51 protein-coding genes and 1 tRNA gene (1 of these 52 cut by a window edge) are annotated in these 56,743 nt (G+C 67.9%); 22 read left to right on the top strand and 30 right to left on the bottom strand.

The genetic code is table 11. The annotated features are described in order from the left end of the window. On the top strand, positions 1-35 hold the final stretch of the coding sequence (locus tag QM841_RS07635; RefSeq protein ID WP_283331493.1) for an ABC-F family ATP-binding cassette domain-containing protein. It extends 1,750 nt beyond the left edge of the window; the window shows 35 of its 1,785 coding nt (coding positions 1,751-1,785); its start codon lies off the left edge, out of view; the stop codon is at positions 33-35. A 13-nt stretch (positions 36-48) separates the two neighbouring features. On the opposite strand, the gene QM841_RS07630 is transcribed toward QM841_RS07635, so the two are convergent. Further along, entirely contained in the window at positions 49-1,545 is a 1,497-nt protein-coding gene (locus tag QM841_RS07630; protein WP_283331492.1) for an acetyl-CoA acetyltransferase, read from the bottom strand. Between the two features lie 374 nt (positions 1,546-1,919). On the opposite strand from QM841_RS07630, the gene QM841_RS07625 reads away from it, so the two are divergent. From QM841_RS07625 to QM841_RS07615, 3 genes are read left to right on the top strand one after another with little or no spacing between them, the layout of a single operon-like run. After that, a complete protein-coding gene (locus QM841_RS07625; RefSeq protein ID WP_009478940.1) occupies positions 1,920-2,396 on the top strand; it encodes a nuclear transport factor 2 family protein in 477 nt (158 codons plus the stop codon). Between the two features lie 46 nt (positions 2,397-2,442). Further along, on the top strand, positions 2,443-2,856 hold the full coding sequence (locus QM841_RS07620; RefSeq protein WP_164059195.1) for a VOC family protein: 414 nt from the start codon (positions 2,443-2,445) through the stop codon (positions 2,854-2,856). Positions 2,857-2,884: 28 nt separating this feature from the next. Continuing rightward, the gene (locus QM841_RS07615) at positions 2,885-3,562 is read left to right on the top strand and encodes a pyridoxine/pyridoxamine 5'-phosphate oxidase (RefSeq protein ID WP_105413298.1); all 678 of its coding nucleotides are present in this window, start codon (positions 2,885-2,887) and stop codon (positions 3,560-3,562) included. Between the two features lie 19 nt (positions 3,563-3,581). Here the strand turns inward: QM841_RS07615 and QM841_RS07610 are convergent, their stop codons facing one another. The 7 genes from QM841_RS07610 to QM841_RS07580 all read right to left on the bottom strand — a co-directional run bounded on the left by QM841_RS07610 (position 3,582) and on the right by QM841_RS07580 (position 10,813). Beyond that, positions 3,582-4,094, bottom strand: coding sequence for a metal-sensitive transcriptional regulator (locus QM841_RS07610; RefSeq protein WP_283331491.1), 513 nt, complete (start codon positions 4,092-4,094; stop codon positions 3,582-3,584). Between the two features lie 110 nt (positions 4,095-4,204). After that, entirely contained in the window at positions 4,205-5,002 is a 798-nt protein-coding gene (locus QM841_RS07605; RefSeq protein ID WP_164059190.1) for an IclR family transcriptional regulator, read from the bottom strand. A gap of 72 nt (positions 5,003-5,074) precedes the next feature. Next, a complete protein-coding gene (locus tag QM841_RS07600) occupies positions 5,075-6,235 on the bottom strand; it encodes an enolase C-terminal domain-like protein (RefSeq protein WP_283331490.1) in 1,161 nt (386 codons plus the stop codon). A 27-nt stretch (positions 6,236-6,262) separates the two neighbouring features. After that, positions 6,263-7,585 (bottom strand): ABC transporter substrate-binding protein, encoded by a 1,323-nt coding sequence (locus QM841_RS07595; RefSeq protein WP_241961812.1) that lies wholly within the window; start codon positions 7,583-7,585, stop codon positions 6,263-6,265. Between the two features lie 26 nt (positions 7,586-7,611). Further along, positions 7,612-8,493 (bottom strand): carbohydrate ABC transporter permease, encoded by an 882-nt coding sequence (locus tag QM841_RS07590; protein ID WP_283331489.1) that lies wholly within the window; start codon positions 8,491-8,493, stop codon positions 7,612-7,614. Positions 8,494-8,498: 5 nt separating this feature from the next. Continuing rightward, a complete protein-coding gene (locus tag QM841_RS07585) occupies positions 8,499-9,458 on the bottom strand; it encodes a carbohydrate ABC transporter permease (protein ID WP_105413292.1) in 960 nt (319 codons plus the stop codon). Positions 9,459-9,727: 269 nt separating this feature from the next. Then, entirely contained in the window at positions 9,728-10,813 is a 1,086-nt protein-coding gene (locus tag QM841_RS07580; protein WP_283331488.1) for a hypothetical protein, read from the bottom strand. Positions 10,814-10,869: 56 nt separating this feature from the next. Here QM841_RS07580 and QM841_RS07575 point away from each other — a divergent pair, with 56 nt between their 5' ends. Next, the gene (locus QM841_RS07575) at positions 10,870-12,051 is read left to right on the top strand and encodes a hypothetical protein (protein WP_283331487.1); all 1,182 of its coding nucleotides are present in this window, start codon (positions 10,870-10,872) and stop codon (positions 12,049-12,051) included. 46 nt (positions 12,052-12,097) lie between these two features. Here QM841_RS07575 and QM841_RS07570 read toward each other — a convergent pair whose 3' ends face one another. Beyond that, positions 12,098-12,922 carry an NAD-dependent epimerase/dehydratase family protein gene (locus QM841_RS07570; protein WP_283331486.1) on the bottom strand — a complete coding sequence of 275 codons (825 nt, stop codon included), beginning with the start codon at positions 12,920-12,922 and terminating at the stop codon, positions 12,098-12,100. A 172-nt stretch (positions 12,923-13,094) separates the two neighbouring features. Between QM841_RS07570 and QM841_RS07565 the strand changes: the two genes are divergently transcribed. Then, positions 13,095-14,174, top strand: coding sequence for an ABC transporter ATP-binding protein (locus QM841_RS07565; RefSeq protein ID WP_283331485.1), 1,080 nt, complete (start codon positions 13,095-13,097; stop codon positions 14,172-14,174). A gap of 52 nt (positions 14,175-14,226) precedes the next feature. Further along, positions 14,227-15,132, top strand: a complete 906-nt coding sequence (locus QM841_RS07560; protein WP_283331484.1) for a 5-dehydro-4-deoxyglucarate dehydratase — start codon at positions 14,227-14,229, stop codon at positions 15,130-15,132. A 76-nt stretch (positions 15,133-15,208) separates the two neighbouring features. Here the strand turns inward: QM841_RS07560 and QM841_RS07555 are convergent, their stop codons facing one another. Then, complete coding sequence (locus tag QM841_RS07555; RefSeq protein ID WP_283331483.1) at positions 15,209-16,942, bottom strand: peptide chain release factor 3; 1,734 nt, start codon at positions 16,940-16,942, stop codon at positions 15,209-15,211. A gap of 212 nt (positions 16,943-17,154) precedes the next feature. On the opposite strand from QM841_RS07555, the gene QM841_RS07550 reads away from it, so the two are divergent. Continuing rightward, positions 17,155-18,786 (top strand): fatty acyl-AMP ligase, encoded by a 1,632-nt coding sequence (locus QM841_RS07550; RefSeq protein ID WP_283331482.1) that lies wholly within the window; start codon positions 17,155-17,157, stop codon positions 18,784-18,786. 65 nt (positions 18,787-18,851) lie between these two features. On the opposite strand, the gene pth is transcribed toward QM841_RS07550, so the two are convergent. Then, positions 18,852-19,424 carry an aminoacyl-tRNA hydrolase gene (gene pth, locus QM841_RS07545; RefSeq protein WP_005238771.1) on the bottom strand — a complete coding sequence of 191 codons (573 nt, stop codon included), beginning with the start codon at positions 19,422-19,424 and terminating at the stop codon, positions 18,852-18,854. Positions 19,425-19,532: 108 nt separating this feature from the next. Then, positions 19,533-20,159 (bottom strand): 50S ribosomal protein L25/general stress protein Ctc, encoded by a 627-nt coding sequence (locus QM841_RS07540; RefSeq protein WP_105413284.1) that lies wholly within the window; start codon positions 20,157-20,159, stop codon positions 19,533-19,535. Between the two features lie 333 nt (positions 20,160-20,492). Here QM841_RS07540 and QM841_RS07535 point away from each other — a divergent pair, with 333 nt between their 5' ends. Then, positions 20,493-22,280, top strand: coding sequence for a flavin-containing monooxygenase (locus QM841_RS07535; protein ID WP_283331481.1), 1,788 nt, complete (start codon positions 20,493-20,495; stop codon positions 22,278-22,280). Continuing rightward, the gene (locus QM841_RS07530; RefSeq protein WP_283331480.1) at positions 22,277-23,527 is read left to right on the top strand and encodes a GAF domain-containing protein; all 1,251 of its coding nucleotides are present in this window, start codon (positions 22,277-22,279) and stop codon (positions 23,525-23,527) included. Before QM841_RS07535 ends, QM841_RS07530 begins: the two co-directional genes overlap by 4 nt. A gap of 6 nt (positions 23,528-23,533) precedes the next feature. On the opposite strand, the gene QM841_RS07525 is transcribed toward QM841_RS07530, so the two are convergent. Together QM841_RS07525 and QM841_RS07520 are read right to left on the bottom strand one after the other, a co-directional pair. Beyond that, positions 23,534-25,006 carry an FAD-dependent oxidoreductase gene (locus tag QM841_RS07525; protein WP_283331479.1) on the bottom strand — a complete coding sequence of 491 codons (1,473 nt, stop codon included), beginning with the start codon at positions 25,004-25,006 and terminating at the stop codon, positions 23,534-23,536. Positions 25,007-25,305: 299 nt separating this feature from the next. Beyond that, complete coding sequence (locus QM841_RS07520) at positions 25,306-26,481, bottom strand: aminotransferase class V-fold PLP-dependent enzyme (protein WP_283331478.1); 1,176 nt, start codon at positions 26,479-26,481, stop codon at positions 25,306-25,308. 145 nt (positions 26,482-26,626) lie between these two features. On the opposite strand from QM841_RS07520, the gene egtA reads away from it, so the two are divergent. From egtA to QM841_RS07495, 5 genes are all read left to right on the top strand, one after another. Continuing rightward, on the top strand, positions 26,627-27,841 hold the full coding sequence (gene egtA, locus QM841_RS07515; RefSeq protein WP_283331477.1) for an ergothioneine biosynthesis glutamate--cysteine ligase EgtA: 1,215 nt from the start codon (positions 26,627-26,629) through the stop codon (positions 27,839-27,841). Beyond that, a complete protein-coding gene (gene egtB, locus QM841_RS07510) occupies positions 27,841-29,145 on the top strand; it encodes an ergothioneine biosynthesis protein EgtB (RefSeq protein WP_283331476.1) in 1,305 nt (434 codons plus the stop codon). Before egtA ends, egtB begins: the two co-directional genes overlap by 1 nt. Before the next feature lies 1 nt (position 29,146). After that, complete coding sequence (gene egtC, locus QM841_RS07505; RefSeq protein ID WP_283331475.1) at positions 29,147-29,893, top strand: ergothioneine biosynthesis protein EgtC; 747 nt, start codon at positions 29,147-29,149, stop codon at positions 29,891-29,893. Next, complete coding sequence (egtD, locus tag QM841_RS07500) at positions 29,890-30,864, top strand: L-histidine N(alpha)-methyltransferase (RefSeq protein ID WP_280781403.1); 975 nt, start codon at positions 29,890-29,892, stop codon at positions 30,862-30,864. Before egtC ends, egtD begins: the two co-directional genes overlap by 4 nt. A 73-nt stretch (positions 30,865-30,937) precedes the next feature. Then, positions 30,938-32,131 (top strand): PQQ-dependent sugar dehydrogenase, encoded by a 1,194-nt coding sequence (locus QM841_RS07495; protein WP_283331474.1) that lies wholly within the window; start codon positions 30,938-30,940, stop codon positions 32,129-32,131. 10 nt (positions 32,132-32,141) lie between these two features. Here the strand turns inward: QM841_RS07495 and QM841_RS07490 are convergent, their stop codons facing one another. After that, the gene (locus tag QM841_RS07490) at positions 32,142-33,017 is read right to left on the bottom strand and encodes a cyclase family protein (protein ID WP_283331473.1); all 876 of its coding nucleotides are present in this window, start codon (positions 33,015-33,017) and stop codon (positions 32,142-32,144) included. A gap of 144 nt (positions 33,018-33,161) precedes the next feature. Between QM841_RS07490 and QM841_RS07485 the strand changes: the two genes are divergently transcribed. Continuing rightward, positions 33,162-33,644: a hypothetical protein gene (locus QM841_RS07485; RefSeq protein ID WP_283331472.1), complete on the top strand. Its 483-nt coding sequence runs from the start codon at positions 33,162-33,164 to the stop codon at positions 33,642-33,644. 85 nt (positions 33,645-33,729) lie between these two features. Here the strand turns inward: QM841_RS07485 and QM841_RS07480 are convergent, their stop codons facing one another. Next, positions 33,730-35,130 (bottom strand): flavin monoamine oxidase family protein, encoded by a 1,401-nt coding sequence (locus QM841_RS07480; protein ID WP_349307393.1) that lies wholly within the window; start codon positions 35,128-35,130, stop codon positions 33,730-33,732. A 129-nt stretch (positions 35,131-35,259) separates the two neighbouring features. Between QM841_RS07480 and QM841_RS07475 the strand changes: the two genes are divergently transcribed. From QM841_RS07475 to QM841_RS07465, 3 genes are read left to right on the top strand one after another with little or no spacing between them, the layout of a single operon-like run. Next, complete coding sequence (locus QM841_RS07475) at positions 35,260-35,421, top strand: hypothetical protein (protein ID WP_283331470.1); 162 nt, start codon at positions 35,260-35,262, stop codon at positions 35,419-35,421. After that, positions 35,421-36,914, top strand: a complete 1,494-nt coding sequence (locus QM841_RS07470; RefSeq protein WP_283331601.1) for a cytosine permease — start codon at positions 35,421-35,423, stop codon at positions 36,912-36,914. The genes QM841_RS07475 and QM841_RS07470 overlap by 1 nt, the downstream gene beginning before the upstream one ends. Positions 36,915-36,919: 5 nt before the next feature. After that, positions 36,920-38,884, top strand: a complete 1,965-nt coding sequence (locus QM841_RS07465) for an oxidoreductase (RefSeq protein ID WP_283331469.1) — start codon at positions 36,920-36,922, stop codon at positions 38,882-38,884. Positions 38,885-38,887: 3 nt separating this feature from the next. On the opposite strand, the gene QM841_RS07460 is transcribed toward QM841_RS07465, so the two are convergent. The 6 genes from QM841_RS07460 to QM841_RS07435 form a co-directional block, all read right to left on the bottom strand. After that, positions 38,888-39,523: a TetR/AcrR family transcriptional regulator gene (locus QM841_RS07460; protein ID WP_105413268.1), complete on the bottom strand. Its 636-nt coding sequence runs from the start codon at positions 39,521-39,523 to the stop codon at positions 38,888-38,890. A gap of 77 nt (positions 39,524-39,600) precedes the next feature. Continuing rightward, positions 39,601-41,202, bottom strand: coding sequence for a thiamine pyrophosphate-binding protein (locus tag QM841_RS07455; RefSeq protein WP_283331468.1), 1,602 nt, complete (start codon positions 41,200-41,202; stop codon positions 39,601-39,603). Between the two features lie 102 nt (positions 41,203-41,304). Then, complete coding sequence (locus QM841_RS07450) at positions 41,305-42,465, bottom strand: acyl-CoA dehydrogenase family protein (protein ID WP_283331467.1); 1,161 nt, start codon at positions 42,463-42,465, stop codon at positions 41,305-41,307. An 86-nt stretch (positions 42,466-42,551) separates the two neighbouring features. Then, entirely contained in the window at positions 42,552-43,985 is a 1,434-nt protein-coding gene (locus QM841_RS07445) for an aldehyde dehydrogenase family protein (RefSeq protein WP_283331466.1), read from the bottom strand. Beyond that, on the bottom strand, positions 43,982-44,812 hold the full coding sequence (locus tag QM841_RS07440; protein ID WP_283331465.1) for an SDR family oxidoreductase: 831 nt from the start codon (positions 44,810-44,812) through the stop codon (positions 43,982-43,984). Before QM841_RS07440 ends, QM841_RS07445 begins: the two co-directional genes overlap by 4 nt. 35 nt (positions 44,813-44,847) lie before the next feature. Further along, positions 44,848-46,911, bottom strand: a complete 2,064-nt coding sequence (locus QM841_RS07435; RefSeq protein ID WP_283331464.1) for an acetate--CoA ligase family protein — start codon at positions 46,909-46,911, stop codon at positions 44,848-44,850. Between the two features lie 241 nt (positions 46,912-47,152). Here QM841_RS07435 and QM841_RS07430 point away from each other — a divergent pair, with 241 nt between their 5' ends. Beyond that, positions 47,153-48,643, top strand: a complete 1,491-nt coding sequence (locus QM841_RS07430) for an APC family permease (RefSeq protein WP_283331463.1) — start codon at positions 47,153-47,155, stop codon at positions 48,641-48,643. An 89-nt stretch (positions 48,644-48,732) separates the two neighbouring features. On the opposite strand, the gene QM841_RS07425 is transcribed toward QM841_RS07430, so the two are convergent. The 8 genes from QM841_RS07425 to QM841_RS07390 all read right to left on the bottom strand — a co-directional run bounded on the left by QM841_RS07425 (position 48,733) and on the right by QM841_RS07390 (position 55,172). Continuing rightward, complete coding sequence (locus tag QM841_RS07425; RefSeq protein WP_283331462.1) at positions 48,733-49,311, bottom strand: TetR/AcrR family transcriptional regulator; 579 nt, start codon at positions 49,309-49,311, stop codon at positions 48,733-48,735. After that, positions 49,308-50,528: a cytochrome P450 gene (locus tag QM841_RS07420; protein WP_280781417.1), complete on the bottom strand. Its 1,221-nt coding sequence runs from the start codon at positions 50,526-50,528 to the stop codon at positions 49,308-49,310. The genes QM841_RS07425 and QM841_RS07420 overlap by 4 nt, the downstream gene beginning before the upstream one ends. Positions 50,529-50,582: 54 nt before the next feature. Beyond that, positions 50,583-50,969, bottom strand: coding sequence for a hypothetical protein (locus tag QM841_RS07415; protein WP_105413260.1), 387 nt, complete (start codon positions 50,967-50,969; stop codon positions 50,583-50,585). 43 nt (positions 50,970-51,012) lie between these two features. Then, a complete protein-coding gene (locus QM841_RS07410) occupies positions 51,013-51,576 on the bottom strand; it encodes a hypothetical protein (protein WP_283331461.1) in 564 nt (187 codons plus the stop codon). A 264-nt stretch (positions 51,577-51,840) separates the two neighbouring features. Continuing rightward, positions 51,841-52,476, bottom strand: coding sequence for a DUF2461 domain-containing protein (locus QM841_RS07405; RefSeq protein WP_105413259.1), 636 nt, complete (start codon positions 52,474-52,476; stop codon positions 51,841-51,843). A gap of 70 nt (positions 52,477-52,546) precedes the next feature. Further along, on the bottom strand, positions 52,547-53,527 hold the full coding sequence (locus tag QM841_RS07400; protein WP_005255561.1) for a ribose-phosphate diphosphokinase: 981 nt from the start codon (positions 53,525-53,527) through the stop codon (positions 52,547-52,549). Beyond that, complete coding sequence (gene glmU / locus QM841_RS07395; protein WP_283331460.1) at positions 53,524-55,026, bottom strand: bifunctional UDP-N-acetylglucosamine diphosphorylase/glucosamine-1-phosphate N-acetyltransferase GlmU; 1,503 nt, start codon at positions 55,024-55,026, stop codon at positions 53,524-53,526. Before glmU ends, QM841_RS07400 begins: the two co-directional genes overlap by 4 nt. 75 nt (positions 55,027-55,101) lie before the next feature. After that, positions 55,102-55,172 (bottom strand) — tRNA-Gln (locus QM841_RS07390). A gap of 238 nt (positions 55,173-55,410) precedes the next feature. On the opposite strand from QM841_RS07390, the gene QM841_RS07385 reads away from it, so the two are divergent. Next, complete coding sequence (locus QM841_RS07385) at positions 55,411-56,025, top strand: TetR/AcrR family transcriptional regulator (protein WP_206031502.1); 615 nt, start codon at positions 55,411-55,413, stop codon at positions 56,023-56,025. A 114-nt stretch (positions 56,026-56,139) separates the two neighbouring features. Next, the coding region (locus QM841_RS07380) for a ScbR family autoregulator-binding transcription factor (RefSeq protein WP_283331459.1) at positions 56,140-56,743 on the top strand (604 nt) is incomplete at its 3' end.

Here is a 56,743-nt window from a genome sequence, read left to right as displayed (position 1 = left end):
AACAGTGGATGGAGCTGGCCGCCGAGCTGGATTAGTGTCCCCGGCCCGTCAGAACCGCACCGACAGGATGCCGTCGCGGTCCGTGACGTGAACGGTCCGCCCGATCACCGACCCCGCCGGGGTCTGTGCGAACGCGGACAATGCGAGCGCCTCCTCGGAGCCGGTATGTCCGGCCAGGCGCCGGCCGTCGGGGGTGTGCGCAACGACGAAGCCGGTCGCGGGGGCGCCGTCCCGCCCGTACTCCACGGTGGATGTGACGATGTCGGCTCGTCCTTCATAGCTGGTGACGAGTTCCGGCGCCTCCGCCGCGAGTTGCACCGGCGCCGGATCGCCGACGTATCCACCCGGGTGCGGGGCGCCCGCCAGCAACACCACGTGCTGGTACGTCAGATAGCCGCCGTTGCCGTGGACCAGGGCCGGTCCCGCGCCTTCCCTCAGTCGGCGGGTGACCTCGGCGATCGAGTGCAGCGTGTAACTGTTGAGGGGACCGCCGAAGAAGGAGTGGCCGCCCGTCACGCTCGGCACGATGCTTTCGGGCAGGCCGAGCGTGCGGGTGAGTAGCTTCGGCACCACCGGGAAGCAGCTGTACGCGTCGACGATGTCGAGTGCCGAGGCGTCGATCGAGGCCCGCGACAGTGCCCGGTGAACTGCATCCGTCATGGCCGTGGACGTGCCGAAACCGTTGCGGCTCAGGACGTCCACGGGATCGGTGGCTCCCGCGCCGCCCCACAGGAACACCGTGCGGTCCTCCGGAACGCCGTGTTCGCGCGCAACGGCGAGGGAGCACACCAGCGTCGCGGCGGCCTGATCGACGAACGGCATGGCGTTGAGCATCAACGGGTACGGCTCGCACACCATCCGGTTGCCCGGACCCACCGTGGCGATCTCCTCCGCGGAATACACCTCGGACGTCCACGACGCGGGGTTCTTCGCCGCCAGTTCGGAGAACGCCGAATACATCCGGGCCGACTCGGCCAGCGACTGATCGGGTCCGACACCCGACTCGTGCGCCACCCGGTTCTCGAACAACGGGTACACCCGGGTCGGAACGATCAGGCCGGCACGCTGCATCGCGGGGCTCCCGAGATCCGCCGGGTCGAAGGCGGGGGGACCGCCCGGCGCCGACGCCCAGCCCAGTGCCGCGGGATCGGTGCCCGACTTCCGGAGCGCCGTCATGGTCGCCTGCGCCTCACCGCCGACGAGGAGCGCTGCCGACGACCGGCCCGCGGCGATGTCGGCGCCGATGCGGTCGAGGAGCGCTGCGGGCCAGTGGCCGCCGATCGGGGACGTGCTCGACCGTCGTGACGGCAGATTCAACCGGGCGGCCAGCAGTCCGGGGAGATCGTCGTACGACCAGCTGACGGTCTTCACCGCATGGATTGCGTCGATCCGGGAGCCGAGGGTCGCGGAGCCGCTGTCGGCGAGAGCAGCACGCGCGGCGTCGGTGATCAGGTCGAGCGGTTCACGCGGGGCCGCCGGATCGCCTGCACGGCCGGAGCGGATGTCGCCGACTCCGACGATCACCGGTATGCGGGTCGGATCCATGGATTCCCCTCTCGTGTGACCACGTCAGCGTCACGATAGCGCCGGACGAGATACCTGTGGATTCGGGGTCACAGCAATCCCGACCGGTTATGTGTAGCAACGGAATTAGAATGCTGATGCTCGAGGATGTGAAACCCTCGGGCCCGCGGGGGCCGGCGGGCTCGGGCGCTCGCCAGGTGAGGGTAGCCTAAGGTAGTGTGGATGGCGTGCGGGTGCCCAGGCCATGCAGTCATTTCGTAACCTTTTCGTGTCCCGGATCACGGCCTGAATATGCATGATCTGGGCAAAACGGGGGAAACCAAGGCGAACCTGCAGATAATCCGACTAATCTGCAGTCCAGGGCTTGCATGTTCGCTGCACAGGAGGCGGGGGTCATGGATCTCGAAGCAATCAAACAGATCGAGCAGCTCAAGCACCGTTATTCACGTGCTCTCGATACGAAGTCGTGGGTGGAGTTCGCCGACACGATGGTCCCGGACGTCACGGCGACGTACAGCGAATACCTCACGTTCGATTCCCGTGACTCATTCGTGTCCTTCCTCGAGAACACTCTCGGGACCCACGTCATCACCGAGCATCAGTGCGGCCAGCCCGAGATCACCGTCACCGGTGACACCGCGGTAGGGGTGTGGTTTCTCGCGGACACCACGCTGATTCCCGAGGACGGCATGCTGCTGCGCGGGTCTGCCTATTATCACGATCGTTATCTTCGGTGCCCCGACGGAAACTGGCGGATCACGCACACCGGCTACGAACGCACCTGGGAATCGGTTGCGGCGCTCTCCGATTTCCCGAGTTTCCGGCTCACGTCCAACAAGTGGGCGATGTTGCAACCTCCGGCGTCTGCCTGAGGGAGCACACTGGGACTCGACGCACCGCGGACACTGGGAGGTGACGATGGCTCCGGAAGTCCCCGTTCCCGGCGCGCTGCCGTATCTGACGGTGCGGCGGGGTGTCGAGGCCATCGAGTGGTATTCCAAGGTGTTCGGCGCCGAGGTGGTGGGTGAACCGATCGTCATGGAGGACGGCCGGGTCGGTCATGCGGAACTGCGGTTGCCGAGCGGCATGATCTATCTCGCCGAGGAGTTCCCAGAGATGGGTCTGACGGCGCCGGAATCGGGTTCGACGTCCGTGAGTCTGATGTTGTCCGTCGACGACCCCGATGCCGTCCTGGCGGGTGCCCGCGACGCAGGCGGCAAGGTGGAACGGTGGATCTCGGAGGGCCACGGACACCGCAACGCGACACTCATCGATCCGTTCGGTCACCGTTGGATGCTGGTGGGGCCGACGGATCCGGCCGCGTCGGCCTGAAGACCCGGGCCGCGGCTACTGTCGGCACATGCCGACCACACCCGACCGTTCGTCGTTTCCGGACACCCGCGCATGGATTCGCGCCCTGCCCGCACTCGGCGGCGAGACACCCCCGCCCGTCGACACTCTTCCGGACGCGCCGACCACGCTGTTTCTCGACTGGATCACGCAGGCCGCAGCGGCCGGTGTTCCGGAACCGCACGCGGCTGCGCTGTCGACCGTCGATGCCGACGGCAATCCGGACGCGCGTTTCCTGCTCCTCAAGGACGTCACCGAGCAGGGCTTCTGGTTCTCGGGTGACACTCGCTCGCCGAAGGGCCGTGAACTATCCGCGAATGCCATTGCAGCACTGTCGTTCTACTGGCGCGAACAGGGCCGGCAGGTGCGGGTGCGCGGTTCCGTCGTCGAAGGCGATCCGGCACTCTCCGCCCGCGACTTCCGCGAACGGTCGGTCACCGCGCGGGCCGTGGCAGCCGCCAGCCGTCAGAGCGAGGTCCTGGACGATCCCGCCGAATACGAACGCGCCGTCGCGGCGGCGGTGGCCCGCATCGAGGCCGACCCCGACTTCGTGTCGGGCACCTGGCGGGCGTGGTGCATCGTCCCCGACAGTGTCGAGTTCTGGCAGGCGGACGCCGGGCGCAGGCACGTGCGCCAGCTCTACCGCCGCGAGTCCGGCCGGTGGATCCGCGAGGTGCTGTGGCCCTGACCGCGCCCGGCGGCGGGGGTCAGCGTGCGGTCGCGGACGGCGAGCGCAGGTCGACGACGATCGACTGGCCGTTCAGCTTCGCGTGGATCTCGGGGCGCTCGAACCCGGCCGCGACGAGGTACTCGCCGAGCAGCGCCAGCAGTTCGTCGGCGTCCACCGTGGGATCGGCGGAGTGACTGCTCGCCGACGCGAGGTGCTCCTCGAGCAGTTCGGTGTGTGCAAGACGGCCCGCGACTCGCACGGCTGCCACTCCCATCGCGTTGCGTCGCATGACGGTGCGCCCACGAGATTCGAGCGACGCCGTCGTGTCGGAGGCCTCGGCCGGCTCCTCGGTGCTGTGCGAACCCGAGCTGCGCGTCGGCAGCGGGAAGGTGAACGTCTCGGCGGAGCTGGCCGTGGACTTGCCGTTGCCGCTGCCGTTGCTGCCGGTCAGCCCGCCCGTGCTCGGTTCGGCGAAGGGGGACTCCGACGCCGAACTCGTGCCGGCGGAGCCGTTGCTGCCCGATCCGTTGGTGGAAATGCCGTTCTCCATCGTGTCGCTTCCTGCTCGTGGCCAAACGGGTACCGCGCAAAGCCCGTCAGTGTGCTCGATTCGACCTGAAAGCTACCAGGAGGGTCCGGCGAGCCGCACACCTCGACGGCTCACCGAACCCCTTCGGCCCTCAATTCCCGGGCCCACGCGGACGCGTGCTTCGTGAGCACGCCGGCGATCCGCTCCAGCTCACCCGGGTACGACGCGACCTCGGCGGGCATGGACACACTGAGGGCGTCGGTGGCGGGGATTCGGTAGGGCACGACGGTCGCGATGCACACCACGCCGACCGTCCCCTGTTCCCGTTCCAGGGCCCACCCGCGGTTGCGCACCTCGCCCAGTTCGGTGACGAGATCGTCGACGTCGACGATGGTGTTCTCGGTGAATCGTTCGAGTTTCGCGGGAAGCATCTCCCGGACCTCGCTGGTGGTGAGCTCGGCGAGGAGGGCCTGCCCGAGTGCGGTGACGTGGCACGGCAGCTTGCGGCCGACGCGGTGCATGCGCCGGACCTCGACCTTCGAACCGCGGCTGGCGAGATAGATGACGCTGGCCTCGTCGCGCCGCGCGAAGTGGACGGTATGACTGACCTCCGACCGGAGCGCCTCGAGCACCGCCGCCGCCCTCGACACGACCGAATCCTTGTCGAGGTACGACGTGCCTGCGAGCAGGGCGTGGGTGCCGATGCCGTAGCGCGACCCCGACTCGTCGGCTTCGATCCACCGCAGATCCTTGAGCGTGCGCAGGAGGGCGTGCAGGCTCGAGCGCGGATACTTGCACGCTTCCTGCAACTCGCCGAGGCTCATGCGCGTCGGCGATGCGGCGAGCGTCTCGAGGATGTGGATGGTGCGCTCGGCAGATTTGACCGGCTGGGTTTCCGGCGCTGCCCCACGCATGTCTTCTGTCACCATGAAGACACTATCTCTCATTCTGAACGCGATATCACCTACTGACCCGTGTTCGGTGCCGGCGACGTGGCGCATTCAGTACTCCGCGACGAGGTTGGCCGCGATGTACTCGAGATCGATGTCCTCGCCGAGGCCCGGTCTCTGCGGCATCGCCACCATGCCGTTCTCGTCGACGGGGTCGACGATGGAATTCAGGTGCGGCGGAACCCAGTCGTAATCCACGTGCGGGTGCAGCAGACCGCGCTCGTACCACTGGACGTTGTTGCCCGCTCCGACGAGCGCGAGGTTGGGGGCGCCGTTGCCGTGGATCTCGCACTCGAGTCCGAAACCCTCGGCCATGTGCATCGTCTTCAGGGCCGGTGTGATGCCACCACCGTTCATGGCCCCGACCCGCAGGATGTCGCACGCCTCGTTCGCTATCCAGTCGGCACGAGACCGGTGCCGGCCCGGCGTGGTCTCGGGTCCGATCAGCGGGGTGTCGATCTGGTCGGCGAGCCACTTGTACGACCGCAGCGAGAACTCGTCCATCGGCTCCTCGAACCAGTCGAACTTCAGCCGGTCCAGCTCGCGACCGAGCTTCAGCGCGTCGGTGCGCGAGTACCAGTGGTACCCGTCGAGCATCAGCGAAAAGTTCTCGCCGACGGCATCACGCACGGCGGCACACGCGTCGATGTCCCGGGTCAGATTCGGGGAGCCGGGCAGCGGGGGCATCCAGGTGTGCAGCTTGATGCCCTGGTAGCCCCGCTTCTTCAGCGCGACCGCGAAGTTCGCGTAATCCTCCGGGGTGGCGAGGCCGCCTTCGACGTCGTCGCCGCACATGGTGCTCGCGTACGCCTTGATCTCGGTGCGCGCACCGCCGAGCAGCTTCCACACCGGCGTGTCGAACTTGTTGCCTGCCAGGTCCCACAATGCCTGGTCCACGTAGCTGCAGCTGTGCTCGGGAAGTTCGACAGCCCGGGTGCGCTGACGAATCGCGAACTTCTTGTCCATTGCCTCGCGTGCCAGCGGATCGGAGCCGATCAGGACCGGCCGGAAGTGCTGCTCCACCTGATCCTGCCGAAGGTAGTTCGGCTTGCCCAGAACGTAACCGCTGACGCCCTCGGAGTCGGTGATCCGCAGGAGCGCCCCCGTTGCAGGCATGGACGGGCCGGGATGGCGATGACCGTACGAGTCGACCGAGGTGCGTGCCTCGGTCTTGAAAACCTGCACGGCGACTTCTGTGATCACGCTGGACATGATGATTCGCTTCCTGTTCGAAATCTTCTACTTGCCCTGGCGGGCGATGTACTTGGCCATGGAGCGATCGAGTTTCTCGGCGAAGTCGTCGGCGAAATCCTGTGCGCTGAGCTGCCCGATGAGCACCTTCTGCCACTGGCCGAGCATCTGCACCTGAACGATCTTCCCGAAGTCGGGGAGGTAGTCCGGAGGGGTGACCAGTACGGTTTCCGGGTCGTCCAGTGCCGCGAGCGCGGCCTGCACCGACGGCATGTTCGCGAACTCGGGAGCCGAACGCGCCGTCTTGTTGACCGGGATCTGTCCGACGCGCTCGTTCCAGTACGCCTGCGATTCCTGAGAGGTCATGAACTCGACGAACTTCCAGGCCGCGGCCTGATTCTTGCTGCTCTTGAACACGGTGTACGACGGGAACGGGTCCGTCATGACGGTGCGCTTGCCGTCCTCGTTACGCGGCAGCGCCACAGCTCCGGCCTTGTCGCCGAGTGCCTTCTCGTGGTTGCTCAGCGAGCCGAGGTTGTGCTGCATCATGGCCACCGAGCCGCCGCCGAAGCTCGCGACCATCTGCGGGAAGCCGTTGTTGACGTCGGCGGTCGGGGTGTCGACGTCGTAGAGCGCTGCGAAGCGTTCGATGGCGTCGACCATCTCGGGACGGTTCAGCGTCGACTCGCCGTCTTCGAAGAAGCTCTCGACGCCGGTGCTGGCGAACATGTACTGCAGCAGCGGGTAGATCGATCCGGCGCCACCGCGGATGGTGAATCCGTAACGGCCGTCGTCCTTGTCGGTCAGAGTCTGTGCGGCCTCGTAGAATTCGTCGTACGTGTCGGGGGGTTCGATCCCGGCTTCGGCGAACCAGTCGGCGCGGTACCAGAGGGTGGCGTTGTTGCTGGTGTAGGGCAGACCGTACAGGTGCTCGCCGCCACCGGATTCACGTGCCGACTCGAGAATTCCGGCGTCGTACTCGTTGTGCTGCGGTGACGCCGCCACGAAGTCGTCGAGTGAGATGACGGCGTTCTGGGCGACGAGCGGGGCCAGGTAGGCGGTCGAGACGATCCCGAGATCGGGCGCCGAACCGCCGGCGAGCGCGGTCTGGTACTTCTGCTGGGCGCTGTCCGACGGCAGGCCCACGTATTCGATGTCGATGCCGGGGTTGGCGGCCTCGAACCGCCGGATGAGCTCCTCGTACAGCGGAGTGCGGTCCGGACCGGCGTTGTTGTCCCAGAAGGTGAGCCGCGCGTTGTTCGGGTCGCCGAGTGCCCCGTCGGGCAGGGAGGTTTCGGAACTGCAGGAGGCGAGCACGAGCGTGGCCGCCGCGCCTATCAGGGTCGACCGCAGGAGCGTTCGCCGGTTCATGTGAGTCCTCTTTTCGAAAGTCATGATCAGCCCTTGACCGCACCGGCGCTCAGGCCCTGGACGAGGTACTTCTGGATGACGGCGAAGACGGCGACGACCGGCACCGCGGCGATCAGACCGCCCGCGGCGAGAACTCCGAAGTCGACGTTGTAGGAGCCGATGGTGTAGCTGAGTCCGACCGGCAGCGTGAACTTCTCCTGGCTGCTGATGAACATCAGGCCGAACAGGAAGTTGTTCCAGCTGCCGATGAAGGCGAACGATCCGACGGCGATCAGGCCGGGCCGCAGCAGCGGCAGCATGATGATGCGGAACGCGCGCAGGCGTGAGCAGCCGTCGACCATCGCGGCCTCTTCCAGCTCCACCGGGATCTGCGCGATGAAACCCGCCATGAGCATGGCGGCCAGGGGAAGCTGGAACACGGTGTCGGCGATGATGAGGCCGGTCAGGTTGTTGACGAGGTTCATCTCGCGGAACACCTGGAACAGGGGGATGAGCAGCATGGCGCCGGGCACGAACTGGCTGCACAGCAGTGCCATCACCAGCGGGATCTTGGCGCGGAACTTGAAGCGGGCCAACGCATATCCGGTGGCCAGTGCGACGAACGTGGTCAGGACGAGAGACAACGCGGCAACGATGAGGCTGTTCTTGAAGAAGAAGCTGAAGCCGAGGGTGTTCCACACGGTGTCGAAGTGCTCGAACGTGATGGGCCAGGGGAGCATCGAATTCGATCCGGCGGGCCGGAAGGCGAACACGATCATCCAGTAGAAGGGGACGAGAGTGAACAGCAGGTACAGCGCGAGCGGCAGTCCGACGCTGAACAAGCGGGGCTTCTTCTTGTGTGCGCGCAGCTTCCCGGTGGTGTCCGGCTCGGACAGCGCAACGGCGGGACGATCGGTGGTGGTGGTCACGACGGTCAGACCTTCTCACTGTTGAACTTGCTCAGGCGCAAGTAGAGGATCGAGCAGAACAGCAGGATCACGAATGCGACCGTGGTGAGTGCCGAGCCGTATCCGAAGTCCTGGGCAGTGGTTGCGAGCTGTGAGACGTACAGCGGCAGTGTGGTGGTGACGTCGGCCGGGCCGCCCGCCGTGAGGGTGTACAGCAGATCGACGTTGTTGAACTCCCACACACCGCGCAGCAGCGTCGACAGGATGATGACGGCTTTCAGGTGCGGGAGGGTGACGAAGCGGAACCGCTGCCAGCGGTTGGCGCCGTCCACGTTGGCCGCCTCGTACAGGTCCTTGGGTGCGCTCTGCAGCTCGGCCAGGATGAGGATGGCGAAGAACGGCACACCGCGCCACAGCTCTGCGACGCCCGTCGCCCAGAACGCGGTGTCCGGATCGGCGATGGGAGCGGCAGTGCCGTCGCCGATGCCCATGTTTCCGAGAAGCTTGAAGAGGCCGGTCGACGGGTTGTAGATCAGCAGCCAGATGCCGGTGGTGAGAACGCCGGACACCGCCCAGGGGGAGAACACGAGGGCGCGTGCCAGGCCGCGGCCCCGGAACACCTCGTTGACCAGCAAGGCCAGTCCGAGTCCGAGGATCAACTGGAACACGACCTGGAATCCGACCCACTTCGCGGTGGTGACCAGGCTGGTCCAGAAGAGGGAGTCGGCGAACATCAGCCGGAAGTTGTCGAGGCCGGCGAAACCGTTGTCCCACGGCGTCGTCGGGTTGTAGTACTGCAGGCTGTAGTAGAAGACGCTGCCGACCGGGTAGAAGATGAAGACGGCCAGCAGGATGACCACCGGTGCGATCAGGATGTAGGGGGCAGAGGCTCTGCGCCAGGCCGGTCTGCGACGAGTTCGACCGGGCGAGGCCTGTGCCGCCGGCGCGGACTGCCCTCCTGGCCGGAGGGAGGTGGTGGTGACCATGGTGCACGCTCCGAAGTTCGGTGCCGGTCGCGCCGGCGGGTCAGGGGATTGTGGCTACTGCTGCTGAGGCGAGATCACGGGGGTGGCTCGTCAGCGTGGAAGGTGATGGGAACGATGCGGCCTCCGACCTGCCCGAGGTACCCGGTGTGCGTGAGGGGTTCCGTTGGCGGCGTCTGCGCTTGCTCGTTCATGTATGTGAACTCACGTCCTCTATGTGAATTGTCGAACTCACTATGACGGCAGTCACAAGGTCTGTCAAGGGTGTTCGCCTAGACATTGCGGGCGAGCCACTGGGCGGCCCCGACCTGCATTCCGGCCGAAAACCGGTGTCCGCCTGCGAACCACTGCGTAGTGAGCGCCCCGGACCCCTCGTACGCCCGCCGCAGCACGGCCTCGGAGTCGCGCATTCCCCGCCGGCCGAAATGGGAGTCATCCAGCGCGAACTGAACCAGCAGCGGCCGTGGCGCCTGGCATGCGGCGATCTCGGGCCAGTCGCACACCGCCGGCAGGCCCGGAGTGATCATCAGCCACGTCGTATCGTCTGCTCTGCCGTCCGCGACATCCGCGAAAGTGCTCATCATCGCGGTGATCACCCCCGCTCGCAGGCGTGTCGAACACGCCAGCAGATGTGCGACGCGAGCGCCGCCGCCCGAGAATCCCGCGGCGGCGACCCGGTACGGATCGACACCGTCCGTCGCGAGGAGCACGTTCAGCGCCCGAAGGTCCTCGGCGACGACAGTGCCGGCGAGCGAGGTGCCCGTCAGGGCGGCGGTTTTGGCGAGGCCGTGTTCGTGCTCGCGCGCTGCCGCGTCGTATCGGCGCCGTCGGATCTCGGGAGTGTCCGGGCTGGGCGGGAATGCGGCGTATCCCGCTGCTGTGGCTCGGTCCGGTAGTTCCGGCCAGGGCACCCGCCTGCTGCCCCAGGGGAACACGTCGTGGACGAGGACGACGAAGCCCGCGTGCACGAGTCCTGTTGCGACCGACCTGCCTTCGTACCCGCGGGTCCGGAGTTCGGGGACACCCGGTGAGGCTCCGTCGGGACCGTCGGCCACCTTTTCCTTGCCGTAGAACTTGACGCCGTCGTGTGCGTGCATCAGCAGGACTGCAGGGCGGGCCGCGATCTCGCCCCCGTGGTCGGGGCGGAGGAGCCAGCCCTCGGTGTCGGGGCCGTCGTCACCGGCCGCCCAGGTGAGTTCGCGACCGGCGACGCCGTGCCGAACCCACGACCTGCCGTACGTCACCTCGGGTGTGTCCGCCGCCGATTCGTCCGTCACGCCGAGTACTTCGCGAACGGCGTCGCGTCGCGCGCCGGCCGGGGTCGATCGTGGACAGCCGGCCGAACGATGTGTTCCCATGTGTGAACTCCGTCTTGTCTATCGAACTCTGTATTCGAACCGTTGAGGGGAACTGCATGTCCGGAAGAACTGTCGATCGCATCGTCGCGCACGCGTATCCGTGGGACGTGCTCGGTGATCCGCACTTCGTCGACCGAGCGCGCGCGCTCGGAGTCACCGAGATCTCGCTCGCCGCCAGCTATCACTCGACCCGCGCGGCAACCCCGTTGCATCCGGCCCACAAGGTGGTCGACGCGCATCACGCCGCGCTGTACCGGCCCATCCGGCCTGCCGCGTGGGACGGGCACGCGGTCACGGCCAGGGCGGCGACGTGGGGCGGATCCGAGGATGCGTTCGCCGATGCGGCTCGCATCCTGATCGATGCGGGCATCCGCGTGAACGCGTGGATCGTGCTGTCCCACAGCACCGTTCTGGGGCAGGCGCATCCCGACGTCACCGTCGTGAACTGCTTCGGCGACCGCTACCCGTACGCGCTCGCGCCAGGGCACCCGGACATCGTCCGCTACGCCCGCACCCTCGCGGCGGAGGCGGTCCGTGGTGTCGACCTGCACGGCGTGTCGATCGAAGCGTGCGGACAGCTGGGGATCGCCCACGTCGGCCCACACGAGAAGACCGATGGCGCATTTCCGGGCATCGGCGACAGTTTGATGTCGATCAGCTGCACCGAACGGGAACGCGCACTGTGGGCGGAGCGGGGCGTCGCTCCGGACAAGATGATCGCGAAGCTGCGTTCCGGCGTGGATGCGCTGTCCAGGGGAACGCTCGCTCCGGACGCCCCGATCACCGACGTCCTCGGCGAGGCGGAGGCCGACGCGGTGCTGTCCGTGCGCCACGCGGACGCCGACGCACTCCGGGGTGCGGTGCTCGGCGCCGTGCGTGCGGAGATCCCGGCGGCCCGCGTCACGCTGCACTGCCATCCGAATCCCTGGAAGACCGGGCCGTCGCCTGCGCTGACCCCGGCTGCGTCGGGAGACGTCGACGCCGTGCTCGTCTCGGCCTGGCCGGGGACGGCCGAAACCGTCGCCGTCACGAAGGACACCCGCGCGATCGTCGGAGAGGCCGTCGACGTCGGCGCCTACGTGTCGGTGCTGCCGCCGAAGAATCTCGACGACGTGAGCAGCCACGTCGCGGCCACGGTCGCGGCCGGAGCCAATGAGCTGCACCTCTATCACCTCGGGCTGGTCAACAAGGTGCAGCTCGACGCGTTGGGGCGCATCGTCCGCGAGAACGCCCTCTGACGCGTCCGGGGCGGGCACCACCGCTGGTGCCCGCCCCGGCGCGACATCAGCGCATCCGTTGTCCGAGCGGGTGGTCGCAGAACGCGCCGCCGACACGCTGGAGGATCGGGTCGTCGAACGTCCATTCGTGATCGGCCAGGAACTCGTCGGCGAACACCTCCGCGTCGTCCTGCGGCTCGTACCCGATGGCTGCGCCCTCCGCTGCGGACCACCAGCTGCGGGTGTTCCGCGAGATACCCCACACGGTGTGAAAACCCTTGGCGGAGTCGGACAGTGCGGCCTCGATCAGACGAGCGGTGTCGGCAGGCGACATCCAGGAGGCGAGCCCGCGGTAGTTGGGCGGCCGGTCGAAGCTCGAGCCGATCCGCAGGTTGACGACGTCGATGCCGAAACGATCGTGGTACAGCCGGCCGAGCGCCTCGACTGCCGCCTTGCTCCAGCCGTAGAACCCGTCCGGACGCGGCGAGACATCGCCGGGCAGCGGGTTGGAGCCGGCTTCCTCGTGCGTCCAGAAGCCGACGGCGTGGTTGCTCGACGCCGCGATCACGCGCGTCACGCCGTGGGCGACGGCGGCCTCGAACACCGCCTGGGTGCCGTCCACGTTGACGGACAGAATGTTCTCCCACGAGTCCTCGGTGCTGAGTCCGCCCAGGTGGAGCACGGCGTCGACGCCGTCGACCGCAGCGGCCACGGCCGCGCGGTCGGTGACCGAACCCTGGACGAACTCCTCGTGAGCGGGATCGATGTCGGTGATGTCGGCGATGTCGAACAGGCGCAGGGTGCGGCCGGGCTTGCGGAGCAAAGGTCGCAGCATCTTGCCCATGTTTCCTGCGGCGCCGGTGATCAGCAGACGCGAGGCGGTGTCGGTCATGTCTTCTAGTACCTCTCTGGGAGTAAGCCTTGTAATGCACATCACGGTAGTACATACTTCGAAACGAAGTCACTATCTTGACGAAGATTCACGTATGTGAACGAATCGTTCGCTTCACACTCCCACTCGGATCGTCCGGCACGTTCCTGCCGGTGAAGGGACCACCCACATCATGGCAACAGTCGCATTTCAGGGCGTCACCAAGTTGTTCCCCGGTGGCGACAAGGCCGCGGTCGATCACCTGGACCTCGACATCGAGGACGGCGAGTTCCTCGTCCTCGTCGGACCGTCCGGCTGCGGCAAGTCCACGTCCCTGCGCATGCTCGCGGGACTCGAAGACGTGGACCGGGGCACGATCGCCATCGGCGGCAACGATGTCACCGAGTTCCAGCCGAAGGACCGTGACATCGCCATGGTCTTCCAGAACTACGCTCTCTACCCGCACATGACGGTGGGCGAGAACATGGGCTTCGGCCTCCGCATCGCCGGTGAGGACAAGGCGGAGATCAAGCGTCGCGTCCAGGATGCCGCCAGGATCCTCGACCTCACCAAGTTCCTCGACCGCAAGCCCAAGGCCCTCTCGGGTGGTCAGCGGCAGCGAGTTGCCATGGGACGCGCCATCGTTCGCAAGCCGCAGGTGTTCCTGATGGACGAGCCCCTGTCCAACCTCGACGCCAAGCTGCGCGTGCAGACCCGCGCGCAGATCTCGGCGCTGCAGCGTCGTCTCGCCACCACCACCGTCTACGTGACCCACGATCAGGTCGAGGCCATGACGATGGGTGACCGCGTGGCCGTCCTGAAAGACGGAGTGCTCCAACAGTGCGACACACCGCGCCGCATGTACGAGCACCCGAACAACTTGTTCGTCGCCGGTTTCATCGGCTCGCCCGCGATGAACCTGCTCGAACTTCCCCTCGTCGACGGCGGGGTCAGCTTCGGTGGCTCCGTGGTCCCCGTCCCGCGTGGTGCGATTGCCGGCATCGGCGAAAGCTCGGTCACGCTCGGTGTGCGTCCGGAGGATCTCGTGATCACCACCGGTAGCGGACTCGACGTCACCATCGACGTCGTCGAAGAGCTCGGTGCCGACGCGTACGTCTACGGCCAGGCCGACATCCACGGGCGCAAGCAGCCCATCGTCGTTCGCGCCGACGGCCGCATCCCGCCGAAGCGCGGAGAGGTGATCACCCTGTCGTACGCGGCGGAGCGCACCCACCTGTTCTCCACCGTCACCGGTGACCGCCTCGTCGACTAGTCGAGACACAGACCTCCGACTCAAACCCGACCAATGATCCAAGGAGCCATCCATGCTTGACGGTGTTCTCTTCTTCCCTGTCACACCGTTCGACGGCAACGGCGACGTCGACCTTCCCGCACTGGCCCAGCACATCGAATCCGGTGTCGCGGCCGGACCGGGTGGAGTGTTTGCCGCGTGCGGGACCGGCGAGTTCCACGCGCTGTCCGCCGCCGAATTCCGGACCGTCGTGGAAACGGTGGTCACGGCCACGAATGGCCGTGTCCCGGTCTTCGCCGGCGCCGGCGGAGCCCTGCCCGTCGCGAAGGAATTCGTCGCCATCGCGGAGGACGCGGGAGCGGACGGCATCCTGCTCCTGCCGCCCTACCTCGTCGGCGCACCGGCCCAGGGCCTGGTGGAGTACGTGACGCAGGTGTCGGAGGCGAGCGACCTCCCGGTCATCGTGTACCACCGCGCGAACGGCCAGTTCACCGAGCAGAGTGCTCTCGCGGTCGCGCGACTGCCGAAGGTCGTCGGATTCAAGGACGGCGTCGGCGACCTCGACCTGACGTCGCGAATCGTGCGTACCCTGCGTGATTCTCTCGGCGACAAGGAATTCCAGTTCTTCAACGGCCTCCCGACCGCCGAGGTCTCGCAGCAGGCCTACCGGAGCATCGGCGTCACGCTCTATTCCTCCGCGACGTTCGCATTCGCACCCGATGTGTCTCTCGCCTACTACCGGGCGCTCGAGGAAGACGACACCGAGCTGGTCGACTCGCTGAACCGCGAGTTCTTCCATCCGCTGGTTCGGCTGCGTGACACCACCCCCGGGTACGCGGTCGCTCTGGTGAAGGCGGGCGTGACGTTCACCGGCCTCGACGCCGGCTCGGTGCGCGCGCCGCTCGTCGACGCCAGCGCCCAGCACCGGTACGAATTGGAGCAGATCGTGGCGGCGGGGCGGAAAGTGCTGGCGCAGTAGTGTCTTCGATCCATCGGCGGGGTGCGTATCCCGTCGATGGATCGAGGCTTCGAACGTACGTCAGCGCCTCGGGACGCTAGTCGGCGGCGGCCACGAGCGGCTCGAGCGTGAGGTCGGGCAGCTCCTTCTGGATGTACTGCAGGCGCCACTTGTCGCTGACCAAAGCCAGCATCACCCCGTCCGAGCGGGTGAACACCTCGACGCCGCGCTGACGGTTCAGCTCGTGGGCCGACTCGGCGTCGGTGCGCCGCGCCAACGCGTAGCCCAGGGGTTCCATTCGGGCCTCGACGTTGAACTCGGCCTTCATCCGCGCCGCGACCACCTCGAACTGCATCGGGCCGACGGCCGCCATGACCGGGGAGGCGTCGCCACGCAGGTCGTTGCGGAGGATCTGCACGACACCCTCGGAATCGAGCTGATCCACGGCCCGCCGGAACTGCTTGTACTTGCCCGCGCTCTCGGCCCGCAGGATGGAGAAGTGCTCCGGCGCGAACGACGGGATCGGCGGGAACTCCACCTTCTTCTCGAAGAACAGGGTGTGGCCGGGGGCGAGCGCGGTGGCGTTGACCAGTCCCACCACGTCGCCGGGGTACGCAGATTCCACGGTCGAACGCTCGCGACCGAACACGGTCTGCGCGTACTTCGTCGTGAACGGCTTGCCGGTCTGGGCGTGGGTGACCACCATGCCGCGCTCGAACACGCCCGACACGATGCGCATGAACGCCAGCCGGTCGCGGTGCGCGGTGTCCATGCCGGCCTGGACCTTGAAGACGACCGCGCTGAACGGGTCGGTGACCTCGCGAGGGGTGCCGGCGACGTCCTCCCGGGCGCGCGGCGGCGGCGCCAGCTCGACCAGCGTGTCGAGGATCTGGCGGACACCGAAGTTGAGCATCGCCGACGCGAAGATCACCGGCGACGTCTGGCCACCGAGGAACAGCTCCTGGTCGTGGTCCTGACCGGTGGCCGACAGCAGCTCGCTCTCCTCCGCGGCGGTCTCCCATTCGGAGCCCTCCTTCGCGAGGGCGGCGTCGGCATCCATGACCTCTTCGGGGGCGATCTTCGCGCCACCCGCGGTCCGCGTGAACCGGATGTACTCCCGCGGGGCACCGTCCTCGCCGCGCCGCAGCAGGCCCCGGAAGTCGCCGGCGATCCCGACGGGCCAGTACAGGGGAGTGGGGGTGAGACCGATGCGTTCCTGGATCTCGTCGAGAAGCTCGAGCGGCGTCTGGCCCGGCCGGTCCCACTTGTTGATGACCGTGATCACCGGGATTCCGCGGTGACGGCACACCTGGAACAGCTTCAGCGTCTGCGGTTCGAGACCCTTCGCGGCGTCGATCAGCATGACTGCGGCGTCGACCGCAGTCAGGACGCGGTACGTGTCCTCCGAGAAGTCGGAGTGGCCGGGAGTGTCCACCAGGTTGATCACGTTGTCGACGGGCTCGTCCACCGACGCCTCGGTGGAGCGGTAGTTGAACTGCAGGGCAGTGGAGCTGACCGAGATGCCGCGGGCCTTCTCCATCTCCATCCAGTCGGACACCGTCGACTTGCGGCCCGCCTTGCCGTGGACCGCGCCCGCTTCGGAGATGACCTTCGCGTGGAGCGCGAGAGCCTCCGTCAGCGTCGACTTACCGGCGTCGGGATGCGAGATCACGGCGAACGTGCGGCGACGCGACGCCTCCGCCCGGACACCCTTCTCGGATTTCCCCACCGGTGAGGCGGATGCCTCGGATTTCACTTCCGGTGAGCCGGATGTGGCGACAGGCGCCGCCTCGGCTGGAATGGTGTCGGCCGAGTCGGACGGGGTAGTCAACGAAGAACCTCTCGGGGGACGGGATGCGTGTAGGAAGGCCGTGTGGCCGCATACCAGGTTACTCGGGTGCCGAACACGAACGCGCAGCACAGTCACATCCAGGGAGGAGTAACGATCGGAGGCCGGTGAGGGATTTATATGGGTGAGTCGTCGGGGCGCTCCGGAGTTCACCGTTTCTGCGTTCGGACACCCGTATGTGCAGGAGGAAGACTGTGAGCAAGTTCACCGACGAGATGTACGCGACCGCGGCGAGCAGCACCCGTGGCCTCAACACGGGTGAGCCCGACGCGCCGTTGCGGCAGCCGTGGGGCGAGATCCACAAGGCCGCGCGCCGCATGGCGGGCGCGCTCGCCGAAGCGGGGATCGGCCACGGCGACGCCATCGGCATCCTCGCCGGTCAGCCCGTCGACATCGCGCCCTCCTGCCAGGGCACCTGGATGCGCGGGGCGTCCGTCACCATGCTGCATCAGCCGACGCCGCGCACGGACCTGGCCGTGTGGGCCAAGGACACCGAGACCGTCATCAACATGATTCAGGCGAAGGCCGTCATCCTCGGTGCGCCGTTCGACGCCGCCAAGCCGCTGCTGGAGGAGCGCGGCATCACCGTGGTCACGGTGGCCGAGCTGAACGAGGGCACGGAGATCGACCCGGTCGAGACGTTCGAGAGCGACATCGCGCTGCAGCAGCTCACGTCCGGTTCCACCGGTTCGCCCAAGGCCGTGCAGATCACGCACGAGAACTTCTACACCAACGCCTACGCCATGATCGACCGCATCAAGTTCTCCATCGAGGACGACGTGATGATCAGCTGGCTGCCCCTGTTCCACGACATGGGGATGGTCGGGTTCCTCAGCGTGCCGATGCAGGTCGGCGCGGAGGTCGTGAGCATCACCCCGATGGACTTCCTCCGCACGCCGCTGCTGTGGGCGGAGCTGATGGGCAAGTACAAGGGCACCGTGACGGCCGCCCCCAACTTCGCGTACTCGTTGCTCGCCCGCCGCCTCAAGCAGGCGGAGGACGGCGCCGTCGACCTCAGCACCGTCCGGTACATGTGGAACGGTGCCGAGCCCGTCGACCCCGAGACGATGAACAAGCTCGCCGAGGCGGGCGCCCGCTTCGGCCTGAACCCGTCGGCACTCGCCCCCGTCTACGGCATGGCCGAGACCACCCTCGCCGTCTCCATCCCGGATCCGGATCAGGGCCAGGTCCTCGACCTCGTCGACCCGGATCTCCTCGAGGCCATGCAGCGCGCCGTTCCGTCGAGCAAGCCGAACGCGCGTGGCCTCGCCACCCTCGGAAAGATGGTGCCGAACCTCGAGGGACGCGTCGTCGACAGCGAGGGTGAGCTGCTCCCGACCCGCGGTGTCGGCATCATCGAAGTCCGCGGCAAGGCGGTCACCCCCGGATACATCACGGTCGACGGCCACAAGCCCGCCCAGGACGCGGACGGCTGGCTGAACACCGGCGACGTCGGCTACTTCACCGAAGAGGGCCTCGTCGTCGTGTGCGGCCGCGTCAAGGACGTCATCATCATGGGCGGCCGCAACATCTATCCGACGGACATCGAGCGAGCTGCGGGGACCGTCGCCGGCGTGCGTCCCGGCAACGCGGTGGCCGTCCGCCTCGACGCGGGGCAGAAGCGGGAAAGTTTCGCGGTCGCGGTGGAGACCAACGACTACCAGGACCCCGAAGTGGTCAAGCGCATCGAGCACGAGGTCGTGCACGCCGTGTTCTCCGAGGTCGGAGTACGACCCCGCACCGTCGCAGTGCTCGGCCCCGGCAGCATCCCCAAGACGTCGTCGGGCAAACTCCGCCGCGCCACGTCGGCGAATCTGGTCCACTAGGCGCTCCGCGCCGTGCGCCTTTTTGGTAGCTGGGACAACCAGATTGGCGCACGGGCGCGAAGCGCCTAATGCAGGCGGTTCTGCGCTGCCTCGAGCCCGACGCGCAGGACCAGTTCGACGGCGTCGGCCGACTCTTCGCAGACCAGGTCGAGCTCCTTGCGTTCCACCGACGAGAACGGCTTCAGCACGTACGACGCCGGATCCATCCGTCCGGGGGGACGGCCGATCCCGACACGGGTGCGCAGGTAGTCCTTGGTGCCGAGTGCGCTCGAGATGGACCGCAGTCCGTTGTGCCCGCCCTCGCCGCCGCCCTGCTTGAGGCGAATGGTCCCGAAGTCGAGGTCGAGTTCGTCGTGGATGACCACGATGTTGCCCGGATCGACGGAGAAGAACCGGGCCAGGCCGGCAACGGCGGAACCGGACAGGTTCATGAACGACCGCGGCTTGGCGAGGATCGTCGGACGGCCCTCGAGTCGGCCCTGGACGATCTCGGCGCCGCTCTTCTTGTGCGCGCTGAACTTGCCACCCATGCGAGCGGACAGCACGCCGGCCACCATGAAGCCGACGTTGTGCCGGGTCTTCTCGTACTGCGGTCCCGGGTTGCCCAGGCCCACCACCAGAGCGGTGTCTTCACTCACCGACAGGGTCCTTCCATGCGTGAGGGGGTCGTGTCAGACGACAGCGGCGCGTCACCCCGGGACAATCCGGGACGACGCGCCGCCGACATCAGTGCGGTTGCGAGAGGATCAGCTCTCGGCGCCCTCTTCGGCCGGAGCCTCGGCGGTCTCGGCGGCGGCTTCGCCGGTCTCCTCTTCGAGGTCGGCAGCGGTCGGGGCTGCGACGACGTTGACGATGAGCAGTTCCTCGTCGGCCTGCAGGGTGGAACCCTTGGGCAGCTCGAGCTGGTTGGCCAGGATCTGGGTGCCGACCTCGAGGCCCTCGACCGAGACCTCGATCTGCTCGGGGATGTGCAGCGCGTCCGCTTCGAGGGAGATGGTGGCGGCGTCCTGCGCGACCAGGGTGCCGGCAGCGGCCTCACCGGTGACGACGACGGGAACGTCGACGGTGACCTTCTCGCCCTTCTTGATGACGAGGAGGTCGGCGTGCTCGATGTAGTTGCGGATCGGGTGAACCACGACCGACTTGGTGAGCGCGACCTGCTCCTTGCCCTCGATGTCGAGGGTCAGGATGGCGTTGGTGCCGTGCGCGCGCAGGATGGCGGCGAAGTCGCGGGACGGGACGTTCAGGTGGCGGGGGTCCTCACCGTGGCCGTACAGGACTGCGGGGACCTGGCCGTCGCGGCGCGCGCGGCGGGCGGCGCCCTTACCGAACTCGGTGCGCACGGCGGCTACGAGGCGATTTTCGTCAGACATGGTGAAACGGCTCCTACAACTCACGGTGGTAACTGGCGGGCGGTTCGAGTCGACGAGGGACGAACACGCGACGGCCAGGAGCGAAACGCTCGAGCAGAGCCGTCGCCGCGTCGATCACGGTGAGCCAGTCAATGGGAACTTCTGGTTCACCCTCGCCGAGACAACTTATGGAACTCTACCGGATGGCCCGCTGACCTGCTAATCGGGTGTCCTCGGGAGGCTGCGCGGCGCCGAGGTGGGGACAGTGCAATCCGATGCAACGCTGCCGCTCGGTCCTTGTGATCCGTATCACAGAGGTATCGAACTTCTCGATTCCCGACGACGGAGGACATCATGACCGCCACACTCGACTCACCCGTCGACACCGCCATTCCGCAGCCGGGTGACATCGCCCGGCGCTGGCTGGCCGGATTCGGTGCCGCCCTCGAACGAGGCGACGTGCGCGGGGCCGCCCAGCACTTCCTGGTCGACGGTTGGTGGCGCGACCTGCTGTCGTTCACCTGGGATCTGCACACCACGCACGGTCGCGCGGACATCGAGTCGCGCCTCGCGGATTCGGTTCCGGTGCACGAGCCGCGCCACCTCGTCCTGTCACCCGCGCACCCCGCCGAGGCGGTGGCCGATCCCGAGGGTGACTGGATACAGGCCTTCTTCACATTCGAGACGACCCTGGCCCGCAGCCGCGGTTTCGTTCGGCTGAGGCGCGACGACGACGGCGAGTGGCGTGCCTGGACGTTGATCAGCGCGATGGAGGAGATCAAGGGTCACGAGGAGAAGAAGGGGCATCGGCGGGTTCAGGGCACGAATCACGGCGCCCACCGCGGCAAGATCAACTGGCTCGACCGGCGAACCGCCAAGGGCGAGTTCGAGACCGAGCAGCCGGCGGTCGTGATCGTCGGCGCCGGCCAGGGTGGTCTCGCCCTCGCGGCCCGTCTGGGGCAGCTCGGAGTCGACACCCTGCTGGTGGAGCGAAACGACCGGATCGGTGACAGCTGGCGCAAGCGCTACCACTCGCTGGTCCTGCACGACCCGGTCTGGTACGACCACCTGCCGTACTTGAACTTCCCCGACCACTGGCCGGTGTTCACGCCCAAGGACAAGCTCGCGAACTGGTTCGAGTTCTACGCCGAAGCAATGGAACTCAACGTGTGGACGGGAACCGAGTTCACCGGCGGCAGCTATGACGACGCCACCGGCGAATGGACCGTGACCGTCGCCCGCGACGACGGCTCCACCCGCACGCTGCACCCCCGGCACGTCGTCCTCGCCACGGGAATGAGTGGGGTGCCGAACATTCCGCGGATCGCTGGCGCCGACACGTTCGAGGGAACCATCGAGCATTCGAGCTGGTTCGTTGGCGGCCGGGAGATGCAGGGCGAGAAGGCCCTCGTCGTCGGCTGCTGCAACTCGGGCCACGACATCGCCCAGGAACTCAACGAGCAGGGTGCGGATGTGACCATCCTGCAGCGCTCGTCCACGTATGTGATGAGCAGCAAGCACGGTATCCCCGGACTGTTCGGCGGCGTGTACGAGGAGGGCGGGCCCGCGGTGCAGGATGCCGACCTGATCTTCGCGTCGCTGCCGTACCCGTTGCTCGCGGGAATTCACGCGGGGGCGACGGAGGCCATCGCCGAGAAGGACGCGGAGATGCTCGACGGTCTGCGGAAGGCCGGATTCAAGGTCGATTTCGGCGAGGACGGCAGCGGCCTGTTCATGAAGTACCTGCGACGCGGCGGCGGCTACTACATCGACGTCGGCGCATCCGAGCTGATCGCGAGCGGCGAGGTGACGGTGAAGCAGGGAACCGAGATCGATCACTTCACCCCGGACGGGGTGGTGTTCGCCGACGGCACCGAGATGCCGGTGGACGTGGTGGTTCTCGCGACGGGATACAAGAACATGCGTGAGAGCGCCCGCAAGTTCCTCGGCGACGCGGTCGCGGACCGCTGCCAGGACGTGTGGGGCCTCGACGACGAGGGCGAGCTGCGCACGGTGTGGCGCCGGTCCGGTCATCCGGGTTTCTGGTTCATGGCCGGCAACCTGCATCAGTCCCGGCACTACTCGAAGTATCTGGCCTTCCAGATCAAGGCCCAGGAGGAAGGGTTGCAGCCGATCCGATGACGGACAGTGGTGTGGCTCACAGCGCCGGGGGTAGCCTCGGCCTTGTGAGCGCTGAACGTCCGACCGCAGACCGGCTGACCGCAGTGGCAAGCGGTGTGGATCTGCCGCGACATGCGCGGCTGCTCAGCCGGGTGCACGACGCCGTGCTGTCCGGGCAGCAGCCGCCCGCCCTTCCACGGGGCGTGGTGGCGCGGTCGTGGTCCCGTCTGCAGGCCGGCGGTGTGAGCCCGGACCTCTGCGCGGACGTGGAGCCCGCCGACTTCTCCGAGATCGAGGCGCGGCGCACCCGGACGGCGCTGCGAACCGTGCTCCCGGAACTGCGCAGCACGTTGACGCAGGTCGCGGACGATGCGAACTTCATCGTGGTCATCGCCGACGCCGACGGTGTCCTGTTGTGGCGGGAAGGTTCCCGCGGGGTCCGGAAAGCGGCTGATGCCCTGGGATTCACGGAGGGTGCGCGCTGGGCGGAGCAGGCGGTCGGGACCAACGCGATCGGCACGGCGCTGATCGAAGATGCTGCGGTGCAACTGTTTTCGGCCGAGCACTATGCCCCCTCGCATCACGGCTGGTCGTGCACCGGGTCGCCGGTTCACGATCCGCGCACCGGTGAGATTCTCGGCGTGGTCGACATCAGTGGGTCGGCGATGTCCATTCACCCGACCACGGTCGCGCTCGTCCGCACCGCGGTGCGTCTGGCCGAGGCGACGCTGTGGCGTGAGCACACGGCGCAACTGGACAAGCTGCGCGGCCGGGCGGCACCGTTGCTGGCGTCGGCGGGCGGTCCGGCGCTGGTCGTCGACAAGCAAGGGTGGGTCGCGGAGGCGAGTGGCATCGCGGCCCCGGAGCGGGTCGCGCCGCCGAGCCTGGACCGGCCACTGCTCGTCCCGGGGCTCGGGCTGTGCGTGCCCGAACCGCTCGGCGACGGCTGGCTGGTGCGCAGGCGCGTCGACGGGGCGGCCATCGAACTGGAACTCGACCTCGGTGACGCGCCGCACGTGACGGTCCGGGGCGACGTCAACTGGACGCGGGCGCTCTCGCCCCGGCACGCCCAGATCCTGCGGGTGCTGTCGGTCGCGGGACCGGCGGGTGTCGACGCCGCCTCGCTCAGCGAATCGTTGTTCGGCGACCGCGACCACGTGGTGGCGGTCCGCGCCGAGGTTTCGCGTCTGCGCAAGAGTCTCGGCGCGGTCCTGAGCACCCAGCCCTACCGGTTCGCGGCCGGCGTGACGGTCCGGCTCGTCGGGTAGGCCCGGTCATGCCTCCTTCGCGGCACTGATGCCGGCGCGGCGGCCGTAGAAGCTGCCGTCGCCGAGGGAGGTGCCGCTGGCGTAGCCGCCCGCGCACACGCCGGACGTGCACCGTCCCGCCGCGAAGAGGCCGGGGATCGGTTCGCCGGAGACGTGCAGTACCTCGGAGTTCACGGTCGTCCGCAGACCGCCGAGCGTGAAGCCGAGGGTGAACCCGCGCAGGTCGAGTGCCGCGACGGGGGTGCCGATCGGCTTCACCCACTCGGACTTCTTGTGCAGCAGCGGGTCCGATCCTTCCGCGGCGTGCGTGTTGTACACCTCGACGGTCGACTGCAGAGCGCCGGCGGGCAGGCCCATGTCCGATTCGAGTTCCTCGACGGTCTCCGCCGCCCACTTCGGTTGCACGCGCAGGAACGGCGTGGCCGTGGTGGCGGCCGCGCCCTCCTCGTACGACGCCTCGTCGATGATGAGGAACGCCTGGTTGTCCTGGTGGAACAGGGTCATCTGGCCGATCCGCCCGGAGTACGTGTCCTCCGGAACGTAGCGCTGCCCCCGGCCGTTGACCAGGATGCCGCGGACGATCAACTGGGGGTCGCAGACGAACGCGACCTCGGTGGCGTCCATGTGGGCGAGATCGGCGCCGAGGGCCTGCGCCATGAGGATCGACCGTCCGTCGTGCTCCTCGATGGCGGCGCCGGGGCGGCCGATCAGCCGCGGCGCGTGGGCCTCGATCATCTTGTCGTTGTAGGCGAAGCTGCCGGTGGCGAGGACGACGCCGCGGCGCGCCCGCACGGCCACCTCCTTGCCGTACTGCTTGGCGACGATCCCGACGACGCGACCGGTGTCGTCCGTGACGAGCGTCTGGACGCGCATGTCGTATTCGGCTCGGACCCCGAGCTTTTCGGCGGTCTCGACGAGCGGCTTCATCAGCATGTAGCCGCCACCCTTCTCGCCGGTCCTCTTGCCGTCCATCTGCGGAACGTGGCCGCGCGGTGCGGGAGTCGCGATCTCGTTGAAAGGCGCCGCGTTCTCGCCGCCCGAGTACATGAGTCCGTCGTCGAACGGCGGTTCCCAGCCGGGTTCGCCCCAGAAGCTCTCCTTGAACGGGACACCGCAGTCGACGAGCCAGTTGTAGTGCTCGACGCTGCCCTCGCAGTAGTCGGTGATCTTCTCCTCGTCGGTACCCGGGCCGAGCGCCGCCATCATGAACGTCTTCATGTTCTCGGGGGAGTCGTCGAACCCGCACGCCTTCTGCAGCGGCGTCCCTCCGCCGAGGTAGATGAAGCCGCCGGCGAGAGCGGCGGCACCGCCCCAGCCGCTGGTGCGTTCGAGGACCAGGACGTCGGCGCCGGCGCGCGCCGCCTCGATGGAGGCGGACACACCGGCGATGCCGTAACCCGCGACCACGACGTCGGCCTCGTAGTCCCACTCGGCGACCGTTGCTGCGGACCGGGGGCGGATCGGTGTGGCGTCGACCATGGGTGGAAGTCCTCTCGGGCGGTCACAGGTGTGGTGTGACGTGGGTTACCCTCAAACTGTAACCTGTTACAAAACCCGAATCGGTGGATCTCCCGGTCAGTGGGACGTCCCGTCCGGAGGTCGGCGAGGGCCCGGCTGTCCGGGCATGTCCGTCACGCCGGACAGCTCGTAGTGCAGCGTCGACGTGCGTGCCAGACGGTGCGCGAGATGCACGCCCGGGGTGCGGAAGTACGCCCGATCGCCCTCCCTGGTCCGTCATCGCGAAGTCCTGGTTCCCGGGTGAGTTCCAGCTCAGTGCGCTAGTTCGCGAGTGTCCGCACCTCCGCGAGGAACCGGTCGAGGTCGTCCGGGGAGCAGAAATAGTGCGGCGACGCCCGCACCACGGCGTCCAGTCCGCGGGCGCTCATGTCCAGCAGTGTCGATCCGCGCAGGCTGGCCGTGACGGTGACGTTGCGGGCAGCCAGCTGTTTCCGGACGTCGCCGGGATCGAACCCGTCGACGGTGAACGAGACGATTCCGCAGCGGCGGGCGCCGAGGTCGCGCACGGTGACACGGGGGATCGCCGCGAGCCCCGACCGGAGGTGCTCGGCCCCGGCCGTGACGGCCGCCTCGACGTCGTCCACCCCGAGGTCGAGGAGATAGTCGGCCGCCACCCCGAGCCCGAGGCGCGCGGCGACGTCGCATTCCCAGAATTCGAACCGGCTGGCATCGGTGGCGAGCCGGTACGCATCGGCGGCGGTCCACTCCGCGCTGTGCAGGTCGAGGGCGGCCGGCTCGAGGGTCGCGGCCAGTTCCGGCCGGACGTACAGGAAGCCGGTGCCCCGCGGTGCACGAAGCCATTTGCGGCCCGTGGCCGAGAGTGCGTCGACGCCCAGCTCGCTGACGTCGAGGGCGATCTGACCGACGGACTGACACGCGTCGAGCAGCACCAGCGCGCCGTGCGCGTGTGCCAGCTCCGTCACTTCACGGACGGGATTGACCAGGCCGCCGTTGGTGGGCACGTGCACGAGGGACACGAGACGGACCCGGTCGTCGAGCAGCGTTTCGAGGGCGGCGACGTCGATCTGGCCTGCGGGGTCGCTGGGGATCACGTCGACCGTCGCGCCCACGGATCGCGCCCGCTGCAGGACGGCGATGGCGTTGCTGGCGTACTCGACCTCCGAGATCAGCACACGGTCCCCGGCCCCGAGCGGAACGGCGTGGAAGAAGTCGTTCCAGGCGGTGGTGGCGCTGTCCACCAGGGCGATGCTGTCGGCGCTCGCCCCGATCAGCCGGCCCAGGGACGACTTCACGGCCGCGAGGTCGTCGGCCCGTTCGGCGGCCGCGACGTAGCCACCCACGTCGGCCTCCCGGCGCAGGTGCGCGAACACGGCGTCCAGGACCGGGGTCGGCGGAAGCGAGGAGCCTGCGCTGTCGAGGAACACCTTGTCGAGGCAGCCCGGGGTGTCCCGTCGCGCCTGCTCGAGGTCGAGCATGTCCGATACCTCCCTTTCGCGGTGACTGGACTCGAACGTACCCGTGCAGGTTCCTCGAAAAGTATGCCGTTGGGGCGTGCATCGACGGCCGAGGCGCTCTAATGTCGATAACGACGTTCAGGCGGCGCCCGAAGGGGAGGGTCGAATGGCTACTGCAGTTCAGTCCGTCGAGGCAACGTGTTTCACGTCGCGGCCGGCGGCGGAGGCGTACCTGGGTGGTGTGTGCTTCAAACTGGGGCCACCGCAGCTGATCGGCGCGGAATTGGAGTGGCTGACCGCGCAACTGCCGGAATACGTGCGCCCCGACCTCGCCGCTCTCGCCGAAGCTCTCGGGCCGCACACTCCCAGAACCATCGATCCCTCTTCTCCTGCTCAGCTCCTTCCCGGCGGCAGCGCCGTCACGGTCGAACCCGGCGGACAGATCGAACTGTCCAGCGCCCCCTATTACTCCGCACGCGAATTGTGCGACTATCTCGTCGCCGATCAGGCGGTTCTCGCGGACCTGCTGTCTTCCCGATCGATCCTCATGTCGTCCGAGGCCGCGGACACTCGCCGGCCCGCTCAACGTCTCCTCCAATCGCCGCGGTACTGCGCCATGGAATCCCGCTTCACCGGCATCGGGCCCTTCGGGAAACTGATGATGTGCAACACCGCCGCAACGCAGATCAGCGTGGACGCCGGGGCCGATCCGGTTGCGGTGGAGAAGCGGTGGCATCTGCTCCATGCCATCGGTCCCGCATTGATCGCGGCCTTCGCGTGTTCGCCGCGGCTCTACGGGGTGCCCGACGGGCAATGGGCGTCGCAGCGGATGCGAACGTGGCTCGAACTCGATTCGCCGCGCACCACCGGAACTCCGCACATCGCGGACTATGCAGGGTGGGTACTGGACGTGCCGTTGCTGTGCATCCGCAACGACGGAACGGATTGGACAGCGCCCGACGGTGCAACTTTCGCGGACTGGGTCGAGGGCGCACTGGACGACGTGATCGGTCGCCCGACGCCCGCCGACCTCGACTATCACCTCACCACCCTGTTTCCGCCCGTGCGCGCGGCCGGTCATCTCGAGGTGCGCTACCTCGACGCGCAACCGGGTGACCAGTGGCGGGTTCCCATCGCGGCGATCGACGCGCTGCTGTCGGGTCCGGGTGCCATGGCCGAGGCGCTCGACGCGGCGCTGCCCACCGCCGAACGCTGGCGGGACGCGGCCGAGTTCGGCCTGGCCGACCTCGAACTGCGCGCTGCGGCAACAGCTCTGCTGTCGCTGGCGGCGGCCTACTCGCCCGACCCCGAATTCGTCAGACTGCTCGATGCCGCCGCCGAACGATGTTGCCGGGGCCAGGCACCGAGCGAGGAACGCTGATGGGTACCCGCGAGAAGATCGAGACCGTGTTGACACGGGCGCGGGAGCGCACCGCGGGGTTGACGGACTGTGTGGACGGGGAGGACCTCGTTGCACAGCATTCCCCGTTGATGAGCCCGCTCGTGTGGGATCTCGCGCACATCGGCAATCAGGAAGAGTTGTGGCTCGTGCGGGACGTCGGAGGACGGGAACCGGTCCGCCGCGACATCGACGAGTTGTACGACGCATTCAAACATTCGAGGAACTCCCGGCCGTCCCTGCCGCTGCTGAACCCGGACGAGGCCAGGGAATACGTACGCACCGTTCGAGACAAGTCGTGGGACGTGCTCGACCGCAGCACGTTCCGGGGCCGGCCGCTCGAGGAGAACGGATTCGCGTTCGGCATGATCGCGCAGCACGAGCAGCAGCATGCCGAAACGATGCTCGCCACCCATCAACTGCGCACCGGCCCAGCTGTGCTGGCCGCGGAGAGCGCGCCGCGTGTCGGCGGGGCGATGGACGAGGACGAAGTGGTCATTCCCTCCGGCGAATTCACGATGGGAACGTCGGACGATCCGTGGGCGCTCGACAACGAGAGGTCCGCGCACCGCGTGCACGTTCCGGCGTTCGTGATCGACGCCGTCCCCGTCACCAACGGCCGCTACCTCGAGTTCATGGACGACGGAGGGTACGCGCGGCCCGAGTTGTGGAGTGAGCGGGGATGGGCGCACCGCCTCGAAGCCGGATTGGATGCTCCCCAGTTCTGGGAGAACGACGGTTGCGGAACCTGGTGGCGACGAAGGTTCGGGGTGACCGAGCCGATCCACCTCCAGGAACCGGTCGTGCACGTCTGCTTCTTCGAGGCCGAGGCCTTCGCACGCTGGGACGGCAAGAGACTTCCGACCGAAGCCGAATGGGAGAAGGCCGCGCGGTGGGACCCGTTCACCGGCCGGTCGCGCCGATTCCCTTGGGGTGACGCCGAACCCGACTCCTCGCTCGCCAACCTCGGGCAGCGTCACCTCGGTCCCGCGGTGGTCGGGGCATATCCGTCGGGGGCATCCCCGCTCGGCGTCCATCAGCTGATCGGCGACGTGTGGGAGTGGACGTCTTCGCCGTTCGAGCCCTACCCCGGGTTCTCGGCGTTCCCGTACCGCGAGTACTCGGAGGTGTTCTACGGCGGCGACTACCGCATGCTGCGCGGCGGTTCGTTCGGCACCGACCCGGTGGCGTGCCGTGGGACGTTCCGCAACTGGGACCACCCGATCCGGAGGCAGATCTTCTCCGGATTCCGCTGTGCTCGGGACCTTCCGGGGGACGACCGCTGAGATGTGCCGACACCTGGGCTATCTGGGACCGGAGCAGTCGGTGGGCGACCTCTTGAGTCGTGGCGAGAACTCGCTCCTGCGCCAGTCCTACGCGCCACGCGACATGAGAGGTGGCGGGACCGTCAACGCCGACGGATTCGGTGTGGGCTGGTGGGGATCGGACGGTTTCTCCCGCTACCGCAGTGCCCAGCCGCTCTGGTCCGACCCCGTCGTGCGAGAGACGTTGCCGAACATCTGCTCCCGCGCCGTGGTGGCCGCCGCACGGTCGGCGACGGTCGGGATGCCCGTGCAACACACGGCCTGTGCACCGTTCTCCGACGAGACCTGGGCCTTCAGTCACAACGGGGTGGTGCGCGGGTGGCCGGAGTCGCTCGGCGCGCTCGCCGCGGAACTCCCCGTGAGCGATCTGCTGCAACTCGAGGCACCGACCGACTCGGCAGCGTTGTGGCTTCTCCTGCGCCGGGCGCTCGGCGAGCAGGACCCCGAGAAGGCGATGAGTGCGCTCGTACAGGACGTCGTCGCCGCTGCCCCGAACTCGCGATTGAATCTGCTGCTCGGCAACGGCAGCGAACTGTGGGCCACCACCTGGCATCACTCGCTGTCGGCGCTCGTCGACGACGAGCGGGCCATCGTGATGTCCGAACCCTACGACGACAACCCCGCATGGCAATCGATTCCGGACCGTCACTTCGTCAGTGCACGCCCCGGACACTTGCTCGTCACCCCGCTCGAGATGGGAGCACGATGACCACCACACCGACCCTCGAGGTGTACCTGCAGCCCGAGCAGCTCAAGGCCGCTCTGCGCAAGGACGCCACCGTAGGGCTCACGTCGAACCCGAAATGGCTGCCTCCCAAATACTTCTACGACGCCCGCGGGAGCGAGCTGTTCGAGCAGATCACCGCGTTGCCCGAATACTTCCCGACGCGTACGGAACGGGAACTGCTCAGACGATATTCGGGGGAGATCGCCGAGGTCGCGGCGCCGGAGATTCTCGTGGAACTCGGATCCGGGTCTTCGGAGAAGACACGGCTCCTGCTGGGCGCCGGTACGCGGCACGGAAGTCTCCATACGTACGTGCCGCAGGACGTGTCGGTGTCCGCGCTCGAGGGTGCGGCGGAGCAGATCGGCGTGGAGTTCCCGAATCTGACCGTGCGCGGTGTCGTCAGCGACTTCACCGAGTCGCTGCACCACCTTCCACGCGGTGGGCGCCGCACGATCGCGTTCCTCGGTGGCACCCTCGGAAACATGGTTCCGGCCGAGCGTGCGGAGTTCCTCTCCGGAATCGCCGACGTCCTCGAACCGGGGGAGCACCTCCTCCTCGGTGTCGGACTGGTGATCGATCCCGCCGTCCTCGTCCCCGCATACGACGACGCCGCCGGGGTGACCGCCCAGTTCAACCGCAACGTCCTGCAGGTACTCAACACGCAGCTCGACGCCGACTTCCCGGTGGACGAGTTCCGGCACGTCGCGCTGTGGGACGCCGACAACGAATGGATCGAGATGCGGCTCGAGGCCGAGCGTGCGATGTCGATCCGCGTGGAGGAGCTGGATCTGGACGTGGAGTTCACCGCGGGTGAGCAGCTGCGGACGGAGATCTCGGCCAAGTTCACCCTCGACGGGATCCGACGGGAGTTGGCGGAGGCGGGATTCGACGTCGACCGCACCTGGACCGATCCCGACGACCGCTTCGCGCTGGTGTGCGCCGCGCGGAACTGACCGACAAGATCAACTTCGGGCACGATCGCGCTTATAGTGACCGCGTAGTGCGCAATCGACCCGAGGAGAACTTGTGCGTCCTTCGAAGCTCGCTGTCCTCGCTCTCGCCACCGCGTCCGTGATCGGCCTCCCCGCCGCACAGGCCTCCGCTCAGCCGCTGCCCTTCCCATTCGACACGGGAAGCCTCGGTTCGGGTAGCGACGGCCCGGGAATTCCCACGGAGGACACGCTTCCGGCGCTGACGGTCACTCCGGTTTTCGACGGGCTCGACCATCCGTGGGACGCGGTGCAGGCCCCGGACGGCGCGGTCCTCACCGGTCAGCGCTCGGGCGGGTTCTTCGTCCGGCGTGCGGACGGAAGCACCGGCCCGGTCACCGCCGATCTCTCGGACCTGTACGCGCAGTCCGAGACCGGGTTGATGGGTATCGCACTCGCGAGCAATTTCGCGAACACGCGCACCCTGTACACGTGCCAGGGATTCCAGGGCGGTGGCGTCACCGACATCCGGATCCAGTCGTGGACCGTCGACGCCGGCTGGACGACCCTGACCCGCGGTGCCGCAATCCTGACCGGAATCCCTGTCAACGAGGGACGTCACGGCGGTTGCCGGATACTGACGGCCGCCGACGGCACCCTGTTCGTCGGCACCGGCGACACGGCGCAGCCGACCGTGTCGCAGGATCCGAACTCACTGGGCGGCAAGACTCTCCACATCAACACCGACGGCACCCCCGCAGCCGGAAATCCGGACCCGGCGAGCCCCGTCTACACCCTGGGGCACCGGAACGCGCAGGGTCTCGCGCAACAGCCCGGAACGGGCCGCATCTACGCCGTGGATCAGGGAACGACCCGCGACGACGAGGTGAACCTCCTGGTCGCGGGAGGGAACTACGGCTACAAGCCCGATCGGATCCCCGGCATCTACGACGAATCCGTGCCGATGACGGATCCGTCGCGCGTCCCGGGAGCCGTTGCCGCGGCGTGGAGTTCGGGCAGCACGACCCTCGCAACCGGAAGTGCCGCCTTCGTGACCGGCCCCGGCTGGGGACCGTGGGACGGCGCACTCGTCATGGGCGGCCTCAAGACGAAACAACTGATCTTCCTGCGTCTCGCCGCGGACGGGCAGTCGGTGACGGCGCAGACGTTCGGCCTGCAGAACCAGTACGGTCGCCTCCGGTCGGTCACCCCGACCGCCGACGGTTCGCTGCTCGTCACCACGGACAACGGTTCCACCGACCAGGTTCTCCGGGTCACCCCGCAGGGCTGACCTTCACACGTCAGAACCACGCGAGGGTCCGGCAGGGGCCGCCGGATCCTCCTGCGTGGGTGGGGGCGCCGACCATGACGGTTGCGCCGGACGGTGGAACCTGCGACAGATTCGCGAGAGCTTCCACCGCGTACTTCCCGGCGCCGAGCGCCGCGAGATGTGCTCCGTATGTGGTGCTACGGCCCGCGTCGACACTGAGGGTGTCCGATCCCAACGCGACGATGTCGCGTTCCCGGACGAGGAACTCGACGGCGTCCGGGTCGAATCCGGGTGTGTGCTGCACACCCGTGTTGTCCTGGTTGGTGAACGTCGCGGGCTGAGCGGCGCGGCCGTCCCATCCCGAGTTCATCGCCACCATGCAACGGTCGGGGAGCGGGCCGTGATCGGACTCCCAGTCGAGGAGGTCCTGCCGGGTGAGCAGCGTGTCGTTGTCGGCTCGGGCCCGCACCGAGATGTCCACGACGGCGAGGGGAACCACCAGGTCGCGGGGCGGAATCTGCTCGACGGTGAGGCCGTCCACGCTTGCATGCGCCGGCGCGTCGACGTGCGTGCCGGTGTGCTCGTCGTAGCGGAGTTCGTTCTTGTAGAACGCACTGGGAGCGCCGATTGCGACGGAGCCGAGCAGAATCGGAGCGTTGCCGATCCGCGCCACCGTCCGCATCGCGAACTGCTGGGCGCCGGGCCACACGGGAAAGCTGGGAGTGAGCACATGGGTGAGATCGACGACCGACGCCTCCGATGTCGGGGCAGCCGATGCCGTCGCCGGTGCGACCGCTGCCGCCAGTGCTGCCGCGCCCACCGCTCCGAACAACGACCGTCGACTCATCGGGGCGCCGCGCTTCTCGATGGTTCCGTAGACGTGAGTCATGATGCGGGGCGAGCACATACGCGGCTCCTTCGCTGGTCGGTCGCGGTTCGCTACATCATAAGGTTCGCCGCGCCGGTATCCCGGAGTGCGCACGCGCGACGTGGTCGATCGATACAGTCGAAGAGCCGGAACATGATTCCACGACGTGACGAAGGGTTGACCATGGCAACGAGGCACAGTCTCGGCACGATCGTCGGCACCTGCGCCGCAGCGGTGGCGCTCACCACAGCGTCCGCCGGCATCGCCGCCGCCGTACCGGATCCGGTGTCGGTGACCACGACGGCGTTCCAGATCCCGTTCACCGGGGTCATCGGTGATCCGTTTCCCTTCGCGACGGTGTCGCTTGCCGCCTCCACCGGCGCGAGTCCGGGACCGGGCGTCGCGCGGCTGTCGGCGACGAGCATGTGCCCGGCGTTCACCCCGGGAGCGAACTGCACGACGTACACCTCCGCCACCACGGTGCGGTGGCTCAATCTCAGCACGGGGGCGACCGGAACGGTGACCGTTCCGTCGGGCAGTTTCGGAGTGCCCGGCAGAGAACCGGTCGTCGACGTGCCCACAGGGTCGGGGCACGTGACGGCGACCGTCCTCGGCGAATCCTCGGCGACGATCGTTCCGGGCCTGGGGTACTTCTTCGTCCCCTGAGTGTCCTCGCGGCTCCCCGCCGCTGCTCCGCCCTCCGCACGAACGGGACGCTCGTTGCGTCAGATCGAACGAGCGTCCCGTTGGTTCAGTGGGACAGTTGCTTCCGGATCTCCTCGGCAGCACGCGCGCCGGAGGAGATTGCGCCGTCGATGTAGCCGTTCCAGATGCTCGCGGTCTCCGAGCCCGCCCAGTGGATGCGGTCCGCGGGAGCGCGCCAGCCGTCGTGCCCGTGTGCGAACCACGTTCCGGGGGTGGGACTCGCCGCATATCCGCCTCGCGCCCACTGGTCCTGCGGCCAGATCTTCTCGGTGTAGTCGACCGGTGACGCGGCGCGGTCGCCGAAGAGTTCGACGAGAGTGTCGATGATCGCGGTCCGGCGGTCGTCGTCGGAGAGCGCCGACCAGGACCGCTGGCGGTCACCGTAGACAAAGCACACGAGCACACCGTGTCCGGCATCTTCGGGGGAGTTGTCGAACACGACTCCGACGGCGCGGTCGCCGTAGATCGTGGCCTGGCCGGACAGTCCGTCGGCACGCCAGAACGGGGTGTCGAAGATGGCGTGCACCTTGGCTACGTCGCCCATCGGGCTGCGGTCGACCCATCGTGTGCGCGAGACCGGCAGTGGGGGAGTGAACGTGACTCGCTGGGTGGCCGACGGCGGCAGTGCCATGACGACGGTGTCGGCGAGAATCGTTCCCCGGGTGGTCTCGATCCACACGCCGTCGGTGGTGTGCTCGACGTGACGCACCGCCGTATTCACGTGGACCCGGTCGCCGAGATGCTCTGCGACAGCCAGCGCCGTCGACTGTGCTCCGTCCCGGAATCGGCGCTCCTGCGCGCAGCCCTCGGTTTCCATCAGCTGGTCGAATCCGCCGGCCGATGCGACGTAGAACAGCAGATGGAACAGCGACAGATCGCGCGGCTCGATCGACCACACCCCCTCGACGGCGAGCGCGAGTCGCCGACGGGCGTCTTCGTTCGCGACGGTCCGCTCGACGTAGGAGTGGACGGTCTCGCTGTCCCACTTCTCGATGTCCGGAGTGGCCGTGGGGTCGTCGAGGTCGATGGTCCTCGCGAGTTCGTCGATGCGGTCGGCGGCAGCCAGGTATTCGTCCATGCCGGGGCCGTCGTCGGGACCGGCGCCGGTGTAGCGCCGCTGTGCACCGTCGGGCCACAGCTCGATGTGCTCGCCCGTGTTGTACGTGGGGAAGGTCGGGCGGTCGAAGCGTTCGGCGAGGGCGAGCAGGTGTTTCTGGGTGGGGCCGACCCATTGCCCGCCGTGGTCGACGACGACACCGTCCCTTCGCCGTTCGGAGCACACCCTCCCGCCGACTCGGCCGGAACCCTCGAGAATCACGGTGTCGATGCCGTCGTCGTGCAGCGAGAGTGCGGCGGACAGGCCTGCGTACCCCGCGCCGACCACGACGGTCCGAACGTGGGCCGGTAGGGCAGTCGGGTGATCCTTCGTGTTCGTCATGACCAGCATCCTGTTCTTGATTGGCTCGCCAGTCAATACTCAATTCTGGTTTCCTGCGGGAAGATTCGAGGGTTGACACGCTGTGACCCGTGCCACAGACTATTGATAACTGGCCCGCCAATCAGAAATGGGGATCGCGTGGACGACGCATTCGAACAGGAACTCGAGAGGCGACTGCTCCTCCTGGAATCCCCCGGCGGAGGCGGGATGATCCTGCCCGACCTTCCGTGGCGGGACGTCGCGGCGGCCATCGCCGGGATCGTCGCCACGATCACCGTCATGCTTTGGTGGGCGTACTGATGCTGGACGGGCAGCGGCAGGACCGCACCACCACGGAACTGGGAAGTGCAGGCGGGACCGGCGACGACGGCACGGACGCCACGATGAACGAACTACCGTTGTTGCCGGCGGAGCGGATCTGGGGCTTCTGGGACTACTCGGCGGTCAACATCGGCTTGGCCGTGGCGACCTGGGCGTTTCTGCAGGGCGCCGCCGTCGCGTACTACGTCGGCGCGGTACAGGCGATCGCGAGCATCGTCATCGGCTACGCGATCAGCGTCTTCCTCGTCTCGCTCGCGCCGTGCCTGCCGTCGGCGAAGTACGGCATCGAGCAGTTCGTCGGCCTGCGCAGCGTATTCGGCAGCAACGGCGCCCGAATCGTGATGGTCGTGATGTCCACGCTCTTCGCGGCGGCGTGGTCGGCCGTTCTGGCCATCATGTTCGGGCACGGCCTGGTGAACGTCATCGACAACGTCTTCGGGGTCGAGATCTCCCAGACCGGCGCGGCAGTGAGCCTGTTGGGGCTGGTGGCGGTGGTCCTGTCCTGGCTCGTCCTCGCCCGGGGACCGGTCTCGGTCGAGTCCGTGTGCCGGGTGATCGCACCCGTCCTCGTCCTCATCATCGTCGGGATTCTCGTCATGGTGTTCACCAAGCGATCCTGGTCCGAACTGGCCAGTCTGCCCCCGCTCGACCCGGAGAGCGACCCGCACACCAGCTTCATGGTCGCGATCGAACTGAACATCGCCGGCGGGTTCGCGTGGTGGCCGAACGTCGGAAACCTGGCGCGGCTCACCCGGGGTCCGCGTGCGGCGTTCTGGCCGAACTGGCTCGGACTCTTCGCCGCGTCCGTGGCCGCGGCGGTCGTCGGTGTCTTCGCGGCGCTGGCGCTGAACCTCGAAGATCCGACGGAGTGGATGATCCCGCTCGCCGGAGTCGTGCTGGGCGTCCTGGCCCTGATCGTCATCGGTTTCGCCAACGTCACCGCCATCCTCTCCCAGGGGTACGCCTCCATGGTGGCGCTCAAGGGCGGTGGCGGGAAGCTGCTCCGCGGCACGCCCTGGCCGGTGCTGGTGGCATTCATCCTCGGACCCGCTGCGATCCTCGTCTTCTTCCCCTCGGCCGTCTACGACAACTACGGTCGATTCCTGTCCTGGGGTGCGATTCTCGTGGCGCCGCTGTGCGCCGTGCAGATAGTCGACTTCTTCCTGCTGCGCCGGGGTGTCCTGCGGATTCGCGACCTGTACCTGCCCAGTGCGCGCTCCTGCTACGGGTACTGGGGTGGTGTGAACGCCTTCGCGTTCGCCTCCGTGGCTGCGGGCGCGGCGACGTACGCTCTGCTGCTCAATCCGGTCACCTACATTCCGTCCTCGCTCTTTCCGTACACCACCGCCTCGATTCCGGCGTTCCTCGTCGCCGGCACGCTCCACGCCGTGTTGACCAAGACGTTCGTGCAGCCGCTCGGACTCGGCGGCTACGACCGCCGGCCGCGCGTCGCCGCGGGCGTCGAAAGGTGAAAGATATGACGTCACAGCTCTTTCCCCACCTGTTCTCCCCGCTTCGCATCGGGAACGTGACGCTCGCGAACCGCATCGTGTCTTCCGGGCACGACACCGTTCTCGTGCAGCAGGGGAAGGTGACCGACGAACTGGTCGCCTACCACGAAGCCCGCGCCGCCGGTGGTGTCGGCATGATCGTGGTCCAGGTCGCAGGCGTTCACGAGACCGCCCGCTACACGTCCCACGTGCTGATGGCGACGGACGACGACTGCATCCCGGGGTACCGGCGCATCGCCGACGTCTGTCACCGCCACGAGTGTGTCGTCGTCGGGCAGATCTTCCATCCCGGCCGGGAGATCCTGGAGTCGCAGGACGGGTCCACTCCCGTCGCGCTGGCACCGTCCGCCGTGCCGAGCGAACGCTTCCACGTGATGCCGAGAGCGATGACGGCGGGCGAGATCGACGCGGTCGTGCGGGGGTACGGCGACGCTGCACGGAGACTGCAGCGCGCCGGACTCGACGGCGTCGAGATCGTCGCGAGCCACGGCTATCTACCGGCACAGTTCCTCAACCCCCGCACCAACCTCCGCACGGACGAGTACGGCGGGTCGTCGGAGAATCGCCAGCGATTCCTCCGCGCCGCACTCGCGGCCGTCCGTGCGGCGGTCGGCCGCGACTTCGTGGTCGGGATGAGGATTTCCGGCGACGAGATGGGCAACGACGGACTGCGGCCGGACGAATCGCAGGCGGTGTGCGCGTCGCTGGACGCGGACGGACTGTTCGATTACGTCAGTGTGTGCGCCGGGAGTTCGTCGAGTCTGTCGGGCGCGGTGCACATCGCCGCCCCGATGACCGAGTCCGCCGCCTACACCGCTCCGCTGGCCGCGGCCGTCAAATCGGTGGTCCGGGTTCCGGTGATCGTGGCGGGAAGGATCAATCAACCGCACGAGGGAGACACGGTGATCGCGCGGGGGCAGGCCGACGCGTGTGCGATGACCCGCGCCCTCATCTGCGACCCCGCGATGCCCGCGAAAGCCGAACGCAGCGAGGTCGATTCGATTCGCGCGTGCATCGGCTGCAATCAGGCGTGCATGGGGCATTTCCAGCGAGGGTGCGCGATCTCGTGCATCCAGCATCCGGAGACCGGCCGCGAAGTGCGTTTCGGAACTCTGCAGATCACACGCCGGCCGAAGAGCGTCATGGTGATCGGCGGCGGACCGGGTGGGCTGAAAGCGGCCGCGGTGGCCGCGGAGCGTGGGCACCGGGTGACCCTGTACGAGGCGGCGCCCCGGGTGGGAGGCCAGGTGCTGCTGGCCGAACTGCTGCCGGGCAGGAGCGAGTTCGGCGGCGCCGTCACCAACCTGGAGGGGGAGGCACGCCGGGCGGGTGTGCGGTTCGTGACCGGGACGACGGTCGACCCCGGACTGGTCAGGTCGGAGCAACCCGACGAGCTGATCGTCGCGACCGGTGCGAGGCCGTTCCGCCCCGAGATCGAGACCCTCGACGAGCCTCATCTGGTGGAGGCGTGGGACGTGATCCGCGGGCGCACACTCCCCGCCGGCAGGGTCCTCGTCGCCGATTGGCGCGGCGACTGGATCGGGCTGGGTGTCGCGAACCACCTCGCCCGGCTCGGCCACCGCGTCACGCTCGCGGTCACCGGATACGCTGCGGGCGAACACCTCCAGCAGTACGTGCGGAACGCGATGGTGGCCGCGGCGGTGGAGGCGAAGGTCGAGATCCTTCCCAACGTCCGCTTGCGCGGCGCGGACGACGACACGGCCTATCTGCAGCACACGCTCACCGAACGGCCCGTGCTGGTCGACGGCGTCAGCGCAGTCGTTCTCGCCCAGGGACATGCGTCGGTCACCGATCTGCTGGAGGTCGACGGGTTCCCGCGGGAGCGGATCCATGCCGTCGGTGACTGCCTGTCGCCGCGCACCGTGGAAGAAGCTGTGCTGGAAGGGCTCACCGTCGCATCGGCGCTCTGACGGTTACTTGGCGGTGCGTTTGCGGGCGGTCGACGCGACCCGGTGCTTGTCGACGGTGATGGCGTCGATGAAGTCGTCGCACACCGCCCGCATCCGCGTCGGAGTCATCAGGGTGGAACCGGTGAGCACCTGGATCGCGAGGCCGTCGAGAAGGCCGAGGAGCATGTCGGTGGCGGCCCCGGGATCCTTCACCCGCAGAGCGCCCTGCTCGACACCGGCCTCGACGGTCTCCCGGACCACCCCGCGCCACTCTCCGTACACGGTGTCGTTGAGCTCCTGGAGTTCGACGTTGCCGAGCGCGGACGCCCACAGCTCCACCCACACCCGCCAGGCCGTGATCGTCTCCGGCCCGGCGGGCAGGTACGACTCCACGAGCCGGTGGAGCCGCACGAGCGGGACGTCGCTCTTCTCCATGATCCATCGCCGTCGTTCCAGCGAGTGCTCGAAGTTGAACTGGAACGCCGCATGCAGCAGCGCATCCTTGGAATCGAAGTAGTAGTGGATCGTCCCGTTGCTCACCCCGGCCCGTGTCGCGACGTCGGCGATCCGGACGGCGCGGAAGCCGAGCTCGGCGATGGCTTCACACGTCGCTTGAAGGATCTGTTCTCGACGTTCCGCTTCAACGCTGGGGCGTGGCATCGCGCTCTCAACTCCTAGGATGTGACGTCTCGTCTACAGAGACCGTAGTCGAGAGTTCGGCCGAACCAGCGTAGCCGTCACCCCTGCTGCGTTGCCCTGCTGTTCTCACGGATGTGCAGGAGGGTCGGGCGATCCGCGTCGAACGCCGCCGCGATCGCGTCCGTCAGCGCCGCGGGGGACTCGACGGCTCGTCCGTGACATCCCATCGCCCGCGCCACGGCGGGGAAGTCGATGCCGCCGAGGGCTACCGAGTGGACGGTGTCGCCGCGGTCCGCCATCTCGTTGCGGATCTCGCCGTAACCGCCGTTGTCGACGACGACGATGGGCAGCGGCAATCGAAGCTGCGCCGCGGTCGCGAGCTCGGGAAGGGTGAACATCACCCCGCCGTCGCCGAGGATCGCCAGGACCCGCGCGTCCGGGTCGGCGACGGACGCGCCGATCGCCGCGGGCAGACCGTATCCCAGCGTCCCCTGTCCCGTCGGGTACAGGAATCCGCCGGGGCGGTGCACGGTGAGGTTCGACAGCGCACCGTAATAGCAGGCCATCGTGCTGTCCCCGGCGATCACCGTGGATTCGTCGACGACCGGTGCGATGGCGGTCATCATGTCCAGCCACGGAGCGCCCTCGGCGGCGGCATCGGCACGCAGTCCCCGTCGGAGCGACGCGGCCCGCTCGCAGGCGCCGGGATCCTCCCGCATCTTCGTGACGTCGAGCAGTTGCGACACCGTGGTCCCGGCATCGCCCAGCAGGCGGATGGCGGGATCGGCGTTCGTGGTCATCGACGTCGGGTCGACGTCGATGCGAATCAGCTTGTGGTCCAGTTCGACCGGGCCGTACCAGAAATCGGAGGGTGCGAACTCCGTCCCGATCGCGAGAACGCAGTCGGCGGCCTCGAGCACGGCGCGGACCGACGGATGGTGAACGCCGGCTCCCACCGACAGTGGGTGGTCCTCGTCGAGGACTCCCTTCCCGTTGGTCGTCGTGACCACGGGAGCGGACAGACGTTCGGCGAGGGCGCGGACCTGCGGCGCCGCCGAGCGGGCCCCGCCGCCCACGACCAGCACGGGAGACTGTGCGGCGGCGAGACGCTGTGCCGCGTCGGTCACCGCGTGCTGGGGAGCGGCGAGCGGAGCGGACTGGACCGGTGCCACGATCCGGACGTCGGCTTCCGCGTCGAGGATGTCGACGGGGATCTCGATGTGCACCGGTCGCGGTCTGCCGGAGCTCATGGCGGCGAAGGCGTAGGTGATTGCGCGGGGGATCTCGGCGACACTGGTGACCCGGTGGCTGTAGGACACGATCGCCTCGAGCGCGGCCTGCTGATTCTTCACCTCGTGGAGGTAGCCGTTTCCCCTCCCCGGGTGGGTGAGTGGCAGGGCCGGTGAGATGAAGAGAACCGGGACCGAATCCGACCACGCCTGCGCCGCTGCGGCAGCGGCATTGAGGATGGCGGGGCCGGTGGTGGTCAGGCACACGCCGGGTTTGCCCGTCACGCGGGCATATCCGTCGGCGGCGTAGCCGGCTCCCTGCTCGTGCCGGGTCAGGACGGAGCGGATCGGCGAGTCGGCCAAGGCGGCGTAGACGGCGAGGTTGTGGGTGCCCGGAATTCCGAAGACCGTGTCGACTCCGTGTGCGGCGAGAGCCGCGACGAGTGCCTGGCCGCCGTTCTGGCTTGTCATCGATGCCCTCCCATGGGCTGTGCAGTGTTCGTGTGCGGATGGTGCGCGGGTACCCGGGCGGGTGCGGGGCGAAGGCGTCTCCGCGTCCCGCACCCGCGCGGCTCAGTCCAGGTTCCGGGAAATGACGAGCTTCATGATGTCGGACGTGCCCTCCTCGATCTCCTCCAGTTTCACGTCGCGCATCCACTGCTCGACGGGGTACTCGCGGGAATAGCCCCAACCGCCGAGCGTCTGTACCGCGGCGTGCGTGACGAACATGGCGGTTTCGGACGCGGTCAGTTTCGCCATGGCGGCGATGCCCCGGGCGTTGCCGCCGCTGTCGATGATGCGGGCGGCGTGATGGACGAGCAGCCGGGCGGATTCGATCCGCGTCGCCATGTCTGCCAGCCGGAACGCGACGGCCTGATGCTCGATGATCGGCACGCCGAACTGCTTCCGTGTCTTCGCGTAGTCGAGGGCGTACTCGTAGGCGGCCCGGGCGGCGCCGACGGCGGCCGCCCCGAGCACGACCCGGGAGATGTCGAATGTGCCCATCAGACCGTAGAAACCCTGTCCTTCCTCGCCGAGACGATTCTCCTCGGGGACGAACACGTTGTCGAAGAAGATCTCCCGGCACACGATGGCGCGCTGTCCCATCTTCTTCATCGGCTCACCGAAGGTCATTCCCTCGGCGCCCTTTTCGAGGAGGAATGCGGAGACGCCACCGGACCGCTGCGTGCGGTCGGTCTTGGCGAACACGACGTAGAACTGGGCGGCGCCGGCGTTGGAGATCCACGACTTCTGCCCGCCCAGCCGGTAGCCGCCGTCGACGCGCTCGGCCGTGGTGACGATCGACGCCGCATCCGAGCCGGATCCCGGTTCGGTGGTGGCCAGCGAGGTCATCGGGGCGTTCGGACCGGTGAGGGGGCCGAGCCACTGCTTCTTCTGCTCCTCGGTGCCGAGGACCATGATCGGATCGGAGAAGAAGCCGTTGGAGCACACGAGGTTTCCGATGCCGGGGTCACCCCAGCACAGTTCCTCCTGCACCAGGCACTGGGTGAAGACGTCGCCCATTCCGCCTCCGCCGAACTCCTCGGGGATCATGAAGTCGGTGATGCCGACCGCGGCGGCCTTGGCGAATATGTCGACGGGCGTCACGACATCCGCCTCGTCGACCTCGCGGCCGCGGGGCCGGATCTCCTTCTGCGCGAAGTCCCGGCACATCTCGATGATCTGCTTCTGCTCGTCGGTCAGGGGCCAGGCGGGGATGTTGGTGGTGGTCATATCGCGGTTCCTTCGCTTCGAATACGGTTGTGTCTGTGTGGGGCTGGGGTGTGGGGTGTGGGGCGTGGGGTGTGGGGTGCGGCGGGTCAGCGCTGCACCGCCGTCAGCTCGGTGAACTCCTCGACGCCGAACCGGCCGAGCTCCCGGCCCAGGCCGGAGGACTTCCAGCCGCCGAACGGGGCCTCGGGGTTGAACGGGGCGCCGTTGATGTCGACCTGACCGGTGTCCATCCGGGCCGCGACGCCCAGGGCCCGTTCCGGGTCGGCCGACCACACGGCGCCGCCGAGCCCGTAGTCGCTGTCGTTGGCGAGCCGGATCGCGTCCTCGTCGCCGTCGTGCGGGAGGACGACCAGCACCGGCCCGAAGATCTCGTTGCGCACGATCGGGTCGTGCGGTCCGACGTCGGCGAGCACGGTCGGCCGCAGGTAGTGGCCCGTTTCGAGGCCTGCGGGCATACCGGAACCCCCCGCTGCCAGACGGGCCCCGCCGGCGACCGCCGCGTCGACCGCCTCCGCGATCGATCGTCGCTGCGCAGCCGAGATCACCGGGCCGAGTTGCGTCGCGCGATCCCGGGGATCACCCACCCGCAACGTGCCGGCGTGATCGGCGGCGAGTTCGACCGCCTCCTCGTACCGTGTGCGCGGCACGAGCAGACGAGTCCACGCGCTGCACGTCTGACCCGAGTTGAGCATGGCGGCGTCGACGGTCGCGGTGACCGCCGCCGGCAGTGGGGCATCGCCGAGCACCACGGAGGCCGACTTGCCACCGAGTTCGAGGCACGCGCGTTTCAGGGATTCGGCGGCGGCGTGCGCGACGTCCCTGCCGACGGCGGTGGAGCCGGTGAAGGACACCACATCGACCCCGGGATGCGCGGCCAGCGCGGCCCCCACCGTTCGACCGCTGCCCGGAACCAGGTTCAGAACCCCGGGCGGAACGCCGGCATCGAGTGCGGCGTCGGCGAACAGGTAGGTGGACAGTGGGGTGAGTTCGGCCGGCTTGACGACGGTTGTGCATCCCGCCGCGAGAGCCGCTCCCACCTTGGCCGCGAGCTGGTAGAAGGGGTAGTTCCACGGCGTGATGCACGCGACGACACCCGCGGGGCGGCGCAACAGCAGCGTCCGGCCCAGCCGTTCCCGGAAGGGAAGGTCCCTGGCGAGCCGCGCATACGATGTGAGGATCTCGATACCGAGGTCGATGTGCGCTTCCTCGGCCACGGTCACCGGGGCTCCCACTTCCGCGACGGTGGTGTCGACGAGGAGTTGCCTCCGCGCGCGCAGGTGGGTGCACAGGTCGTCGAGGATGTCGGCGCGATCCCCGGGAGCGCGTGCACCCCACGCTGTTCCGGCGGAACGTGCCGCCGAGACGGCGGCATCGACGTGGTCGGCACCGGCCGACGCCGACCGGCCGATCACGGACTCGGTGGCCGGGTCGTTCACCTGCGTGCAGTCGGTGACGGGAATCCAGTCCCCGCCGACGAGGATCGAGTTGCGGTCCCACGTGGTGTGAATTGTGGTGGTCATCGGGCCGCCGCTCGCGAATCCGTGTACACGGACTTGCCGAGCCATTGGCCGCCGTCGATGACGAGGACCTCGCCGGTGACGTAGCCGGAGCGGTCGCTGAGCAGGAAGGCCGCGGATTCGGCGACTTCCTCCGGCGTCGTGAAGCGAGCAGCCGGGACACTCGACAGCACTCGGGCGCGATCCTGCTCGGTGGGCCACAGGGCCGCCCCGGCTCCCTCGGTTTCGGTCGGTCCCGGTGCGATGCAGTTGATCCGGACGCCCCGTCCGCCCCATTCCACGGCCAGCGTGCGCGTCATCGCGACGACACCCGCCTTGGCTGCCGCACTGTGGACGGTGCCGGGATGACCGTGCCACGCGTAGCTGGCGATGGTGTTGAGGATGGTGCCGCGACCGGTCGCCAGCATGTGGCGGCCCGCCGCGCGGGTGCAGTAGAACGTGCCGTTCAGGACGATGTCCACGACGGCCTTCCACCCGCCCGGCGAGAGGTCCTCGCTGGGAACCACGAAGTTGCCTGCGGCGTTGTTGACGAGCGCGTCGAGGCGGCCGTAGCGATCGACCACTCCGTCGATTGCGGCGTCCACGGCGTCGGAATCCCGCACGTCGCACACCACGGCCCGGGCTTTCCCGCCGATCTGCTCGGCCGCCCGGACGGTGTCCTCGAGCGCGTTCTGCCTGCGGCCGAAGACGACGACGGTGCCGCCCGCGGCCGCCCACCGCATCGCGACGGCGCGTCCGATTCCGGAGCCGCCACCCGTGACGACGGCGACGCGGTCTTCGAATTCGTCGGCGGTGTTCGGGACGAGGCCGGGGGAGTGGGTCTCGGTCATCGCATGGTTCTCCTGTGCTGTCTCGGGATGCGGGTTCACGGGGCTGGGGCCGGTTCGGCGGCCACGACGAGCGCGTCGACGGTGAGCGCTCCGTCCGGGGCGACGCGGACCGGATTCAATTCGATCTCGGCGATGTCGGACCGTTCCGCGATCAACCGGGACACCCGCGTGATCACGTCGACCACGCCGTCGACGGACACCGCGGGGCGTCCCCGCCACCCGCGGAGAAGCGGCATGCAGCGGAGGCGTTCGAGCATCGCGAGGGCATCGCCAGGTCCGACGGGGGCCGATTCGAGACAGATGTCCTGGAGCACTTCGGTTTCGGTGCCGCCGGCACCCACCACGATCACAGGACCGAGGTCGGGATCACGGCGCGCGCCGACCAGGATCTCCACGGTGCCCGCCCGGGTGTCCTGTTCCTCGAGCACGTAGTCGCCGTCGCCGAGCCGTGAGTGCATGTTCTCGAAGGTGCGCGCCAGTTGTTCGGGTCCGTCGATGCCGACCGCGACGCCGCCCGCCTCGCTCTTGTGCTCGAGCCAACTCGCCTTGAGGACGAACGGGGCCCGCAGACGGCCGGCCACTTCGATCGCCTCCTCGCGGGTGTGCACGATGCCGCCGTCGGGGAAAGCGACACCGAGTTCGGTGAGGAGTTCACGCGCGGCCCAGTATCCGGGCCGGAGTCCGCCCCGTGGAACGGGCCAGGAGAGGACGTGATTCGACGGTTGCGGCGGTTGCAGGCGGGACAGCCCGGACAGGGCGCGGACCGCGGAGTCGACCGTGTCGAACACGGGGACGCCGTGCCGCCACAACGCCTGTGCGGTGCTCGATTCCGGAGCCATGGTGTGGACGACGACGGGTTTGCCGGTCTCCGCGGACGCCCGGCCGATCCGTTCGGCCACGGCCGCTTCGTGTTCGGCGAGAGTGGGCGCGTCCCGCGCGTAGCAGCCGAAATACCCGGTGAGCACCACGGCGTCCGACTCGTCGGCACGGAGGAGATGTTCGACGACGCTCGCGTAACTTCCCAGATCCTGCTCGCCCGCCCCGGCGAGGTCCACCGGGTTGTTGCTGGCCGCACCGTTCGGTAGTTGCAGGGCAACGGATTCGGCGAGCGCGGGGGAGAAGTCGGGAACGGTCAAGGCGCTCGCGCTCGTCACGTCCGCGGCGATCGCGCACTGCCCGCCGCTGTCGCCGACGATGGCGACGCGGTTGCCGGCGGGAACGGTGGTGGAGAGGAATGCCCGGGCGACGGTGATCAACTCGTCGGGGGTGCTCACGCGGAGCACTCCCGCTGCGCGGCACGCGGCGTCGACGACATCCAGGGCAGAGGTGAGCGAGCCCGTGTGGGAGCGCGCCAGACGCGTGCTCGCGGCGCTGGCGCCGACCGTCAGCAGCAGGGTCGGTCGTCCGGTGTCGCGCAGGGCGCGCAACGTCCGGAACAGGGATTCACCGTCGCTGAAGCTTTCGAGGTACAGGGCGATCACGCGCGTCGGGTCGTGGCCGCCGAGATCGGCGAGCAGTTCGGCGGCGGTGACGTCGGACTGGTTACCGATGGAGACGAACCGGGAGACGCCCACGCCGTGCCGGGCGCCGAGCGCGGCGAGTTCGGAGCCGAGCTGCCCGCTCTGCGAGATGATCGCGAGCGGCCCCGGTGTGAACCGTCCCCACGCCAGCGAGAGGTCGGTGGCGCTGTCGTAGATGCCGAGACTGTTGGTGCCGACGAGTCGTGCTCCGGCCCTTCGGATCCGGGCCGCGAGTTCGGTTTCGCCGGGAACGCCTGCGGTGATGCCGAGGAACCCGCGGACGCCGAGTGCGAGGGCCTCGTCCACCACGTCCGAGACGAACGGCGCAGGCACACAGAGAGCGACCAGGTCGGGGACCTCGGGGAGGGCCGACAGGCTCGGGTGGCACTGGCGTTCGAGCAGGGTGTCGGTTCTCCTGTTGACCAGATGGACTCGGCGGCGGTGCTCGCCGGTCAGGGCGCCACTCGCCAGCCAGTAACCCCACTTCGCGGGATCGGCGGAGGCGCCGACGACGGCCACCGAGGCGGGGTCGGAGAACAGGCTCAGTTGTGTGACGGACTCGGCCACCACAGTGGTCATAGGGGACTCTCCTCGATCTCGTGGTGCTGTCGATCGGAAAATAGATAACTGGCGCATCAGTCAATTTAGATTGTGGCGGCACTCACAGGGGCTGTCAACCCACTCGTCGCTGTCGCGGCGGGTGCCGCTCGGGAGGCGATGCGCTCTTGACATCGAGTGTGATCGCCCTCACGATGATTCATAACTGGCCCACCAGCCAACTATCCGACACCCTCTGTCCTGTCATCCGCGAGGAGCGTTCATGAAGACTGTGCACGATGGATCGACCACGGAGGACACGATGATGTCCTCGGCGGGAAGCACCGACGCCGAGGACGGTCAGCTGCCGCGCGGAATCCTCCCGACGTGGGCAGTGTTCGGCGTATCGCTCGGCATTCTGGCGCCCGCGTCCACGCTTGCCCTCGCGATCGGTGTCGTCGTCACGATCGCCGGCAACCTCAGCTGGATCACCTGGGCCGTGACCTCGGTGCTGGTCCTCGGGTTCGCCGGGGGCATCGGCTGGCTGGCCAAACGCTTCACCACCACCGGCGGAACGTACGGACTCGCGGCTCGCGCGGCGGGCAAACCGGCCGGATTCTTCGTCATGGTCACCCACCTCGCGTCGTCACTCGTCGCGGGACCCGCGTGCGTGATCGGCTCGGCGATCTACCTCGACGCATTCCTCCAGAAGGTGGGTCTGCCCGCGAGCACGTGGACGCTGGGCATCTGCGCCGGGGCCGTCGCGGTCGCGGTGACCGCCCTGAACCTTCGTGAGGTGAAGCTGTCCGCGAAGCTGCTGCTGGTGATCGAATTCTTCACGGTGGCAGTGATCGTCGTGCTCCTGATCGTGGTCCTCGCGAATTCGGACACCGGTCCGATCGACAGCAGGCAGTTCGACTTCCACGGCTTCAGTGCCACAGCGATACTCGCGACCGCGGGCTTCTCCGTGTTCTCCCTCGCCGGATTCGACCACGCCGCCACCTTGGGTCGGGAGGCGCGTCATCCCAAGCGGGCCATCAGCTTCGCCGTTGTCGGGTCGGTCCTGGCCTGCGGGGTGCTCTACATCGTCGCCACCTACATCATCGTGCTCGGCTTCCGCGGGTTGCCGATCGACAACATGAACGCACCCCTCGACACCCTGGCCGAGCACAACGGCGTCGGATGGCTCGGCTACCTGATCGACATCGGTGTCGCCATCAGCTTCTTCGGATCCACTCTCGGAGTCATGGCAGGCACCAGCCGGACCGTGTACACCCTGGCCCGCGACGGTCTGCTGCCCGCTCGCCTCGGCAAGGTCAGCGCCCGCCACGGAACTCCCGTCGGTGCGGTGACCACCCTCGGCGTCATCTACCTGGTGGCCGGGCTCCTCGGCGTGGTGGTGACCGCGGCGGAGACGTCGTACGGCCTGCTCGGGACGTACGCCGGCTACATGCTGATCGCCGCCTACGGACTCACAGCACTGGCGGCCGGCTACTGCGCGATCCGGTCGCGGTCGCTGCGCCTGGGTATCGGACTGGCGACCGTCCTCGCCGCGATCGGGTCCGTGCTCGTGTACTGGTACAGCTTCAACCCGTTCCCGTCCGGAGCGCGAGGTGTGGTCGCGTGGATCTTCTTCGCGACCGTGCTCGGCTACATCGCCCTGTACTGCTACCTGCGGCTCCGCAAGCCGCTCGTCTTCGCGCGGATCGGTGAGTCCGACCGGAAGACGACTCTCGAGGTCGATGCCGACGAGCACGCGGGCGCGGTGCGCTGACGTTGCTTCCCCGGACCTTCCCCGGACGAACGGGACGCTCGTTGTGCCAGATCGAACGAGCGTCCCGTTCGTCCGGGCGGTGGCAGGTGTCAGGCGCGTCCGGAGTCGTGCTCGGCGAGTGCCGGCGCGACGAACTGCTCGAGCATCGTGCGTTCGTCGGTGTCGTCGACGCCCGGGACGGTGAGCAGAGAGACGATGATCCGGACGAGCCACCGTGCCTTCCGGGACGTCTCCTCTCCGGAGAACCCCGCCTGCCCCAGGAAGGCGGTGCCCAGCGATTCGATGACGTCCGACGAGTGCGCGATCTGCGCGGCGAGGCCGGAGTCGCCGAGCTGGAACCAGGCGGCCAGAATCGGGTCGGCGCGCACCAGCCGGATCGCGGCCAGCATCGCCTCCACGATCACGTCCTTCGGGTCGCCGACCGCGGACACCTCCTCCGCGACCAGCGCGCCGATGCGCCGGGCCTCGCGGTGAACGAACGCCAGCTGCAACGACTGCCTGCTGTCGAAGTAGCGGTACAGCGTGGCCCGGGAACATCCGGCCGCCCGGGCGACCTCGGCCATACCGACGGCGGCGATGCCGTTCTCGACGTACAGCTGGGCCGCGACGTCGAGGATTCGCTCGGCGGCGAGGCGGGGGCGCTCGTCCCGCATCCAGTCGGCGGTCATGCTTCGCGCACCCGGAACGGAACGCTCGTCGGGCGGCGCACGTAATTGCCGTCCGCGTAGACGACGGCGTCGATGTCGACGGTGAAGTCGGGGCACCGGGCCAGCAGTTCCTCGAGCGCGATCCGCGCCTGCATCCGTGCCGCGGCCGCACCCAGGCAGTGGTGGGCCCCGTGGCTGAACGTGAGTATCTGTTTCGGACTGCGACGCACGTCCAGGACCTCGGAATCCGGTCCGAACCGGCGCGGATCGCGGTTCGCGGAGCCGTACAGCAGGAGTACCTTCCGTCCCTCGGGAACGACGGTGCCGTCGATCTCGACGTCGCGGGTCACCGTGCGGGCGAGGCCCTGGACGGGGGCGGTGAGCCGGAGCAATTCTTCGACGGCGTCGCCGACGAGCTCCGGATGTTCGATCAGATCGCGGCGCTGATCCCGGTGTTCGGTGAGCAACTGGACTGCGCCGCCGAGCATCCCGGTGGTGGTGTCGTTGCCGCCGGTGACCATCGTGAACGCGAAACCGAGGATGGAGAGCAGGCCGGTGATGTCGCCGTCGGCTCCCATCCCGCCCGCGACGAGGTGCGAGATCGTGTCGTCTCCGGGGTCGGTGCGCCGCCGCTCGATCAGTCCGGTGAAGTAGCCCATCAGTTCGGTGACCGCACCCGTCGCCTGCAGCGTGTCGCCCTGCGCATTGGCCGCGACGATGGCCTCGGTCCACCCGTCGAACTGCGCCCGGTCCTCGTCGGGGACACCGAGGTAGTGGGCGACGACCATGCTCGGCAGCGGCTTGAACAGTTCCTTCACCACATCGCCCTCACCTGCCTCCCGCAGTCGTTCGATGCGCTCCACCACGAACGCCCGGACGTCCGGCTCGACGGCGGTGACCTGCCGAGGGGTGAATCCCTTCGACACTTGACGGCGGAACGCGGTGTGGTCGGGCGGGTCGAGCATCACCAGCGGCGGATTGTCCTGCAGGCCGATCTTCTCCAGCTCGCCGTATGTCGTGGTGAGGCCGGCTGCGGAGGAGAAGGTCTCGGCGTCCCTGGCCGCCGCGTAGACGTCGGCGTGCCGGGATAACACCCAGTAGTCGTCGCCGGGTGCGCCCTCGGGGACGACGTGATGGACGGGGTCGTGGTCGCGCAGGCCTGCGTACATCGGCCACGGGGCGCGCCACGACTGTCCGGACCTCGGCACGAACGAGACGCTCGACACATGTGCGGTCATGTATCGATGGTGAGACACATTGCCCATTGTGTCAATGGTGCGGCTGTGACCTATCTAGCCGAACAGGGCGAACGCCACGACAGCGAGGACCAGCACGAGTACCGGGGTGAGGATGAGCAGCAACCCGAGCAGCCCGGGATTCTTCACCGGCCGATGGTCGATGGCGCCCTTGCTGAAACTGCTGAACGGCGACGCGTAGTACACCGGGGGAGCCGGGTGGTACCGGTTGTCGACGGTGATCTGCGCCCTGCCCTGCTCCCAGATCCACGGGACCGAGATCTGGATGTGGTGCACGCCCGGCGGTGCCGGAATTTCGTTGTGTCCCCACCGAAGCGGCACGGGATGGCCATTGATGCGGGCATTGGGGGTCACCAGCATCGGGCCCATCGGCGGCTTCTTCGCGTCGATGACGAGCGCGGTGGGTGAGGAGGCGGGCTGCATGAAGGGCGAGAGTATCACCCGGCTGCTGCCCGAAAAGTATGGCCTACTGGCCGGCTGCGATCCGGGCCTTCTCCAGAGCCGCGAGGGTGCGGAGCACGGTGGCGCGCTGCTTCTCGAGGTCGCTGATTCGAGCACGCGCGGCGAGGCCGGCGGGCTCACCGATCAGGTTCATCTGGGCGTCGATGGCCGAGAGCTGATCCAGCAAGCCCGTGACACGCGATTCGAGTGCGGCGACGTCGACGACATCGGTGCGCACCGGTGCCACCGGCGGGGTGGCCGACGTGCGGGACGCACTCGGGCGGGTCGACGCGGCGGCCGACGACGTTCCGGAATGAGCGGTGCTGCGCGGCTCCGACACCACACTGGCCGCCCGGGGACGAAGGGCCTTGCGCACCGCGGCCGGGTCCGGGAGTTCCGCGAGCTTCATCTCGTTGAGTTCGCGGCGGGCGTCGCGGGCGTTGACCCGGTGCTCACGCTCCTCGTCGTCGTCCGACTGCAACGTTCCGCCGAGCGGACGCAGACCGTACATGCCCAGGAAGCGGCGGGCCTCGTCGATGACCGATTCCTTCTCGCGGCAAGTGCCACAGCGAGGTTCGTTACGGAACATCTCGACGGCGTTGTCGTCTCCGCACCACACGCACGCCCCCGGCGACCAACGCCGGACGTTTCGAATTGCAGCGATATCGATAGGGCCGGAGAGAGTCTGCGCGTCGATCACGACGAGCCACAGTAGGGGAATTCGGGCGTGCGAGTCACATCGCCGTAAGTACGACCTGCGGTTCTGCGGCCGAGCGTGACGAAGATCATGCCGAGGCGCGCAAACTGCTCCGCAAACGCTGTGTGCCACACCTGTTTTCCCGACCGGTAAGTTTCATTCTCCGGCACCGATGACGGTGGTCAGCCACTCCACGAGCGGCCGCATCGAACGCCAGGCGGTGCGCACTTCGTCAGCGGCGCGGGGAGTTTCGATCCAGTCGGGGGAGAGGTAGCTCCGGCTGGCCGTGAGCGACTTGTGACGCATCAAGTCGAGTCGCGGGTGGTCCTCGGCGACGCCGCGAGGACGGGTCTTGAGTGTGTCGCCGCCGATCTCGAATCCCGACGACCGGACCTTCTTCACGAGCCGGACGAGTTCGCGGCCCTTGCGGTCGTCGTCGACGGCGTCACGGAAACGCCCGACCTGCAGCGGGGTATGCGAGTAGAAGCCACCCGCCACGAACAGCCCGGCGGCATCGATCTGCACGTAGTAGCCCACGCCGGGGCGAGTTTCGACGAATCCACCCTGATGGGTCTTGTAAGGCGTCTTGTCCTTCGAGAACCGGACGTCGCGGTAGGGGCGAAACACCTTGCCCGCGCCGAACTCCGATTCGAGTTCCGCGAGCAGGGCGGTCATGGGTGCGCGCACGGAGTCGTCGTAGACGGATTTGTGCGCGGTCCAGAAGCTCTTACTGTTGTCTGCCTCGAGGTCCTCGTAGAAGTCGAGAGCAGCGGTGGGGATCCCGGTGAACACAGGGAAAGGCTACGCCCGTGCGCCTTTCTGGTCGCTTCAGCTACCAAAAAGGCGCACGGGTGCGAAGCGCCTAGGCGTTGCCGTTGAACAGCGACGTGACCGAGCCGTTCTCGAAAACTTCCTTGATGGTGCGAGCCAGCAGCGGCGCGATGGACAGAACCGTGAGGGTCGGGAACTTCTTCGACTCGTCGATCGGGAGGGTGTTGGTGACGATGACTTCCTTGGCACCACACGCGGCGAGACGCTCGGCCGCCGGATCGGACAGGACACCGTGGGTGGCGGCGATGATCACGTCGCCCGCGCCGGCCTCCTTGAGGATCTTCACGGCGCCGGCGATGGTTCCACCGGTGTCGATCATGTCGTCGATCAGGATGCAGGTGTGGCCTTCGACGTCACCGACGACGCGGTTGGACTTCACCTGGTTGGGCACCAGCGGGTCGCGTGTCTTGTGGATGAATGCCAGCGGCGCGCCACCGAGGGTGTCGGCCCACTTCTCGGCGACCCGGACGCGACCGGAGTCGGGGGAGACGACGGCGATGTTCTCGGTGCCGTAGTTGCCGCGGATGTACTCGGCGAGCTGACCCTGGGCGTGCATGTGGTCGACGGGGCCGTCGAAGAAGCCCTGGATCTGGTCGGTGTGGAGGTCGACCGTGATGATGCGGTCGGCGCCTGCCGTCTTGAGGAGGTCGGCGATCAGGCGAGCCGAGATGGGCTCACGGCCGCGGTGCTTCTTGTCCTGGCGTGCGTACGGGTAGAACGGCAGGACCGCGGTGATGCGCTTGGCCGATCCGCGCTTGAGTGCGTCGATCATGATCAGCTGTTCCATCACCCACGTGTTCAGCGGGGCCGGGTGGCTCTGCAGCACGAAGGCGTCGGAGCCGCGGACCGACTCCTCGAAACGGACGAAGATCTCGCCGTTCGCGAAGTCACGGGCAGTCTGCGGGGTGACCCGCACGTCGAGTTCCTTCGCTACCTGTTCGGCCAGCTCCGGATGCGCGCGACCAGAAAAAAGCATGAGGTTCTTCTGGTTGTCGATCCAATTCGCGGTCACTGCTCTATGCCATCCTTTAAATCTTGCTTCTCGGTTTCGTGCAGATCTGAACTGTGGTGCAGTCCCGCGGCGGCTGCCGCCTCGGCGGCGGCGGTACCGGGCCGATTTCGTTGCACCCAGCCGTCAATATTGCGCTGCTTCCCGCCGGAGACCGCGAGTGCCCCCGGTGGTACGTCGAAACGCAGCACCGTGCCGGCGCCGGTGTAAGCACCGTCACCGACCTGTACCGGAGCGACGAACATGGTGTCCGACCCGGTCCGGACGTGTGACCCCACCACCGTACGGCTCTTGGCGACGCCGTCGTAATTGACGAACACGCTCGACGCACCGATGTTGCTGTGCTCGCCGATCGTGGCGTCGCCCACGTAGGTCAGGTGAGGAACTTTGGAGTGCGCCCCGATGTCGGCGTTCTTCGTCTCGACGAATGCGCCGAGCTTGCCGGACGCACCGAGGACGGTGCCGGGACGTAGGTAGGAGAACGGGCCGACGGTGGCGCCTGCGCCGATCGTCGATTCCGAGCCGTGGGTGCGCACCACGCTGGCGCCTTCGCCGACCGTCACGTCGGTGAGGGTGGTGTCGGGACCGATCACGGCGTCCTCGCCGACGGCGGTGGTGCCGAGCAGTTGCACTCCCGGATGGATGGTGACGTCGCGAGCGAGCGTGACGCCGACGTCGATCCAGGTGGTCGACGGATCGACGACGGTGACTCCGGCCCGCATCCAGTTCTCGACGGTGCGGCGGTTGAGTTCGGCGGCCAGCTTCGACAGCTGGACGCGATCGTTGGCGCCTGCGACCTTCGCGGAGTCGGACAGGTGGGCTGCGAAGACGGGTGCGCCGGCCTCGCGGGCGATCTTGACGACGTCGGTCAGGTACAGCTCGCCCTGCGCGTTGTTCGCATTGAGCTGCCCGAGCGCGGAGCGCAGGAACTCGGCGTCGAACGCGTACACGCCGGCGTTGACCTCGGTGATGGCCGCCTGCTCCTCGGTGGCGTCGGCCTCTTCCACGATCTCGGCGATCTCACCGTCGTGGGGTTGGCGCACGATCCGCCCGTAGCCGCGGGGCTCGGGAGCGGTGAACGTCAGGACCGTGACCGCCGCGGGGGTGGGTTCGCTGCGGTGCTCGTCGACGAGAGCGTGCAGGGTGTGGCCGTCGAGGAGCGGGACGTCCGCGGCGGTGACCAGCACGGTCCCGCGGAAGTCGGCGGGCAGAGCGGACAGGCCGCACTCGACGGCGTGCCCGGTGCCGTTCTGCTCTTCCTGGACGGCGACCGCGATCGGGCGGCCAAGTTCGGTCTCGAGGGCGCTGACGGCGACCCCGACGCGTTCCTTGTCGTGCCCGACGACGGTGACGAGGTGCGTCGGATCGATCTCCGCGGCGGCGTGCAGGGAATGCGCCAGCATCGTGCGTCCGCCCAGTGCGTGCAACACCTTGGGGGTCTTCGACCGCATCCGAGTTCCCGCGCCGGCGGCGAGGACGACCACGGCGGTCTGCACTGGCATGAAGCTCCCTCTGGGTCGTTCTGCTCTTGCTGTTCTCGACAGCTCCACCTGCAGGAATTCGCTCCGCAGGCTCCGCTCCGCCGCCAGGACTCGAACCTGAACTATCTGAACCAAAATCAGAGGTGCTGCCATTACACTACGGCGGATTGCCACACACACGGGGTGTCACGCCCGTTTGCGCGAGAGAATCCTCGCATGCCGACCCGCCGCCCGTCGAACCGCTGCGGAAATTTGTCCCGAACGCCCCGATAGAGTGGGTGCTACCTGCAGTGTTTCGACGCTGCCCGCGGCGCTTGGTCGTCGCGAGTGTCAGGAAAGGATGGTGCCTCGGTGCCCCGACCCACGGACGTGGACGCGACCCCCGAGAGGGCGGTCCGCACCCGGATGACCGGTACGCAACGCCGGGAGCAGTTGATCGAGATCGGTCGTGCGCTGTTCGCCGAGCGAGGCTACGAGGCGACGTCGATCGAGGAGATCGCACAGCGGGCGCACGTCTCCAAGCCCGTCGTCTACGAACATTTCGGCGGCAAAGAGGGCCTCTATGCCGTGGTCGTGGATCGGGAGATGTCGAGGCTGCTGGAGATGGTGACGTCGTCGCTGAAGCAGAACCGCTCCCGGGTCCGGGTCGAGCGGGTCGCGCTGGCGCTGCTGACCTATGTGGAGGAGCACACCGACGGATTCCGCATCCTCGTCCGCGACTCTCCGGTGGCGGCACCGGACGGAACGTATTCGAGCCTGCTCAACGAGGCGATCGGTCAGGTCGGGCACATCCTCGCCGGCGATTTTTCGCGGCGTGGCTTCAATCCCGATTTGGCCCTGCTCTACGCGCAGGCGCTGGTCGGTATGGTGTCCACCACCGCGACGTGGTGGCTGGACGAGCGGACGCCTCCGAAGGAAGTCGTCGCCGCGCATCTGGTCAACCTGTGCTGGAACGGGTTGACCAATCTCGAGGCGGATCCCCAGTTGGGCACCGATCGGCCCCGCACGACACCTCAGTGAACGTGTTCTCGTTTTCCGACTCGCGGTTCAACTTCACTAGGGCTGCGCCTGTCAAGTGCTAGGGTTCGCTGGAGTTTGCGCGCCCCGTCGGGGGGGTTGTTCGGGAGGCAGTCGATGGCGAGACAGGTTCGAGCAGAGGTAACTCGGGCGTCGGTCCTGATGGCGGCGGCCGACGTATTTTTGCGCCTCGGGTACGCCAACGCGGGTCTCAACGAGATCATCGAGCAGTCCGGTGTGACCAAAGGTGCGTTGTACTTCCACTTCAGTTCGAAGGAAGACCTGGCCCGCGGTGTCATCGACGAGGGCCAGATCCGGCTCACGGCCGGAATGACGTCCGTCAGTGACGGGCCGACGCCGGCGCTGGAAGCGCTCGTAGCTCTGTCCTACGTGGCGATCGAGGCGGCGAGTTCCGATCCGATCGTCGCGGCGATGTTGCGACTGCAGCACGAGATCGGTGACTATCAAGGGACGCACGGCAACGTGGTGGCCTCGTGGCAGCAGGGTTTCGAACGACTCGTCGCACGTGCGGTCGAGGAGGGCGATATTCTCGCGGAGGACGACGTCTCCACGGGGACGCTTTCCACCTTTCTGCTCGGGTCGTTGCTGGGAGCGCATGTGGTCGCGACCGCGACCGGCGCCTTCGACGATCTTCCGCGCCGCATGGAGCGGGTCTGGTACTTCATTCTTCCCGGGCTTGTCGAGCCGTCGAAGCTGGTGT

The sequence above is a fragment of the Rhodococcus sp. IEGM 1307 genome (assembly GCF_030056915.1).
Lineage (GTDB): Bacteria > Actinomycetota > Actinomycetes > Mycobacteriales > Mycobacteriaceae > Rhodococcus_F > Rhodococcus_F opacus_D.
This window is presented reverse-complemented; position numbering and strand designations above follow the sequence as displayed.

Bases quoted from the DNA above. Each gene is read 5' to 3' on its own strand.
- QM841_RS07630 (WP_283331492.1), bottom strand. From the start codon at position 1,545: ATGGATCCGACCCGCATACCGGTGATCGTCGGAGTCGGCGACATCCGC.
- QM841_RS07625 (WP_009478940.1), top strand. From the start codon at position 1,920: ATGGATCTCGAAGCAATCAAACAGATCGAGCAGCTCAAGCACCGTTAT.
- QM841_RS07620 (WP_164059195.1), top strand. From the start codon at position 2,443: ATGGCTCCGGAAGTCCCCGTTCCCGGCGCGCTGCCGTATCTGACGGTG.
- QM841_RS07615 (WP_105413298.1), top strand. From the start codon at position 2,885: ATGCCGACCACACCCGACCGTTCGTCGTTTCCGGACACCCGCGCATGG.
- QM841_RS07610 (WP_283331491.1), bottom strand. From the start codon at position 4,094: ATGGAGAACGGCATTTCCACCAACGGATCGGGCAGCAACGGCTCCGCC.
- QM841_RS07605 (WP_164059190.1), bottom strand. From the start codon at position 5,002: ATGGTGACAGAAGACATGCGTGGGGCAGCGCCGGAAACCCAGCCGGTC.
- QM841_RS07600 (WP_283331490.1), bottom strand. From the start codon at position 6,235: ATGTCCAGCGTGATCACAGAAGTCGCCGTGCAGGTTTTCAAGACCGAG.
- QM841_RS07595 (WP_241961812.1), bottom strand. From the start codon at position 7,585: ATGAACCGGCGAACGCTCCTGCGGTCGACCCTGATAGGCGCGGCGGCC.
- QM841_RS07585 (WP_105413292.1), bottom strand. From the start codon at position 9,458: ATGGTCACCACCACCTCCCTCCGGCCAGGAGGGCAGTCCGCGCCGGCG.
- QM841_RS07580 (WP_283331488.1), bottom strand. From the start codon at position 10,813: ATGGGAACACATCGTTCGGCCGGCTGTCCACGATCGACCCCGGCCGGC.
- QM841_RS07575 (WP_283331487.1), top strand. From the start codon at position 10,870: ATGTCCGGAAGAACTGTCGATCGCATCGTCGCGCACGCGTATCCGTGG.
- QM841_RS07570 (WP_283331486.1), bottom strand. From the start codon at position 12,922: ATGACCGACACCGCCTCGCGTCTGCTGATCACCGGCGCCGCAGGAAAC.
- QM841_RS07565 (WP_283331485.1), top strand. From the start codon at position 13,095: ATGGCAACAGTCGCATTTCAGGGCGTCACCAAGTTGTTCCCCGGTGGC.
- QM841_RS07560 (WP_283331484.1), top strand. From the start codon at position 14,227: ATGCTTGACGGTGTTCTCTTCTTCCCTGTCACACCGTTCGACGGCAAC.
- QM841_RS07540 (WP_105413284.1), bottom strand. From the start codon at position 20,159: ATGTCTGACGAAAATCGCCTCGTAGCCGCCGTGCGCACCGAGTTCGGT.
- QM841_RS07535 (WP_283331481.1), top strand. From the start codon at position 20,493: ATGACCGCCACACTCGACTCACCCGTCGACACCGCCATTCCGCAGCCG.
- QM841_RS07530 (WP_283331480.1), top strand. From the start codon at position 22,277: ATGACGGACAGTGGTGTGGCTCACAGCGCCGGGGGTAGCCTCGGCCTT.
- QM841_RS07525 (WP_283331479.1), bottom strand. From the start codon at position 25,006: ATGGTCGACGCCACACCGATCCGCCCCCGGTCCGCAGCAACGGTCGCC.
- QM841_RS07520 (WP_283331478.1), bottom strand. From the start codon at position 26,481: ATGCTCGACCTCGAGCAGGCGCGACGGGACACCCCGGGCTGCCTCGAC.
- egtA (WP_283331477.1), top strand. From the start codon at position 26,627: ATGGCTACTGCAGTTCAGTCCGTCGAGGCAACGTGTTTCACGTCGCGG.
- egtB (WP_283331476.1), top strand. From the start codon at position 27,841: ATGGGTACCCGCGAGAAGATCGAGACCGTGTTGACACGGGCGCGGGAG.
- egtC (WP_283331475.1), top strand. From the start codon at position 29,147: ATGTGCCGACACCTGGGCTATCTGGGACCGGAGCAGTCGGTGGGCGAC.
- egtD (WP_280781403.1), top strand. From the start codon at position 29,890: ATGACCACCACACCGACCCTCGAGGTGTACCTGCAGCCCGAGCAGCTC.
- QM841_RS07490 (WP_283331473.1), bottom strand. From the start codon at position 33,017: ATGTGCTCGCCCCGCATCATGACTCACGTCTACGGAACCATCGAGAAG.
- QM841_RS07485 (WP_283331472.1), top strand. From the start codon at position 33,162: ATGGCAACGAGGCACAGTCTCGGCACGATCGTCGGCACCTGCGCCGCA.
- QM841_RS07480 (WP_349307393.1), bottom strand. From the start codon at position 35,130: ATGCTGGTCATGACGAACACGAAGGATCACCCGACTGCCCTACCGGCC.
- QM841_RS07470 (WP_283331601.1), top strand. From the start codon at position 35,421: ATGCTGGACGGGCAGCGGCAGGACCGCACCACCACGGAACTGGGAAGT.
- QM841_RS07465 (WP_283331469.1), top strand. From the start codon at position 36,920: ATGACGTCACAGCTCTTTCCCCACCTGTTCTCCCCGCTTCGCATCGGG.
- QM841_RS07460 (WP_105413268.1), bottom strand. From the start codon at position 39,523: ATGCCACGCCCCAGCGTTGAAGCGGAACGTCGAGAACAGATCCTTCAA.
- QM841_RS07455 (WP_283331468.1), bottom strand. From the start codon at position 41,202: ATGACAAGCCAGAACGGCGGCCAGGCACTCGTCGCGGCTCTCGCCGCA.
- QM841_RS07450 (WP_283331467.1), bottom strand. From the start codon at position 42,465: ATGACCACCACCAACATCCCCGCCTGGCCCCTGACCGACGAGCAGAAG.
- QM841_RS07445 (WP_283331466.1), bottom strand. From the start codon at position 43,985: ATGACCACCACAATTCACACCACGTGGGACCGCAACTCGATCCTCGTC.
- QM841_RS07440 (WP_283331465.1), bottom strand. From the start codon at position 44,812: ATGACCGAGACCCACTCCCCCGGCCTCGTCCCGAACACCGCCGACGAA.
- QM841_RS07435 (WP_283331464.1), bottom strand. From the start codon at position 46,911: ATGACCACTGTGGTGGCCGAGTCCGTCACACAACTGAGCCTGTTCTCC.
- QM841_RS07430 (WP_283331463.1), top strand. From the start codon at position 47,153: ATGAAGACTGTGCACGATGGATCGACCACGGAGGACACGATGATGTCC.
- QM841_RS07425 (WP_283331462.1), bottom strand. From the start codon at position 49,311: ATGACCGCCGACTGGATGCGGGACGAGCGCCCCCGCCTCGCCGCCGAG.
- QM841_RS07420 (WP_280781417.1), bottom strand. From the start codon at position 50,528: ATGACCGCACATGTGTCGAGCGTCTCGTTCGTGCCGAGGTCCGGACAG.
- QM841_RS07415 (WP_105413260.1), bottom strand. From the start codon at position 50,969: ATGCAGCCCGCCTCCTCACCCACCGCGCTCGTCATCGACGCGAAGAAG.
- QM841_RS07410 (WP_283331461.1), bottom strand. From the start codon at position 51,576: ATGTTCCGTAACGAACCTCGCTGTGGCACTTGCCGCGAGAAGGAATCG.
- glmU (WP_283331460.1), bottom strand. From the start codon at position 55,026: ATGCCAGTGCAGACCGCCGTGGTCGTCCTCGCCGCCGGCGCGGGAACT.
- QM841_RS07385 (WP_206031502.1), top strand. From the start codon at position 55,411: ATGACCGGTACGCAACGCCGGGAGCAGTTGATCGAGATCGGTCGTGCG.